Origin of the sequence: Sphingomonas sp. NFX23 (assembly GCF_049887795.1) — a bacterium.
Classification (GTDB): Bacteria; Pseudomonadota; Alphaproteobacteria; order Sphingomonadales; family Sphingomonadaceae; genus Sphingomonas.
The window spans coordinates 398,569-455,294 of the sequence record NZ_JAGEKH010000004.1 but is presented as its reverse complement, the minus strand read 5'-3'; the positions used below and the strand labels follow the sequence as shown (position 1 = coordinate 455,294).

At 66.0% G+C, this 56,726-nt stretch carries 53 protein-coding genes and 1 riboswitch (2 of these 54 only partly in view); of the genes, 18 read left to right on the top strand and 35 right to left on the bottom strand.

Annotated elements, in window-relative coordinates; genetic code table 11:
- Positions 1–869, bottom strand: the 5' portion of a protein-coding gene (locus tag J4O76_RS12985; protein WP_426282258.1) for a hypothetical protein. 367 nt of this gene lie to the left of the window's left edge; 869 of the gene's 1,236 nt are visible here — the first part of the coding sequence; it begins with the start codon at positions 867–869; its stop codon lies off the left edge, out of view.
- 111 nt (positions 870–980) lie between these two features.
- Between J4O76_RS12985 and J4O76_RS12980 the strand changes: the two genes are divergently transcribed.
- Genes J4O76_RS12980 through J4O76_RS12965 form a run of 4 tightly spaced genes read left to right on the top strand, consistent with a single transcriptional unit; the run spans position 981 to position 6,258 of the window.
- A complete protein-coding gene (locus J4O76_RS12980; protein ID WP_426282257.1) occupies positions 981–2,345 on the top strand; it encodes a lipopolysaccharide biosynthesis protein in 1,365 nt (454 codons plus the stop codon).
- A complete protein-coding gene (locus J4O76_RS12975; RefSeq protein ID WP_426282256.1) occupies positions 2,342–2,899 on the top strand; it encodes an RNA polymerase sigma factor in 558 nt (185 codons plus the stop codon). Before J4O76_RS12980 ends, J4O76_RS12975 begins: the two co-directional genes overlap by 4 nt.
- Complete coding sequence (locus tag J4O76_RS12970; protein WP_426282254.1) at positions 2,871–3,884, top strand: FecR family protein; 1,014 nt, start codon at positions 2,871–2,873, stop codon at positions 3,882–3,884. Before J4O76_RS12975 ends, J4O76_RS12970 begins: the two co-directional genes overlap by 29 nt.
- Positions 3,871–6,258, top strand: a complete 2,388-nt coding sequence (locus J4O76_RS12965; protein WP_426282253.1) for a TonB-dependent receptor domain-containing protein — start codon at positions 3,871–3,873, stop codon at positions 6,256–6,258. Before J4O76_RS12970 ends, J4O76_RS12965 begins: the two co-directional genes overlap by 14 nt.
- A 4-nt stretch (positions 6,259–6,262) precedes the next feature.
- Here the strand turns inward: J4O76_RS12965 and J4O76_RS12960 are convergent, their stop codons facing one another.
- On the bottom strand, positions 6,263–6,760 hold the full coding sequence (locus J4O76_RS12960; protein ID WP_426282252.1) for a DUF2141 domain-containing protein: 498 nt from the start codon (positions 6,758–6,760) through the stop codon (positions 6,263–6,265).
- Positions 6,761–6,992: 232 nt separating this feature from the next.
- On the opposite strand from J4O76_RS12960, the gene J4O76_RS12955 reads away from it, so the two are divergent.
- Complete coding sequence (locus tag J4O76_RS12955; RefSeq protein WP_426282251.1) at positions 6,993–7,214, top strand: hypothetical protein; 222 nt, start codon at positions 6,993–6,995, stop codon at positions 7,212–7,214.
- 47 nt (positions 7,215–7,261) lie between these two features.
- Here the strand turns inward: J4O76_RS12955 and J4O76_RS12950 are convergent, their stop codons facing one another.
- The 3 genes from J4O76_RS12950 to J4O76_RS12940 form a co-directional block, all read right to left on the bottom strand.
- On the bottom strand, positions 7,262–8,158 hold the full coding sequence (locus J4O76_RS12950; RefSeq protein WP_426282446.1) for a glycosidase: 897 nt from the start codon (positions 8,156–8,158) through the stop codon (positions 7,262–7,264).
- Entirely contained in the window at positions 8,158–8,931 is a 774-nt protein-coding gene (locus tag J4O76_RS12945) for an SDR family NAD(P)-dependent oxidoreductase (protein WP_426282249.1), read from the bottom strand. Before J4O76_RS12945 ends, J4O76_RS12950 begins: the two co-directional genes overlap by 1 nt.
- Before the next feature lie 69 nt (positions 8,932–9,000).
- On the bottom strand, positions 9,001–9,909 hold the full coding sequence (locus J4O76_RS12940) for a LysR family transcriptional regulator (protein ID WP_426282247.1): 909 nt from the start codon (positions 9,907–9,909) through the stop codon (positions 9,001–9,003).
- 100 nt (positions 9,910–10,009) lie between these two features.
- On the opposite strand from J4O76_RS12940, the gene J4O76_RS12935 reads away from it, so the two are divergent.
- Positions 10,010–11,215 (top strand): MFS transporter, encoded by a 1,206-nt coding sequence (locus tag J4O76_RS12935; protein WP_426282245.1) that lies wholly within the window; start codon positions 10,010–10,012, stop codon positions 11,213–11,215.
- 89 nt (positions 11,216–11,304) lie between these two features.
- Positions 11,305–12,222 carry a hypothetical protein gene (locus J4O76_RS12930; RefSeq protein WP_426282244.1) on the top strand — a complete coding sequence of 306 codons (918 nt, stop codon included), beginning with the start codon at positions 11,305–11,307 and terminating at the stop codon, positions 12,220–12,222.
- 4 nt (positions 12,223–12,226) lie between these two features.
- Here the strand turns inward: J4O76_RS12930 and J4O76_RS12925 are convergent, their stop codons facing one another.
- The 3 genes from J4O76_RS12925 to J4O76_RS12915 all read right to left on the bottom strand — a co-directional run bounded on the left by J4O76_RS12925 (position 12,227) and on the right by J4O76_RS12915 (position 15,248).
- On the bottom strand, positions 12,227–14,395 hold the full coding sequence (locus tag J4O76_RS12925) for a histidine kinase dimerization/phosphoacceptor domain -containing protein (protein WP_426282243.1): 2,169 nt from the start codon (positions 14,393–14,395) through the stop codon (positions 12,227–12,229).
- A 182-nt stretch (positions 14,396–14,577) separates the two neighbouring features.
- Positions 14,578–15,021, bottom strand: coding sequence for a hypothetical protein (locus J4O76_RS12920; protein ID WP_426282242.1), 444 nt, complete (start codon positions 15,019–15,021; stop codon positions 14,578–14,580).
- 95 nt (positions 15,022–15,116) lie between these two features.
- Positions 15,117–15,248, bottom strand: a complete 132-nt coding sequence (locus J4O76_RS12915; protein WP_426282241.1) for a hypothetical protein — start codon at positions 15,246–15,248, stop codon at positions 15,117–15,119.
- Positions 15,249–15,521: 273 nt separating this feature from the next.
- Between J4O76_RS12915 and J4O76_RS12910 the strand changes: the two genes are divergently transcribed.
- A complete protein-coding gene (locus J4O76_RS12910) occupies positions 15,522–16,238 on the top strand; it encodes a prolyl hydroxylase family protein (protein ID WP_426282240.1) in 717 nt (238 codons plus the stop codon).
- Positions 16,239–16,379: 141 nt separating this feature from the next.
- Here the strand turns inward: J4O76_RS12910 and J4O76_RS12905 are convergent, their stop codons facing one another.
- From J4O76_RS12905 to J4O76_RS12850, 12 genes are all read right to left on the bottom strand, one after another.
- Positions 16,380–17,093, bottom strand: a complete 714-nt coding sequence (locus J4O76_RS12905) for a L,D-transpeptidase (RefSeq protein WP_426282239.1) — start codon at positions 17,091–17,093, stop codon at positions 16,380–16,382.
- A 1-nt stretch (position 17,094) separates the two neighbouring features.
- Positions 17,095–19,881, bottom strand: a complete 2,787-nt coding sequence (locus J4O76_RS12900) for a filamentous hemagglutinin N-terminal domain-containing protein (protein WP_426282238.1) — start codon at positions 19,879–19,881, stop codon at positions 17,095–17,097.
- A 54-nt stretch (positions 19,882–19,935) separates the two neighbouring features.
- Positions 19,936–21,618 carry a ShlB/FhaC/HecB family hemolysin secretion/activation protein gene (locus tag J4O76_RS12895; RefSeq protein ID WP_426282237.1) on the bottom strand — a complete coding sequence of 561 codons (1,683 nt, stop codon included), beginning with the start codon at positions 21,616–21,618 and terminating at the stop codon, positions 19,936–19,938.
- Positions 21,619–22,169: 551 nt separating this feature from the next.
- A complete protein-coding gene (locus J4O76_RS12890; RefSeq protein WP_426282236.1) occupies positions 22,170–23,552 on the bottom strand; it encodes a PepSY-associated TM helix domain-containing protein in 1,383 nt (460 codons plus the stop codon).
- Between the two features lie 14 nt (positions 23,553–23,566).
- Entirely contained in the window at positions 23,567–25,792 is a 2,226-nt protein-coding gene (locus J4O76_RS12885) for a TonB-dependent receptor (RefSeq protein WP_426282235.1), read from the bottom strand.
- Between the two features lie 148 nt (positions 25,793–25,940).
- Positions 25,941–26,366, bottom strand: a complete 426-nt coding sequence (locus J4O76_RS12880; RefSeq protein ID WP_426282234.1) for a DUF2946 family protein — start codon at positions 26,364–26,366, stop codon at positions 25,941–25,943.
- A 64-nt stretch (positions 26,367–26,430) separates the two neighbouring features.
- A complete protein-coding gene (locus J4O76_RS12875; protein WP_426282233.1) occupies positions 26,431–27,825 on the bottom strand; it encodes a PepSY domain-containing protein in 1,395 nt (464 codons plus the stop codon).
- Positions 27,826–27,859: 34 nt separating this feature from the next.
- Positions 27,860–30,040, bottom strand: coding sequence for a TonB-dependent receptor (locus J4O76_RS12870; protein WP_426282232.1), 2,181 nt, complete (start codon positions 30,038–30,040; stop codon positions 27,860–27,862).
- Between the two features lie 232 nt (positions 30,041–30,272).
- A riboswitch (cobalamin riboswitch) is annotated at positions 30,273–30,503 on the bottom strand.
- Between the two features lie 92 nt (positions 30,504–30,595).
- Positions 30,596–30,733: a hypothetical protein gene (locus J4O76_RS12865; protein ID WP_426282231.1), complete on the bottom strand. Its 138-nt coding sequence runs from the start codon at positions 30,731–30,733 to the stop codon at positions 30,596–30,598.
- A gap of 98 nt (positions 30,734–30,831) precedes the next feature.
- Entirely contained in the window at positions 30,832–31,926 is a 1,095-nt protein-coding gene (locus J4O76_RS12860; protein WP_426282229.1) for a GDSL-type esterase/lipase family protein, read from the bottom strand.
- Positions 31,927–31,961: 35 nt separating this feature from the next.
- Complete coding sequence (locus J4O76_RS12855; RefSeq protein ID WP_426282228.1) at positions 31,962–32,393, bottom strand: hypothetical protein; 432 nt, start codon at positions 32,391–32,393, stop codon at positions 31,962–31,964.
- Between the two features lie 98 nt (positions 32,394–32,491).
- On the bottom strand, positions 32,492–33,310 hold the full coding sequence (locus J4O76_RS12850) for a glycoside hydrolase 5 family protein (protein ID WP_426282227.1): 819 nt from the start codon (positions 33,308–33,310) through the stop codon (positions 32,492–32,494).
- A 267-nt stretch (positions 33,311–33,577) separates the two neighbouring features.
- Here J4O76_RS12850 and poxB point away from each other — a divergent pair, with 267 nt between their 5' ends.
- On the top strand, positions 33,578–35,326 hold the full coding sequence (gene poxB, locus J4O76_RS12845; RefSeq protein ID WP_426282226.1) for a ubiquinone-dependent pyruvate dehydrogenase: 1,749 nt from the start codon (positions 33,578–33,580) through the stop codon (positions 35,324–35,326).
- Between the two features lie 30 nt (positions 35,327–35,356).
- Here poxB and J4O76_RS12840 read toward each other — a convergent pair whose 3' ends face one another.
- The 4 genes from J4O76_RS12840 to paoA form a co-directional block, all read right to left on the bottom strand.
- Positions 35,357–36,316: an NAD(P)H-dependent flavin oxidoreductase gene (locus J4O76_RS12840; RefSeq protein ID WP_133019787.1), complete on the bottom strand. Its 960-nt coding sequence runs from the start codon at positions 36,314–36,316 to the stop codon at positions 35,357–35,359.
- Between the two features lie 91 nt (positions 36,317–36,407).
- On the bottom strand, positions 36,408–38,600 hold the full coding sequence (gene paoC, locus J4O76_RS12835) for an aldehyde oxidoreductase molybdenum-binding subunit PaoC (protein WP_426282224.1): 2,193 nt from the start codon (positions 38,598–38,600) through the stop codon (positions 36,408–36,410).
- A gap of 5 nt (positions 38,601–38,605) precedes the next feature.
- Positions 38,606–39,556, bottom strand: coding sequence for an FAD binding domain-containing protein (locus J4O76_RS12830; RefSeq protein ID WP_426282223.1), 951 nt, complete (start codon positions 39,554–39,556; stop codon positions 38,606–38,608).
- Positions 39,553–40,197, bottom strand: a complete 645-nt coding sequence (paoA, locus tag J4O76_RS12825) for an aldehyde dehydrogenase iron-sulfur subunit PaoA (protein WP_426282221.1) — start codon at positions 40,195–40,197, stop codon at positions 39,553–39,555. The genes J4O76_RS12830 and paoA overlap by 4 nt, the downstream gene beginning before the upstream one ends.
- 110 nt (positions 40,198–40,307) lie before the next feature.
- On the opposite strand from paoA, the gene J4O76_RS12820 reads away from it, so the two are divergent.
- Positions 40,308–40,508, top strand: coding sequence for a hypothetical protein (locus tag J4O76_RS12820; protein WP_426282219.1), 201 nt, complete (start codon positions 40,308–40,310; stop codon positions 40,506–40,508).
- Positions 40,509–40,692: 184 nt separating this feature from the next.
- Here J4O76_RS12820 and J4O76_RS12815 read toward each other — a convergent pair whose 3' ends face one another.
- Entirely contained in the window at positions 40,693–42,108 is a 1,416-nt protein-coding gene (locus J4O76_RS12815) for a dihydrolipoyl dehydrogenase (protein ID WP_426282218.1), read from the bottom strand.
- 102 nt (positions 42,109–42,210) lie between these two features.
- Between J4O76_RS12815 and J4O76_RS12810 the strand changes: the two genes are divergently transcribed.
- A complete protein-coding gene (locus tag J4O76_RS12810; RefSeq protein WP_426282216.1) occupies positions 42,211–42,837 on the top strand; it encodes a glutathione S-transferase family protein in 627 nt (208 codons plus the stop codon).
- A gap of 27 nt (positions 42,838–42,864) precedes the next feature.
- Here the strand turns inward: J4O76_RS12810 and J4O76_RS12805 are convergent, their stop codons facing one another.
- Genes J4O76_RS12805 through J4O76_RS12795 form a run of 3 tightly spaced genes read right to left on the bottom strand, consistent with a single transcriptional unit; the run spans position 42,865 to position 44,533 of the window.
- Positions 42,865–43,434: a DUF1190 domain-containing protein gene (locus J4O76_RS12805; RefSeq protein WP_056049223.1), complete on the bottom strand. Its 570-nt coding sequence runs from the start codon at positions 43,432–43,434 to the stop codon at positions 42,865–42,867.
- Positions 43,435–43,445: 11 nt separating this feature from the next.
- Entirely contained in the window at positions 43,446–43,859 is a 414-nt protein-coding gene (locus tag J4O76_RS12800) for a DUF350 domain-containing protein (protein ID WP_353435682.1), read from the bottom strand.
- A gap of 32 nt (positions 43,860–43,891) precedes the next feature.
- Entirely contained in the window at positions 43,892–44,533 is a 642-nt protein-coding gene (locus J4O76_RS12795; protein ID WP_056481639.1) for a DUF2491 family protein, read from the bottom strand.
- Between the two features lie 128 nt (positions 44,534–44,661).
- Here J4O76_RS12795 and J4O76_RS12790 point away from each other — a divergent pair, with 128 nt between their 5' ends.
- From J4O76_RS12790 to J4O76_RS12775, 4 genes are read left to right on the top strand one after another with little or no spacing between them, the layout of a single operon-like run.
- On the top strand, positions 44,662–45,096 hold the full coding sequence (locus J4O76_RS12790; protein WP_426282213.1) for a YjfI family protein: 435 nt from the start codon (positions 44,662–44,664) through the stop codon (positions 45,094–45,096).
- 38 nt (positions 45,097–45,134) lie between these two features.
- A complete protein-coding gene (locus J4O76_RS12785) occupies positions 45,135–45,884 on the top strand; it encodes a PspA/IM30 family protein (RefSeq protein WP_426282211.1) in 750 nt (249 codons plus the stop codon).
- A complete protein-coding gene (locus tag J4O76_RS12780) occupies positions 45,884–47,053 on the top strand; it encodes a glutathionylspermidine synthase family protein (protein ID WP_426282209.1) in 1,170 nt (389 codons plus the stop codon). Before J4O76_RS12785 ends, J4O76_RS12780 begins: the two co-directional genes overlap by 1 nt.
- Positions 47,043–47,564 carry an ankyrin repeat domain-containing protein gene (locus J4O76_RS12775; RefSeq protein ID WP_426282207.1) on the top strand — a complete coding sequence of 174 codons (522 nt, stop codon included), beginning with the start codon at positions 47,043–47,045 and terminating at the stop codon, positions 47,562–47,564. Before J4O76_RS12780 ends, J4O76_RS12775 begins: the two co-directional genes overlap by 11 nt.
- Positions 47,565–47,636: 72 nt before the next feature.
- On the opposite strand, the gene J4O76_RS12770 is transcribed toward J4O76_RS12775, so the two are convergent.
- From J4O76_RS12770 to hppD, 5 genes are all read right to left on the bottom strand, one after another.
- On the bottom strand, positions 47,637–48,611 hold the full coding sequence (locus tag J4O76_RS12770; protein ID WP_426282205.1) for a rhodanese-related sulfurtransferase: 975 nt from the start codon (positions 48,609–48,611) through the stop codon (positions 47,637–47,639).
- 55 nt (positions 48,612–48,666) lie between these two features.
- Positions 48,667–49,032: a Rieske (2Fe-2S) protein gene (locus tag J4O76_RS12765; protein WP_426282203.1), complete on the bottom strand. Its 366-nt coding sequence runs from the start codon at positions 49,030–49,032 to the stop codon at positions 48,667–48,669.
- On the bottom strand, positions 49,029–49,673 hold the full coding sequence (gene maiA / locus J4O76_RS12760) for a maleylacetoacetate isomerase (RefSeq protein WP_426282201.1): 645 nt from the start codon (positions 49,671–49,673) through the stop codon (positions 49,029–49,031). Before maiA ends, J4O76_RS12765 begins: the two co-directional genes overlap by 4 nt.
- Positions 49,670–51,004 (bottom strand): homogentisate 1,2-dioxygenase, encoded by a 1,335-nt coding sequence (hmgA, locus tag J4O76_RS12755; RefSeq protein WP_426282200.1) that lies wholly within the window; start codon positions 51,002–51,004, stop codon positions 49,670–49,672. The genes maiA and hmgA overlap by 4 nt, the downstream gene beginning before the upstream one ends.
- 95 nt (positions 51,005–51,099) lie before the next feature.
- On the bottom strand, positions 51,100–52,170 hold the full coding sequence (hppD, locus tag J4O76_RS12750; RefSeq protein WP_426282198.1) for a 4-hydroxyphenylpyruvate dioxygenase: 1,071 nt from the start codon (positions 52,168–52,170) through the stop codon (positions 51,100–51,102).
- Positions 52,171–52,249: 79 nt separating this feature from the next.
- On the opposite strand from hppD, the gene J4O76_RS12745 reads away from it, so the two are divergent.
- Entirely contained in the window at positions 52,250–52,738 is a 489-nt protein-coding gene (locus J4O76_RS12745; protein ID WP_426282196.1) for a MarR family winged helix-turn-helix transcriptional regulator, read from the top strand.
- Here J4O76_RS12745 and J4O76_RS12740 read toward each other — a convergent pair.
- Positions 52,693–53,568, bottom strand: coding sequence for a LysR family transcriptional regulator (locus J4O76_RS12740; RefSeq protein ID WP_426282194.1), 876 nt, complete (start codon positions 53,566–53,568; stop codon positions 52,693–52,695). The two genes, J4O76_RS12745 and J4O76_RS12740, sit on opposite strands and share 46 nt — an antisense overlap.
- Positions 53,569–53,670: 102 nt before the next feature.
- On the opposite strand from J4O76_RS12740, the gene J4O76_RS12735 reads away from it, so the two are divergent.
- Together J4O76_RS12735 and J4O76_RS12730 are read left to right on the top strand one after the other, a co-directional pair.
- Positions 53,671–55,770 carry a malate synthase G gene (locus J4O76_RS12735; protein ID WP_426282445.1) on the top strand — a complete coding sequence of 700 codons (2,100 nt, stop codon included), beginning with the start codon at positions 53,671–53,673 and terminating at the stop codon, positions 55,768–55,770.
- Positions 55,770–56,297 (top strand): gamma carbonic anhydrase family protein, encoded by a 528-nt coding sequence (locus J4O76_RS12730; RefSeq protein ID WP_426282192.1) that lies wholly within the window; start codon positions 55,770–55,772, stop codon positions 56,295–56,297. Before J4O76_RS12735 ends, J4O76_RS12730 begins: the two co-directional genes overlap by 1 nt.
- A gap of 41 nt (positions 56,298–56,338) precedes the next feature.
- Here J4O76_RS12730 and J4O76_RS12725 read toward each other — a convergent pair whose 3' ends face one another.
- On the bottom strand, positions 56,339–56,726 hold the final stretch of the coding sequence (locus tag J4O76_RS12725) for an OmpP1/FadL family transporter (RefSeq protein WP_426282190.1). The gene runs 947 nt beyond the window's last position; the window shows 388 of its 1,335 coding nt (coding positions 948–1,335); its start codon lies beyond the right edge, outside the window — the gene reads right to left on this strand; its stop codon occupies positions 56,339–56,341.

Sequence of the window (56,726 nt, the reverse complement as noted above, 5' to 3'; positions counted from 1 at the left end):
CCGAGATAGATGTCCGCCGCCGCGGTATAGGTCATGTCGGTCGATGCGGCCGATCCGAGATCGACATGGATGTTCGGCGCATCGAGAAACCGCTGCTCGATCACGCCGGCACGGTCGACCCGGAACTTGTCGATCGTCAGCACGAACTTGCGGTGGAACAGCATGACGTGCGGCGCGAAGATCAGATTGTAGCGGTCGTCGTGCAGGAAATGCTCGAGCACCGCGCGGCCCTGCGCATACCAGGACGACAGATGCGGCGACGGGTGCGGGTTGTAGAGCACCGTCGGCTTTCCGTTCGCCTGGAACGGTAGGCGCGGCGCAGGCTCCGGCATAAGGTCGAACTTGGGATAGCCGATCAGGCTCATCTTGTTGAACGGCACCCCGGCCTCGCGGTGCAGGCGCTGGCGGATCTTGCTGCCCGAGACAAGGACGTGATCGAACGTCGCGCTGTGCTTGTTGAAGCCGATCGCCCGGTCGCCCGCACCGTGCCGCGTATGGATGATCTTGAGATCGTCGAGGCCATAGCGCGTCTTGAGCAGCAGCGACGTCTTCTCGGCGACGACCAGCGCGTCGAGCGACCGGAAGAAATCGAGGTTGTCGCGATAGATGCCGATCTTGGTCACCGGCAGCGCCCATTCGAGCGCGCCGGACAGCGCACGCGTCGATGCACGACGCAGGCCCAGTTCGACCAAGGGGACGGTAACGCCGAGCCGCGCGCACAGCCGTCGCACTTCATCGGTCAGCCGTGCGTTGGTGGTCGCGACGACGATCTCCGCGTCGGGATAGCCCTCCGCCATCGCCAGCGCGGTTGGAAGGGCGTGCGCGACCTGATGAACCTGGTCGTGATTGAACAGAAAACCGATCTTCATGGCCGGTAGACGTTCCCGGCACCGGTCATCCTCACTAAATATTTTGTCATCTGGCCAATCGCGCGGAACTTTCCGTTCGTCGGCGCAACGCTGGGCGTCTAAGCGCTCGCGATGCGTTCGCTTTTCCACCGTATGACGTCCCGGCAGGCGGATACCGCCAAAGCTGGGGCGGGGCGCGGCGATCGGTCGGGGCTGTGGCTGGTGCTGGCGAACCTCGGCCACTTGCTCGGCGGCAAGGCGGCGGCAGGCGTCATGAGCCTCGTCTACCTCGTACTCGTGACGCACCGGCTGGGCGCAGCCGATTATGGCGTGCTGGTGCTGGTCAACGCCTATGCCGTGCTGATCGGCAGCGTCCTGGCGTTCTCCGGTTTCCACGGCGTGGTGCGGTATGGCGGGCTCGCGCTGGAGGCGGGCGATCGGGCCGGGTTCGCGCGGATCGTCCGGTTCATGGCGGTGATCGAACTCGGCTGCGGTGCCGCCGCGGTGGTCGTGGCGGCGCTGCTGGTGCCGCTGATCGGACCACGGCTCGGCTGGTCGCCCGACACGATCCGGATTGCCATTCCCTATTCGCTCGCGGTGATCGCGACGGTCCGCGCGACGCCGCAGGGACTGCTGCAGATCGCCGACCGGTTCGACCTGATCGGCATCCACCAGGCGGTGTCGCCGCTGATCCGCCTGGTCGGCGCGCTGGGAGTCTGGTTCGCGGGCGGCGGGCTGATCGGCTTCATCGCCGTCTGGCTGGTCGCCGCCGTCGCCGAGGGGCTGGCGATGTGGGGATTCGGCTGGGTCGCCTGGCGCAAGCTTGCCGCCGGCGAACCATTGCGCGGACCTTGGCGCGGTACGGCGCGCGATACCAAGGGGCTCAAGCGCTTCATCCTCATCACGAACTTCGACATCACGGTCCGCGAACTCGCGCCCAACCTCGCGCCGTTGACTGTTGGCTGGCTACTCGGGCCGGCGGCGGCAGGGTTGCTCGCACTGACGCAGCGCGCGACGTCGTTGCTCGCTCAGCCGACGGTGCTGCTGAGCCAGGCAAGCTACGCCGTGCTCGCAGCCCAGGTGGCGCGCGGCGATCTGAAGGCGTTGCGGCACACGGTCTGGCGCAGTGCGGGACTGGCGCTCGCAGTGGCGCTGCCGATTGTTCTGGTCCTCGCTTTCGCAGGCGACTGGTTGCTGGTCACGCTCGGTGGCGCAAGCTTCGAAGGCGGCACGGTCCTCCTGATCCTCATCGCCGGCGCGCGTGCCGCAGGGCTCGCGAGCGCACCAATGGCCTCGGGACTGACAGCACTCGGACTGCCGGGCCGCTCGATGACCATCGGCCTCGTCACCAGCCTCGCGCTCTACCCGCTGCTACCCGCGATCCTGTGGGCGTTCGGGACCGACGGGGCAGGGTGGCACGCGCTGCTCCAGAACGGCGCCGCGATCATCGCGCTTGCGGTGCTGTTCCGCCGCGATGCGAAGGCCGACCCGGCATGACCCTGGGCGGGCTCCGTGCCGTGTTTCTCGCCGAGCGTGCGATGCTGCTGCGGCTGCTCGTCGCGCGGCTGGGCAGCGTCGAGGAGGCGGAGGATGCGTTGCAGGATCTGTGGCTGAAGCTGGAGACGGTGACCGGCGGCCCGATCGCCGAACCGCTCGGCTATATCTGCCGGATGGCGAACAACATCGCGGTCGACCGCCGTCGTCGCGCGGCGCGGCGGGCGGACCGTGACACCGACTGGCTGGAAACGCAGGCGACCGCCGACGAGCATCCCGATGCCGAACGCGCGTTGATCGCGCGCGAACGGCTCGGGCGGGTCGAGGCGACGCTCACCGGCCTGCCCGATCGCGTCGCGACCGCGTTCCGCCTCTACCGGTTCGAGGACCTGCCGCAGAAGGCGATCGCCGAGCAGATGGGGATCACCGTCAGTGGCGTCGAAAAGCTGCTGCACCGCGCGTACCTGCGAATTCACTTGCAACGGAGCAATTCCGGTGCGGATATCCCGCAGGCAGGACGTCTCACTCATGAGGAGGACCAGCGCGATGGTCGATGAGTGGGGCAAGGACGGCGATTACGGCCCGGGCTACGGCAAACACGCCGCGGCCGACGCCGTCGCGTGGCACCTCCGTTTGCCGACTGCCGATGGTGGCGCATGGACAGCGTTCACCGACTGGCTGGATGCTGACCCGCAAAACGCCCGTGCCTATGACGCGCTGGCGGTCGCGGACGCGGAACTGACCGACGCGCTGAGCCCGCCAGACTGGTCGCAAGCACTACCGCCGGTTGCCGCCAATGACGATCGACCGACGCCGCGGCGGCGCTGGATGCTGGGAACCGTCGGCGGACTGGCGGCGGCGGGGATCGTCGGCGTCATGCTGCCGCTCGAAAACCCGTCAAAGACGGCGGCGCGGATCATCGAGACGCCCGCCGGGGTTCGCGGCAGCGTGACGCTTGCCGACGGCAGCCGTATCGACCTGAACGGCGGCACCAGGCTCGCGGTCGACGACAGCAGTTCGCGTCTCGTCACGCTGGAACGCGGCGAAGCGATCTTCCGGGTCACGCACGACGTCGCGCATCCCTTCGTCGTCCAATCGGGCACGATGCGGTTGCAGGACGTCGGCACCGTCTTCAACGTCGCCCGCGTCGGCACGCATCTCGGCGTCCAGGTTGCCGAGGGTGCGGTGATGTTCCAGCCTGAACAGGAACGCATCATGCTGACCGCGGGTGCGGCGCTGTCGCATGTCGATGGCGGCGCGCCACGGATGTCGGGTATCGCGATCGACGACGTCGGCAGCTGGCGTAAAGGCCGGCTGGTATTCCAGCAGACGCCGGTTCGCCTCGTCGCCGCAGCATTGGAACGCAGCACCGGTACGGTCGTGCGCGTCGATCCCGGACTGGCGGAAACGCGGTTCACCGGATCGATCGGCGTGACGGGCGGAGCCGACAGCCTGATCCCGCGCGCGGCAGCGCTGATCGGCGCGAGGGCAGAGCATGTTAATGGCCGCTGGCGTCTGTTTGGGGGCCATGCCGGTCCGTAAAATCAACCTGGCAGTATCGCTCATCGCCGCCACCCTGATTACGCCGTCGCTGTCTACTCCCGCTCGCGCAGCGGAGCGGCGGGCGATCGCCGTTGCGCCGGGGACGCTCGATCGCGCGATCGCGGTACTTGCGCAGCAGGCGGGTGTCGACATCGGCAGTGCGGAGCCCGGATTGACGCGGGTCATGACGCGGGGCGTAAAAGGTCGAATGACCGCGGGTGCAGCGCTCGACCAGATACTCGCCGGCACTCCGTACACGGCGCAAAAACTGGGTGAGGGCAGCTTTCGGATTATTCGTCGCCCGATCATCGTCCAGCCGGTCGCACGCGAACGCCAACCGAGACTCCCCCGGACGCCATCGCCGGTTGAAGTGTCGCCCGAAATCATCGTCACCGCGACCAAGCGCGCGACGTCCCGACTACGCTTTCCCGGCGCGCTCACGATCCTGCGCCCGGCAAGCGCCGTGAACATCCGCAACGATGCCGCGAACGGCATGGACGAGGCGATCGCCGCGACACCGATCCTGCAGAGCACGGCGTTGGGTGCGGGTCGCAACAAGCTGTTCATCCGCGGGGTCGCGGACAGCAGCTTCACCGGACCGACGCAATCGACCGCCAACGTCTACTTTGGCGAAGTGCCGGTCGCGTATAACGGTCCCGAACCCGGCCTCAACCTGTACGACGTCGATCAGGTCGAAGTCCTCGAGGGGCCGCAGGGCACGCTGTACGGCGCAGGCGCGATCGGGGGAATCGTCCGGCTGGTGCCGCACGCGGTCGATCTGTCAGGGGTGTCGGCCAATGTGTCGGGCGGCGTTAGCGCGACCAAGTCGGGCGATCCGGGCGGCGATATCGCCGGGATGGTCAACATACCGATCAAGGCTGGCGTCGCTGGCGTACGCGCGGTCGGCTACCGGGTCGTCGAAGGTGGCTATATCGACGATATCCGCCGCGGCCTGCGCAACGTCAACCGCGTTGCGACGACGGGCGGACGCCTGGACGTACGTGTCGTTCCGGCAAGCGGGTGGACGGTCGACGCGGGCGTCGTGATCCAGGATTTGACCGCCCCCGACCTGCAATATGCCGAGCGCGGAATGGGATCGCTCTCTCGCGCGTCCCTGCTCGCGCAGCCATTCAGCCAGCAATATTTCCTCGGGCGTGTCGTGGTCGACAGGCGTTGGGAGGACGGGCTGCACCTCGTCTCGGCGACCGGGTTCGTCCACCGCGATGCGGAGAGCCGGTTCGACGCCACGCGGCCGATCCGTCCGAACGCGCCGATCGCCTATGACACCGACGAACGCAGCCGCTTGTTCTCGCACGAGACACGCCTCTCCCGCGCAGAGCCGAACGGCGCCGGTTGGCTGGTCGGCGTCGCGCTCATTCACGCGCGCGACGCCTATGCACGCAAATACGGCGCGCCCGACAAGCTGCGCGACATCGTCGGCGTCACCAATCGGACGCTCGACGCAGCGGTGTTCGGCGAAGCGGGGATCGCGATCAGCCCGGCGTTGACGATCACCGCAGGTGCACGACTGACGCATCAGCGCACCGACGGCGACCCGATCGCCAAACTCAAGACGACGACATACATTCGCGGACTAAGTTCGACCCGACTCGATCCGACGCTCGGCGTATCCTGGCTGCTGACCCCGACGCTGGCAGCGTATGCGCGCTACCAATCGGGTTTTCGGACCGGCGGGATCACCGTGGCGCCGGGCGTCGGCCGCGTTACCGATCTCGTTCGCGATACCATTCACGTTGGAGAGATCGGCCTGCGCAAGGAGCGGCATGGACCGCTTGGGCTTTCCGCATCGATCGGTGCTTCACTGACCGACTGGCGGCATATCCAGGCGGATCTGGTCGACAAATCCGGTTTTCCGTTCACCACCAATCTCGGCAACAGCCACATCTATGGTCTTGAGGCGAGCGCCAACTGGGTGCCGCTGACCGGCTTGAAGGTCGACATGGCGATGTTCCTCAACGAGACCCACGTCGCCGACGCAGACCCCGCACTACGCCGGCAGGTCGGCGCACGACTGCCCAACACGCCGCCATTCGCGGTGTCGGGAAGCGTCGGCTATGAATGGTCGCTCAGCGCCGATACGCACGCCAGCGTCGACGCGGGTTGGCGCTACGTCGGCCGGTCGACCGTCGGGACGCAGGCCCCGCTCGACGTGTCACAGGGGGAATATGGCAGCACGCACCTCGGCAGTACGTGGAGCAGGAACAACATTCGTCTGACCGCCACCGTCGAGAATGTGTTCGACGTGAAGGGAGACCGCTTTGCGGGCGGCAACCCGTTCGCGCTGGCGGCGCGTAACGAATACACGCCACTGCGCCCGCGCACGTTCCGGCTGGGCGGCGCGATCGGCTGGTGATCGATCAGCGGATCGGCTGCAGCGATCCGCCTTGCAGGTAGGTGAGGGTGACCGGCACGACCGTCGTACCCGATCCGACACGCACCTGGACGATCTTCGGATCGGGCTTGCGCGAGAACAGCATGTCGAACAGCGTGACGTGCGGGTTGCCCGATGCACCGCCGCCGTCGCTGCGGTCGGTCTTGTCATTGGCGTTGATGTCGTGGCGGACGTCGACCGCATAGACGCCCGGCCGATCGACCGGCATGCAGATCGCGACCCGGCCTTCGCGCGGCGTCGGAACTTCGGTGCGCAACAGCGTCTTTTTCTTGTCGAAATACGTCGAGGGCGATCCCCCGAACGTGCGGACACGAACGGTTCCGGTGCGGACCTTGAAGCCCTCGACGACGACCAGCATCGCCGGATGGGTACTGCCCGCCGTGCATTTCGCAGCGTCGGGACCGATCGGTTTCAAGGTGGCGTTGGGCGTCATCGACAACGCCGCGAGATACAGGGCAATCATGGTTCGTGGCTTTCGACTCTTTCGGATCGGGGTGCAACGCGGGCGCGTCGTACCCGGATCGGTGAATGTGCCGCTCGTTACAGGACTACCGCATCTTCAATATCTTACGGCGGACAGTTCGTACCGTTGGAGAGACCCTCGCGCATGGCGAACATGACGAATTTCTCACGGAACACGGTGGCGGCTTGGACGGTATTTCAGGTCTTCCTGCAGTGCTTTCAAGGATACCGCCATGCGCTTCACCACCCTTCTCGCTCTTCCGCTCCTCGCGATGACGGCGTCGCCCGTGCTGGCGAAGGGCTGCATCCGCGGCGCTGCCGCTGGCGGCGTTGGCGGGCATTTCGTCGGTAAGGGCCATGCGGTTGCCGGTGCCGCCATCGGCTGCGTCGTTGCGCATCACCACTACGCCAAGCAGGCACGCACACAGAAAGCCGCAGCGCGCGCCCACGGCTGATGATTAAGGGTCGCGGACGGTACGCCGCTCGCGACCCTTCTCCGTAGTCAGTGGCTATAACGTCCGATCAACGCGCGTCTCAGCATGCGATCCTCGAGCGAATAATATAATGCAATCCGGTCGCCTTCCGCGACGGTTGAGGCGGCGAACGCTATATCTGTCGCCTCGCGGCTCAGCGCAGGCGGCGGCACGAGCAGCGGTTCCAACCCGCGCCCCGTCACCCGCGCGAGATCCGGGCTGAAGCTGATCCACCCGATCCGCCACCGCGCATCATGCGTCGCGCCATTGTAGAACATTACCGGGTCAGCACCCTCCATCTGCCAGATCGGCCCCGTCGACAGATGCCAATTGTCCCAGCTATCCTCGCGGATGCCGAACGGATCGGGCAGCACCGTCCACGGTCCCTTTGCAGTGGGTCCGCCCGCCATGCCGATCCGCGACGCACCATCCGCGGCGTATTCGTAGAACAGCCGCCAGTCGCCGGCACTCGTCTGCACCAGCGTGGCTTCCTTGATGTTGCCCTCGCCGGGTGGAGCCTTGAGCACCAGATCCTCTTTGACCAGCGCCGTCAGGTCGCGGCCGGCGGCGAGGATCATGCAGCCCTGCGAGCGGTCCGCATCGACGCCGGTGTAGTAGATCAGATATTCGTGATCGTGCGTCACCAGGACGGTCGGGTCCTCGCACCCACCCATGTCCTCCGCGCCGGGGCCGGGGGTTATCGCTAAGCCCGGATCCATCGTGAACGACAGCCCGTCGCGGCTTTCGCCGCGGGCGATGATCCCGGTCGGATCGTGCGGCCCGAGCGGGTGCGGAACGCCGCGAACCATGATCCGGTACAAGTCGCCTTCCTTCCAGACGAACGGGCTCATCAAATCCATGCCGTCGATCACCGAATTGGCGGAGATCGCGACGGTGTCGAGCTGCTCGACCGCATAAGTGACCATCACGCGCTCTGCGCCACGGTCAACGACAGCGCGCCGTCGATCGTCACCGTCGTGCCAGTGATATAGTCCGCGGCGGGCGACAGCAGGAACTTCACGAGCGACGCTACCTCGTCTGGTCGTCCGGCACGCTTCCACGGGATCGCGGCCTCCTTGGCGGCGAGTTCCTGCGGATGATCGAGCGCGGACTGGTTCATCGGCGTCAGGATCATGCCCGGTGCGACACCGTTGACCGCGATGCCCTTCGGCGCAAGTTCGAGCGCCAGCGTCGCCGTCAGTTGCGACAGGCCGCCCTTCGCAGAGTCATAGTCGACGCCGCCGGGCCGCGGGGCACGTTCGTGGATCGACGAGATGTTGACGATGCGGCCCTTGATATCCTTGGCTTCCAGAGCACGGACCATGCGGCGACACGTCAGGAACGGGCCGTAGAGGTCGGAGCGGATGACCCGGTCGAATTGGGACAGTTCCATGCCCACCAGCATGACGCCGCTCATGTTGAGGCCCGCGGAGTTGACGAGCAGCGTGACCGTGCCGAACGCTGCTTCCGCCTGCGCGAACAAATGTTCGATCGCGGTTTCGTCGCCGACGTCGGCCTGGACGGCGATGGCGCGGTCGGATCCGCCGATCGCCGCGCATACCGTCTGCGCCGCCGCGGAGTCCTTGAAATAGGTGATGACGACACGCGCGCCGGCCTCGCCGAGCGCCTTGGCGCAGGCGGCACCGATGCCGGATTCACCGCCAGTGACGATAGCGATTTGATCGTTGAAGATGGTCATCTTTCCCCAACCGGCAACGCCACACCGAGTTGCAGGAAATGGCGGGATGACGCGCTTTTCACCTCGCCGTCATGCAATCCGAAGGCCACTGGTCAGTGCGTCGAGCAGCGCATCCACCTTCGGACTGAGCTGCCGCCGACGGGGCCAGACGAGATGCAGCGGAAGCCCCGCCGTCGCCAGTTCAGGAAGAACCTCGACCAGTTCGCCACGCGCGAGTTCGTCCTCGATCAGCCAGGTCGCCAGTTGCGCGATACCGAACCCGCCCTTGACCGCGCCGACCTGAGCCTCCGCGCTGCCGAGGACGATCCGGCCATCCATCGCGCGCTCGTCGATGCCACCAGCGCCGTCGGCAAAACGCCACTTGATCGTGCTGCCGTCGCCGCGCCCGTACAGGATGCAGTCGAACCGCGCGAGATCGTCCGCCGATGCCGGTGTCCCGCGCCGTGCGAGATAGGCGGGGGCGGCGCAGATTATGACGCGCTCGCTGCCGAGATAGCGGTGGCCGAGATTGTCCGCCCAGGGCTCCGACGCGCCGATCCGGATCGCGACGTCGATGCCCTCCTCGACGATGTCGATCTTCCGGTCGGTGAAGGTGATGCTCGGGCGTAAATTCGGATGGCGTTCGGCGAAGGCGAGCAACAGCGGCATCGCCTGCATCCGCCCGAACGCGATCGGCACGTCGACCTTCAGCCGCCCGACGATCTCCGACCGGTGCGCCGCCAGCACCGCTTCGGCATCGGCAAGATCTTCGAGCACGCGGACGCAGGTCTCGTAGAAGGCGGCGCCGACGTCGGTCAGCGTCAGGCGACGGGTGGTCCGTTCGAACAAGCGGCTACCCAGCCGCGCCTCCAGCCTGGCGACGCTCTTGCTGACCGCGGAGTTGGTCAGGTTCAGCCGCACGCCGGCCGCAGTGAAGCTGCCAGCGTCGGCGGTACAGACAAAGGCTTCGATGCCCTTGAGGCGTTCGGAGGGAATCATGCGAGTCCATTCTGGAATTATTGTCCCGCCATACGCGAAAACATGCCGCAGGACGTCGCTTTTCGTCGCGCGTAGAGACGGCAGCTACAGGAGTTTGCCAATGTCGTCCCCCGTTCGTCCCATTACTGCTGCGCCGCCCGGTGCAAAATCCGCCGGGCATGGCCTCGCGGTGCTGCTGCTGGCGATCTCCGCCTTCGTGATCGTCACGACCGAGTTCATCATCGTCGGCCTGCTCCCGAGCCTGTCGCGCGACCTCGGCATCTCGATCACGGTCGCGGGGCAACTCGTGACGCTGTTCGCGTTCACCGTGATGCTCGCCGGCCCGTTCCTGACCGCGATGCTGTCGCATTTCGAGCGCAAAAAGCTGTTCGTCGTGATCCTCGTGATCTTCGCCGCCGCCAACGCACTCGCCGCGGCCGCTCCGGACATCTGGGTGCTGGGCCTCGCACGGTTCCTCCCGGCGCTGGCGTTGCCTGTGTTTTGGGGCACGGCGAGCGAGACCGCGGGCGAACTCGCGGGGCCTGAGAAGGCGGGCAAGGCCGTCGCCAACGTCTATCTCGGGATTTCCGGCGCGATGGTGCTCGGCATTCCGCTCGGGACGCTCGCATCGACCGCGTTCGGCTGGCGCGGGACGTTCTGGGGATTGTCGGGACTGTCTCTGCTGATGACAGTGCTGTTGCTCGTCGTGATGCCGACGCTGGCCCGCCCCGCGCGCGTCAAGCTGGCCGAACAGGCACGCATCCTGAAGGACCCGTATTTCCTCGGCAACGTCGTGCTGTCGGTGATCGTCTTCACCGCGATGTTCACCGCCTATACCTATCTCGCCGACACGCTGGAGCAGATCGCGCACATTCCGGCGGGGCAGGTGGGCTGGTGGCTGATGGGCTTCGGCATCGTCGGTCTCGCCGGCAACTGGCTGGGCGGGCAGTTCGTCGGTCGCGGGCCATTGCTCGTGACGGCGGTCACGTCGGTGGTGTTGGCGGTCGGCATGGCAGCGACGACTCTAGTCGCGGGCTCGCATGCCTGGCTCGCAGTGGCGCTCGCCGTCTGGGGCATCGCCAACACCGCGCTCTACCCGATCTGCCAGGTCCGCGTAATGCAGTCGGCAAGCCACGCGCAGGCACTGGCCGGCACGCTCAACGTGTCGATGGCCAACGCCGGCATCGGTCTCGGCGCGATCATCGGCGGTTCGGTGATCCAGCACCTCGGGCTCGGCGCGGTCGGCTATGTCGCCGCCGCGATCGCCATCCTCGCGGTGCTTGTTACGCCGATAGTCAACCGGGTGAAGACCCGGAGCATCGCGTAACGATCGGGTTTCGTGCGGGAATTTACGCGCCCGCCGGCCCGGCATTCTGTCTTCGCGCGTTCGACCCTTCCGTCATCAGGAACCCAGTCATGCCCAAAGCCTCGACCACGACCGACTATGCACAGCGCGATGCCAGCATCGTCATCAACAGCTACACGACGGTATTGCGCCGCCCCCGCGTCCCGCACGAAGTTTTCGCGACCTATTGGCGCGACGTCCATGGTCCGCTGTGTTCGCGCATCCCGGGGCTCGGCTGGTACGTCCAGAACCATTTGAACCGCGAGCAGGACGCGCACCTCTGGCCGGTGATCGACGGTATCGCACCGTTCGCGGACTACGAACTCGATGGCGGGGTCGAGATCGGCTTCGCATCGAAGGCGGACCAGGACGTCTTCAACGCCGCGAGCCACATCCTGTTCGCCGACGAACAGAACATGTTCGCCGCCACTGTCGCCTATGCGCTGCCCAACGGATCGCGCACATTGGTAGACCGGATCGCGGATCCGATCCCCAATGGCGACGACGGCTTCGACCGGATTCACGTCCATTTCGGCGCAGCGGGCGACGATACGGACGCGTTTGGTACGTTCATGACCGAGTTTGCCCGGACGCTCGCCGCTGACCCTGCGGTGCTGAAACTGCGGCTGCACTTGCCGGACCGCTACGACAACGCCGAGCCCGCGCCGCCTGCACCCAATGTCGATCATCTCGTGCCGGCCGATCGTTTACTGATCGCGGTGATCGAATTGGCCTTCGAGAGCCCGCTCACACGCCGCGCTTTCTTCGAGTCCGACATTTTCGTCGCGACGCAGGCCGCGCAGAAGGCGAACATCGCGCATGTCCAGGCGTTCGCGGTCAGCGGCGTCTACACCTATGTGCGCGACAAGCAGCTGACGACGGCCGGCTTGCGGGGCAGCCGTCAGGCGCAGTTGATCGAGCGGCTCGGCGCCAACAATCAGGTCGCGGACGACGTGCGTCACCTGATGCATACGGGCTCGACCGAGTAGGGGATCAGGCGTGCGGGAGGTCGTCGTTGATCGGCGCGCCGATGGTGACGCGGAGGCCGGGATCGTTGTCGGCCTCCTCGATGGTGCCGGACAGCCGAGCGACCATGGACATGAGCATCCGCGACCCGAACCCGGTCCCGGAACTCGCCTTGCCGCGACCGCGGTCGGCGACGATCAGCCGAAAGCGGTTGCGATGCTGTTCGAGCGCGATCGTGATCGGTCCCGACGCACCGGCATAGGCGTATTTGTTGGCGTTGATCACCAGCTCGGTCAGGATCAGCCCGACGCTGACCGCACGATCGGTGGAGATCAGGATCGGCGCGAGTTCGAGTTCGATCTGGCCGCCCCATGACCGGTCCATCGTCGATTTGATCTCGGTGCACAGGTCGCCGATGTACCGCGCGAGATCGACCGCCTGGACATGCTCGTCCGAATGGAGCCGTCGGTGGACCATCGCGACCGCCGACAGCCGTCGCTGCGCCTCCGCCAGATGCGCGGTCAGCACGTCGTCGCCGACCGCTCGCGCCTGGAGTCCAAGAAACGCGGAGACGAGTTGCAGGCTGTTCTGGACGCGGTGATGGACCTCCTTGATGAGATAGTCCTTCTGCAGCAACAGGCTCTCATTGTCGGCGATCGTCGCGGTCAGTTCGCGGTTCACCTCGAACAGGCGACGGTTCTGGCGGGCGTCAAACATCGTCCGCTTCAGCCGCCCGGCCGCCTCGATCTCGAACAAGGTCCACGATACCGATCGGCCGCGGACCGCCTCGCTCCAGCTTTCGAACGAGGCGCGCGGTGTCAACGGGATGTGAGGATCGACGCCCAGATTCTTGTGCGGGTTGCCGGCCCAGTTCATCACCTCGATCTGCTCGGCACGAAACCAGATCAGGATCGTCGGCTCGTCGGTCGACATCGTCACCGCGAGAACGCCGCTGGCTAGATCTTGGAAGCCGGTGGCGGCGGGCAGCTGTTCGGACAGTCGATCCGTCGAGAAGGGCAGCGCTCGGCCGAGATCGATCACATGAGCGGCGACCGCGCGGATGTCGTCATGGCGGGGGGAGCGACCGGCGACGAACAATTCGGTCCCGCGCACCGCCGCAAAACTGTCGGCGCCGAGCATCCGGCACATGTCGTCGCCCGCAGTCGCGAAGAAGCCGGCGAGCGAGATGTCGCTGCCGAGCCGAAGCACGACCGCGTCCTCGGCGGTGCGGAGCCGGATGCGCTCGCGGTAGAGTTCGGCATCCTCCTTCGCGCGGATCTGGCGGGCAAGGCTCCCGGCGAGCGCACGGCAGGCCATGCGGACATGCAGTGGCAGGAACTTCGGCGTCGGATGGTGGCAGGCGACTAGGCCCCACAGCGTGCCGTCGCGGACGATCGACACCGATGCCGACGCCGCGACGCCCATGTTGGCGAGATATTGCAGGTGGATCGGCGATACGCTGCGCAACGCGAGATCGCTCATGTCGAGCGGCGTCGCACCGGCTGGACGTAGCAATGCGGGTTCATAGGCGATGTCGGGAATGATGCGGACGCGGTTCCGGACGTACAACGCGCGCGCCTGTTTCGGGATGTCGGACGCCGGGAAATGCTGGTTGAGGAAACTGCCGAGCGCGGGATCGCGGTCCTCGGCCAGGACGACCCCGGCGTCATCGTCGAGAAAGCGGTACAGCATCACCCGGTCGAAGCCGGTCAACTGGCGAAACGTCCTGGCGGCGCGTTCGCACAGTTCGCGCAGGCCGAACGCCTGTTCGAACGTCGCCGCGGCTTCCTCCATCTCCACCAGAACGTCGATCGGGGACGGCATCGCTATGGGGGCGGGTTCGAGTTCGACGACGATGGTGTTCGATACGCGGTGTGCGATTGCGTCGAACGGCGTTTCGAGACCGATCACGCGCGCAAGGACGACCGTGCTGGCGTTGGGCTTGGCCGCAAGTTGCGCCGAGACGGTTTGGCCGAGCAACTCGTCGAGGTTCGCGCCGAGCCACTGCGGCGCCAGCAGATTTTCGATGTCGCCCGCGCCTGCCATGATCTTGAAGGTGCAGGCGTCGGCAACGAGGACGAGGCCGTGCGGCTGGATCGATCCAGGCCGGTGGATCGGTTCGCGGTCGCAGGCGGAAACGTCCGGGCCGTGCGACCGTGCACCGCCGTCTATCGCCTCGGGTAGGGAACCAGGCATGGCGGGTGCAATCCAGACGGAGGCGATCCGACACCGCAAAGAGCTGCATCGTTACGCTAACGATACAGAAGCCGTCGGTGCGATCTTGTCAACGACCTGGATCAGCCGGGGGTGTTATTGCGTTGTCGATACCGAACTAGCACCACAGTCTTGAGTTTCTATTATACGCCGGAATCGCTGGACTATCGTGAGAAGCAAGCGTCCATCGCCACGATCCGCGCTGCACCGTCGGTATGCGTGGCGTCACCAGGATAGTAGCGCATCGTTACCGCGAGCTTCGCCAGTTCGTCTCGTGTGAGCCAACCCTGTATCTTGCCCTGTTGCACCGCCCAGCAATCCGCAGCGGCTTCGCCCGGACCGAAGATCTGGTGCGCGCATTCGTGCGTGTACCAGAAGAGTTGCTGCGCGCGCGGCAGGTCGAGGACGCGTGGGTGGAGGATGATGCGGCCCTTATACGCGGCGGCGATGTCGTTGATCGGCTGGATCATCGTATCGACCGGTCCGCAGGTCGCGCGGTAGCCGGCGAGCAGGAGCGCGCCCGGCAATACCACCGTCTGCGCGGCCGAGGGTTGCGGGATGACTGCGAGGAACGCCGCGGCGGCGCCGGCGAGAAGATTTTTGAACATGACTATCCTGGCCCCGCGAGGCGCGAGGACGAGCAAGAGCAGAATGGGGGACGTCGGTGGGTCGGGGTGGCGTTCAGCGCGCGACCCGCGAGCGCCTACCGAAAGCGTTCGGTCTGCCGGTCCTTGATCCGCTGGGGGATGCGCTGGTTCTGCGCTTCGGTCGCGATCGCCAGGGTGGTGTGCCCGCCGGACCAAAGCCCAGCGCCCACGAGAAATCTCGGGTTCATGAATAGTCTCCGCCGATGTCGTTCAATCGCGTCACCCAGGGCTCACGCCGGCAGCGGAGCGGGGGATGTTCCCGAACTCTTCGGTAGGTGCGACTTATGCGCATCCATGAGGGCTGCGGTTCGCGATGTAGTCGCGCAACCGGCCTAACCTATGTTGGTCGTACATGATAAACGTCGGTTATCTGATAAGGATGCACGTTGTACGAAACTTAATCTGCTTTATAGATCCAAGTCATAATCCTCATCGTGATTCTTGTGAGTATTGCGGACTTTATGACTAATCTTGACAGCCCAGGCGCCAATTCGGACGCACGATCCACCGATCGTCGCGATGGTCAAATCGAAGCGCTTGGCAGGGCGAACTCTGCCGAGCAGGTGCGCGATCGGATCCTGTGCTATCCCGGCACGGTCCGGATGCCGGCGAACGGCATGGAGCTTTATATCGTCCGCGATTTCCTCACGCTCGACGAATGCGCCGCGGTGATCGCGCTCATCGAAGCCAATCGCGTGCCGTCGCCCGTCGTCGGCGATGCCCCGGTGTCTCCGCACCGCACCAGCGAGACGTGCTACCTCTATCCCGGCCCCGCGCCCGTGACTGCGGTCGAGACCAAGCTCGACCTGCTGACGGGACTCGAGCCGCGCTACGGCGAGGCGTTGCAGGGGCAGCGTTACGCGGTAGGGCAGGAGTTCAAGCCGCATCACGACTTCTTCGATACCGAACAGCCCTATTGGCTCGACCAGGTAACGATGGGCGGCCAGCGAACGTGGTCGGCGATGACGTTCCTCAACGAGCCCGAGGCTGGAGGGCGGACGAACTACCCGACCGCGGGGGTGATGATCGCGCCGAAAGCGGGCAACCTCGTGATCTGGAACAACATGGACGAGTATGGCGCGCCGAACTTGGGGTCGCTCCACCAGGGCATGCCGGTCGAGCAGGGCGTGAAGTACGTCCTGACGAAATGGTACCGCGAACGGCCTTGGTGTCAGTGACGTAACGTTTGATCCTCCCCCGCAAGGGGGAGGTGGCGCCGAAGGCGACGGAGGGGGAGGGCACGATCAGGCCCGTTCCGTGTCCTCCCCCTCCGTCTGGCAAGCGCCAGCCACCTCCCTCTGGCGGGGCAGGATCAAGCGTCAGTTTGGCACGGCGAACACGGTCCGGAGCGGTTTCGTTTCTGGCAGGATATAGACGATTCCGACGGTCCCGGTGAACAACGGCTTCACCACATCGTCGTAAAATCCCGGCGGCACATTCACGCAGCCATATGAGATCCGGTTGTCGCTCGGTGTCGCCGATGCGAGCCGTCCGGCGCGATCGTCGACGCGGCGCCCTTTGATCACACGGTGCAGCGACAGCGCGGCATCATAGTCGATCCACAGGATATCCTGTTCGAAATCGCGCCCGAGCGAGGCCTGGAAGCGACCGGCCGGCGTGGTGCGCTCGGCGGGCGTAATCGTCGCTAGCTTGCGCTGGCCGATACCCGGCACGCTGGCGTCGCCGCGTGCCATCCCGAGCAATGCCGGCGCCCGCCCGCGTAAATTGCCGCTGCCATCGAACGCGAGCACGACCGCATTTACCTTGTCGATCACGACGAACGGCAGCGCGTGATTGTCGTGCGACTTCGACACCCAGTTCACCGTGTCGCGCACGTCTTCGGACGTCGCCACGCCGCCGAACCGGCCGGCATCGTCCGGCGCCGCGGTCGCGACAATAGCAGCCGGCGCGGGGGACGCCGCGATGCCCGGTACGGCGGCGGCGCCCGCAACGATTCCCCAGCCGAGCAGTGCCTGCCAGCGCGAAAACCAGCGAGCGGGCGCCGAGACGCCGCGCCGCGCGGTTCCGATCATCTCAATGACGCGCCTGCTTCCGCGGATAATTGGGCACGGCTGGCGTATTGGGCGGCGTAGGCTGCACGAACGGGCGTTCGACGACCGGTTGCACGACCTGCGGCGTTTCGGGTGTTTCTACGATCACGGTGCCGGGCCGTTCTGGCGTCGGATACGTCACGCCACCCTCGACCACCTCGATCGTCGGCGGCGTCGGTACGCGCACCGTCACCGGCGGAACCTCCAGAAACGGCCGCGTAGCAGTGGGCAGGTTCGGGACGGGCGTGAGGGGCGGCGTCGCGGTAGGGGGCGGCGCGAGTACTGGCGGAGGCGTCGGGGTTGGCGTCGGCGTTGGTGTCGGTGCCGGAGCAGGCGCTGGTGCAGGGGCGGGCGCCGGTGCCGGGGCGGGCGCTGGTGCCGGGGCGGGCGCTGGTGCCGGGGCGGGCGCCGGTGCCGGAGCGGGCGCTGGAGCTGGGGCGGGCGCTGGAGCAGGCGATGGTGCCGGAGCGGGCGCTGGTGCCGGGGCAGGCGCTGGTGCCGGAGCAGGCGATGGTGCCGGGGCAGGCGCTGGTGCCGGGGCGGGCGCTGGTGCCGGGGCGGGCGCTGGAGCCGGGGCGGGCGCTGGAGCCGGGACGGGCGCTGGTGCCGGAGCAGGCGCTGGTGCCGGAGCGGGCGCTGGTGCCGGAGCGGGCGCTGGTGCCGGAGCAGGCGCTGGCGCCGGAGCGGGCGCTGGAGCTGGGGCGGGCGCTGGAGCTGGAGCCGGGGCAGGCGCTGGCGCCGGAGCAGGCGCCGGAGCAGGCGCTGGCGCAGGTGCGGCAGCCGTAATCGTCCCCGTCGTCCGGAACCCGGCGACGCAGCACGAGCTCGCCAGCGCATACTGGTTCGCGTTCGCGCCGGTCAGCGTGTAGCCGCTGAAGCTGACGCCGATGCCCGTGCCTTCGCCGGTGCTGTCGAACGTCGCGGTCGCGTTCGGACCGGCGACCAGCGATACGCCGGTCGGCGTCCCCGACGTGCCGTTGGTGTTAAACCCGCTCAGCACCGCCGCATTGGTGCCATCGGCGACCTTCTGCGCGGTCGGGAACAGCAGCATCCGCTGCGTGATCGCCGCGCCCTCGGTTAGGACGAACTCGGTCGAGAAGTCGGTCGGCGTTGTGTACGAGACCGGGTTGTAGTTGATCGATACCGGCGCCGCGGTGACCGTGGTCGGCGGCGACAGCGCGGAGAACACGATCGTGCCGCCGTTGACGCCCGGCCCGGTGCCGTCCGACCCCGCGATCAGCGTGAGGCCTACCGGCAGGCCGAGGCTCTGCGCGGGGATCGTCGTGCCGCGGGTCAGCGTCACCGCCGCGTCGATCATCACATCATGCCCTGCGCACAAGGCGATGTTGCCGTCGGTCGTGGTGATCGCGTGGAACACCTGCACGTTGCGCCCGGCGTTGAGCAGGATGCTGCCGTTGGTCGTGGTCAGGTCCGCGTTGACGTTCACGTCGCGGCCACAGCACGCGACGATGTTGCCGTTGGTCGCGGTGATCGGCGCGTTGATGTTGACGTCGCGAAACGCGTTCATCGTCAGCGTCGTCGGTACGCCCGACGCGGTCCAGGCGACCGCATCGTTGACGAAGATGTCGCCATTGCCGGTGGTCGTGTCGCCTGCAGCGGGGATCGTGCTGATCGTGATGCTCGTCGTGACGAGCTGCGCCGACAGCGTCGAGCCCGAGATGTTGCCCCCTGCGCCGATCACGTAATCCTGCGGATCGATCAGCCATGTGCCGGTCAGGCCGCCCGGTGCGTAGGTCGAGACCTTGGCGCTGTCCGCCACGTTGACGGTCGCCGCCGACGTCTCGATGAAGCCGCCATTGCCGCCGACCGGTGCGCTCGCGTCGAGCGTGCCGGCAAGGCTGACGGTGCCGGTCTTCATGTCGCCGAGCAGGAGAATAGTGCCGCCGCGGTTCTGCAACGTGCGCGCCTCGACGATGCCGGTGTTGTTGACCGCGGTATGGAGCAGGTCGCCCGCACCCTGCGCGGTCATCACGACCTTGCCGCCGTCCGCGCGGATCAGCCCGCCGTTGCGGACCAGCGCGCCGACCGCGCCCTTGTCGACCGCGACGTTGAGCAGCCCGTCACCCGCGACGTCGAGCGTGATCGCCTCGCCACCCGCCAGCACGACCGTGCCGAAGTTCGCCTTGATCGCGCCGCCGTTACCGACGTTCGCGCCGAGCAGCGCGACATAGCCGTTCTTCGCGGTGATCGTGCCGTCGTTCTGCACGCTCGCGCCGCTCGTGCCCGCGAAACTGTTCTTGCCCGCGAGGAAATCGGCGTCGGAAATATTCAGCGTCGAGGCCACGAGCCCGCCGACGTTCACGTTGGCGGTCTGGCCGAACAGGATGCCGTTCGCGTTGACCAGGAACACCTTCCCGTTCGCCGACAGATTGCCGAGGATGACCGACGGGTCCGAGCCGAGCACGCGATTCAGCGCGACCGAGCTGCTGGTCGGCTGCTCGAAGACGACGCTCTTGCCCTTGCCGATCGAGAAGGACTGCCAGTTGATCGCCGCGCGGTCGCTGGTCTGCGTCACGGTCAGCGACTTGGTGCCGGTCGCGATGCTCGCCTGGCCCGCGACGACTTCGCCACCGGTCGGTAGCGTCTGCGCCTCGACCGGGCGCGCCGCCATCGTGCCCGCAAGGCTGAACCCGATCAGCCAGGCAAACCGCGCGAGGCCGGTCGTGCCGAACAACCCGCCTCGCTTGGTACGCGTGACGGTGGGAGCGGGGCGACGGGTGTTTCTGATCGACGAAGGGATGGGGGTCATGTGCGGTATCCTCGGTGGCGGCGGATGGCCGCTAAATTTTGGGGGCTGGTGCGCTCAGAAGGTCTTCGAGAGCTGGAACCAGGCGCGGCCCGACTTGTCGGGGGCGGACGTCGCATCGGCATCGCCGAGTTTCCGCGCATAGGTCGCCTTGGCGGCGATACCGTACGGCCCCGCCCAGCTCAGGCCGGCGCCGTACGCGCTACGCTTCGCGTGGTTCGATCCGTCGAAATACGGGTGCTTGACGTAATCGACCTCGCCAACGTCGACGAACCCGAACAGCTGGAGCGCACCCGGCACGACCTGCGGCAAGGCCAGCCGCGCCTCGGCGGTGGCGACGTAGCCCTGGTCGCCGTAAGCCTCGCCCTCGGGGTAGGCGCGGACGGCATAGGCGCCGCCCAGCTCCATCTTCTCGGAAATGTCGAGGTTGCTGAACGCGATCTGCCCGCGCGCGGAGGCGAACAGCGACAGCGGCCCGGCGATCGTCTGTAACCGCGCGAAGCTGAACTGCACCTTCCCGTAGCTGCCATCGGTGCGCGCGGTCAGCGCATCGATCGAGCGTTCGAATGCGCCGCGAATGTCGAGATTGCCGACCGAGTAGCTCAGCGAATACGCGCTCCAGCCGCCACCCAGAAGCGTGTCGTGCTCATCGCCGCTAAGTCCTGCGGTGACGACCTGCGCGCGGCGGTACGTGGTGACGTCGACGATGCCGATCTTGTCCTCGAACCACTTCACGTCGCCGCCAACCGTCACGTACAGGTTGTTGTCGCGCGAGCGGATCAGCGGATAGCTTGCATAGACGCTCGCGACGTCGGCGTTGCCGCTGCCGTCGAGGCTGTCGAATTCCTTGCCGAGCGAATAGTCGAGATGCGCGAACGCGACACCGAGCGTGACCTGCCCGATCGGTGCCTGGTACGACGCGCGGCCGTAGGCGAGCCCGGGGAACGACGTCAGCGCGCGCAGGCTCAGCACGTCGCCCGAGCCGGTTGGATTGTTCCAGTTGACCACGCCGCCGACGCGGTAGGCGCCGGTGTAGCGGTTGCCGGCATTGTCGGCTTCGACGCTGCCGGTGATGCTCTGGCCGGGGGTGATCGCGACCAGCAGGTCCGACGTGCCGACCGCGGTGCCGGGGCTCAGCGTCGACGATACGCGCACGCCGGGCAGGTCCGACAGCATCAGCAAGCGGCGCTCGATCGGTGCGACCGCGACCGGATCGCCGACGTCGAGCCCGGCAAGGATGCCGTTCGCAACGCTGTCGGAAAGTCGTGACTCGTTCTTGACGCCGACTGCGCCGAAGCGTCCCTCGATGACGGCAATCGTAACGGCGCCGCTCCGTACGTCCTGTGCGGGCAGGTAGGCGTTCGCGACGAAATAGCCGCGACTGGTGTAATAGGCGGTGATCCGCGCGGCGAGCGTCTTCAGGTCGGACAGGTCGAGCTCGCTGTTCGGCGTGAACTGCGACGCGGCGATCAGGTCGGCCTCGGGAAACAGCGTCGCACCGGTCACGCGCAGCGAGCGCACGAGCGTCTTCGGACCACCCGTGGCGGCAACGACGACCGGCGTCTTGCGCTCGAAGCCGAAGTCCGGTGCGCGCGTCTCGTTCAGCGGTACGGGCGGGATCTGCTGGAGCTGTCCACCGGCTCCCACGGGAACCTGCGCCTGCGCCGATTGCGTCGAAATCAGCAAGGCAGCCGGGCTCACAGCCGCAAGCGCGGCCGCCCAAAGGGTCGACTTGTACATGAACACCTCGAAAGTCACCGCGGATGGAAGGCACGGGTCTCCCATCCGCAGCAGCGGGAGCCATGTTCAATGAATGTGGGGAGAGCGTCCGAAGCAAGGACGAAGCCTTCGAAGATACTGGAGCCCGATTATGATCGGGTCTCGAGAATCTGTATGCAAACAGGCATCATGGGGCTGAAACGCTCCGTCGCGACGTTCGCAACGCTTGGCCTATTCCACCATACTTGATCTATGTATGTTACTAAGATCAATTACAAGATAAATGTATGCTTAATTGATCATTAATTTACAACTATTGCAGTAGAGTAGCAGTCGTGGGCGTGACTGGGGCCTGTTATGTGAGCGTGTAGATGACGTTGACGTAAAGAGCAGGGGGATACTGTCATTCGGGCCGGTAGGCAGCGGTATGCTGTTGCTGGAAGTGGTTAGGATTCCACACAGCGCCGGTGCCGTGATCAGCATCCCTCGCACGCGGGGGCACGGTACGCCCGCCACCGACTGTCTCGCGGCCGTGGCGCAATAGCGCGCCGCAGCTATCCTCGAACGTTCCGCTATCGCCTCACCACCGCGAGCAACACCAGCCGGTCGATCAGGAAGATCGCGATCACCGACATTCCCAGGATCGGGAAGACTATCCCCGCGACGATGAGAATGGCGACAGCGCCCTTGATCCTCGTCGGGGAGACGCGCGCTGGCGCGGCAAGGCGACCCGCCGGGCGGCGTTTCCACCACATCACGACGCCGCTGATCACGAGCAACACGATCGCGAGGCAGGTCGCCAACATCACGAGTTGGTTCGCGAGCCCGAAATAATTGCCCATGTGCAGTTGGACGCCGAGCTCGATCGCCTTCGCTGCCCAGGCGTAATCGGGGTAGCCGACCTCTCGGATTAAGCCGCCGGTCCAGCGATCGAAATACAGCGTGCGCTGCCCCTGCGGCTGATCAGGATAGGTGTAGGCGGTGTAGACGCCGGTCGCCCCACTCGGCAGGAACAGGCGATACGCACCCGCGACGTGGTGATCGCGCGTGACGGAGGTTGCGATCCGGTCGATCCCCGCAACCGCCGCATCGTCCCGCACCGCCATGGTCATCTCGTGGCCCGCATGACCGGCATGCTCCGCGGACGCCGTGGATGTCGGCATCGGCGCTTGCTCCATCGTCCACGGTGCTTCGCCGAGCGCGGTCTTCATCGGCACGCTCGCCGGCGCATTATGCGTCCGGTTCGATGCCGGGTAGCCGATGCCGAGCGCCGCCGTACCGCGGTTGAGCAGGTCGCCCTGGATCCCGGCCCAGGGGAGGCCGGTCAGCAGCAGGAACGCGATGAACGCGACGGACCAGACGCCGATCACCGCGTGCAGGTCGCGCCAGAACAGGCGTCCCCTCGCGCCGAGCCTGGGATAGAGGATACCGCCGAAGCCACCCCGACCACGTGGCCACCACAGGTACAGTCCGGTGACGATCAGGACGAGCGCCCAGCACGCAGCAAGCTCGACGATCCGATCGCCGACCGTGCCGAGCGTCAGCGATCCGTGCATCTCGTCGGCGAACCCTACCAGCGTGCGGCCATAGATCGTCGAGCCGAGCACGCGGCCCGTTCCCGGATCGACGGCCACGCGAAGCGGCTCGCCGTGATCGGGGGTGACGAATACGACCGCCGAGCGGTTGGGCGCGCCAGGAAGGTCGATCCGGGTTGCTGCCCCTGGATGAGCCTTCAGCGCGGCATCGATCATCCGCGACGGCGGCACCTGCGTTGCATGGACCGCGACGAATCGCTGCGCCGGATACAGCGCATCGTCGATCTCGTCGTTGAACAGATAGATCGAGCCCGTGACGGCCAGGATCAGCAGGAAAGGCGCGACGATCAGGCCGGCATAGAAATGCCAGCGCCACAGCGCGCGATAGGCTTTCGGATCGACCGAACCGGTGAATGCCATCTGGAAACCCCTGCTCAGAAATGCGTGGAAAGCGCGATTTCGACACTGCGTGGCGCGCCGATATAGACGTTGGTCGTCGGGTAGCCCGAATACTCGCCGTAGAACGCGTCGGTCAGGTTGCGGCCGCGGACCGACACCGATGCTTGCGGTGCGACCTGATAGCTGATCGACGCATCGATGGTCGTATGCCCGCGGACGAAATAGCTGTTGGCGGTGTCGGTGTAGAAGCCGGACACGTGCCGGACGAACCCGCCGAGGGTCACCGGTATGGCCTTGATCGTATAGAGCGCCGATCCGCTGACGGTGGTCGAGGGCGTGTTGATCGGTCGGTTGCCGGCGCGGTCGATGCGGACGCCGGCGATCAGCTCGCTCAACTGGTCGTACTGCGCGTCGGTATAGGCGGCACCCGCCGACACCGAGAGCGCGTCGGTCACCGCCGCGCCGATGTTGAGTTCGACGCCTTGCGACGATTGCTCGCCACCTTGAATGGCTTGCTGCGGATTGTTCGGATCGCGCGTGAGGATGTTGGTCTGCTCGATCCGGTATGCGGCGCCAGTCATCGTCAGCCGCTTGGCGAACGCCGAGGCCTTGAAACCGACCTCGTAGGAGCGACCCTTGGTCAGCTTGTACGTCGTGTTGACGATCGATTGGAGTAGTATCGACGATACCGGTGTGACCGCGGTCGTATATTGGCCGTACAAGGTGATGTCGGGCGTAAGGTCGTAGGTGGTGCCGATCCGCCAGGAGAACGGATCATAGGTCGGCGTGCCCCGCGTGACCGCGCCGTTCGCGTTGAGGTTGGTGATGACGCGGGTCAGGTCGATATGATCGTACCGCGCTCCGCCGACCAGCAGCCAGCCTGGAGTCAGGTTGAGCGCATCCTCGGCGAACACCGACGCCGTCTTGAGCTTCGAGTCATAGACGACGTTGGTCGTCGAATAGGCGGCATCGCTGGTCGGGAAGACTCCGACGATCGGCGCGAACGGATCGACGTTCGCGATCCGCACGGCCGCATTGCCACCGACCGGGCTTTGCTGGCGCGGGTTGACGAAGTTCGTGTCGTTATATTCGCCGCCCAGGCTGAACCGGTTGCGCAGTCCTGCGATCACGCTGTCGTTGGCGATCACGAGCCGCTCGTTCCAGAATTTGTGGTCGTGGTAGATCCGCTGGACCGACCGCGCGAAGCTGCCATTGGGGAAGGCGGCGGTCGGGGCGGTAAAGTTCTGATCGCCACTCAGCACGAAGTCGCGCTTGGCGTGATACCAGGTGAAGTCGTTCGCGACCGACCAGCCGCCGCCGATCGTATAGTCGATCCGCGACCGCAGCGTCGTGTCGCGTGCGCCAGAATAGGCGCCGTACGGATTGTAATTGCGACGGCGCAGAGCCTTGTCGAGCACCATGCCGTTACTGCTCCGCAGCGCGTTGCTCGGATCGCGCGCAACGGCGGCAGAGACGAACGGCAGCCCTTGGTAGCTGCTGTCGTACCGGTCCTCGTAATGGTCGACGGCAAAGAGCAGGCTCAAATCGGCCGATGGCTTGAACAGGATGCTGCCCGTCAGTCCGACCGAGCGCGTCGCATTGTCGTCGACGTCGTACAGGCTGTCGGAGTGCATGTAGCTCGCGTCCGCGCGGATCGCGGCGCTGTCCGACAGTTTCAGGTTCACGCCGCTGGCCGCGGTCACCGTGTCGAAGCTGCCGACGCTCAGCAATCCGTCGAGGTGGTCGCCGTCGAATGTCGGCTTGCGCGTGACCTTGTTGATGACTCCGGCCAGCGCGCCTTCGCCGTAGAGCACCGAGGCCGGCCCCTTGATCACTTCGATCCGGTCGAAATGCCAAACATTGGTATCCCGTTGGACCACGGTCGAGGTGGAGATACGGACGCCGTCCTGCAGGATCGAGACGGCGCCGCCCGAAAACCCGCGCAACGTCACGACCGCGGGGTTGCCGGGGACGTTGCCAGCGATCGCGCCGACGACGCTGTTGAAAACCTCGCGCGCGGTGCGCAGCCCCTGCACCTGCATGTCCGCCTGCGTCAGCGTCTCGACGGTCGCGGGCGTCTCGCGGACCGAGAGGCCGAGGCGACTGCCGGTATCCGATTTGCGATCGAGCTTCAGCTGGTCGCGCTGGCCGGTGACGACGATCTCGGCCTTCTTGTCGATCGCGTCCTCCTTGTCAGACGCGTGGGCGGTCCCCGAGAACGCGACGATCGATGCCGACGCGAAGACTATGGTTTTGAACATGTGAATCCCTGCTGGATCCGTCCGCACATCGAGGTGTGGATCGGATACCGTCATCCCCCGCGGGCAAGCCGCGCGTGTCGAGACCGGTCCGCCATCATGGTGGACCAGCCGAAGCATCGTGATCGCGCCCGGTCCGAAGACCGACGGATCACGCGGCGGGGAAGGGCGGAGGGCCTCGCAAGGGTGGCCGAAGATAGGGTTGCGCAGCGATCGATACCGCGGTTCTCACGTGGCGGACGAGACCGACGATGAACGCGATGGCGATCGCCAGCAGCACCGGATCGACCGCTGCCAGCGACGGCGCGGTCAGGCCGGAAAAGGCGCAGGGCATCTCCCGCTCCTGATGATCGGACTTGCCCGAATGATGCGCCATGCCCGGCATCGCCATCGCCATCATGGGTGCCATCACCGTCTGCACAGGCACGGTGCCGCCGCAGATCTCGATCGTCACGCGCCCCCCGGAGACGACCGGCATGAACCCGGCTGGCACCAGGATCTTCATCGCCAGCGCGCACGCAAGCACCCACGCCGCCAGCTGGCGATGGTCCAGGAGAAGGCGACGGAGTGCTGCCACGGCGCACGACTACGCGCTCGCAGTGGCGCTGTCACGTGGACGAAACGTCCCGTTAAAGCCTGGATCAGCCGCGTCTCAACCGCTTCCAGCCGAGCCAGATGCCGCTGACCGACGTCACCAAGCCAACCAGCGAGAACAGCCAGATCAGCAGGTCCCACGCCGGCCGGTACCGCGTCAGTATGGTCAGATCCCATTTGTGCAGCAGGTCGAACGCCCAGCGGTATGTCCGCCTGCGCCGATCGATCCTGGCCAGCACGTCGCCGGTCGCGGGGTCGATATACAGCCACGTCGCGGCCGGATCGTCGAAGCGCAAACGGAGCATCGGCAGGCGAGGGAGACCACCGGGGTCGTACCAATATGCGTCGGGCTCGGTCAGCCGGTCGATCGCGACCGGCGGCGTGCCGGCGACAAGCACCCGTGCGGCGGCAACGATCGCATTTGGCTTTGGCTGGGACGGCACGAGCGTCGCGGCGTCGAGAATCTGACGTCGGCCATCCGGATACTCGAGCACCACGAGGGGTGTCGCCGCATAGTTGGTAATCTCTAGACGGACGGCTCCCGCGCCGACATGGCGCAACCGGTCGAGGGGTACGGCCGGCATCACGCCAGCAGCGGCATAGGCGCGCACCGCCCGCGCATCCGGTTCCGCACTTCGGAACAGGTGCCAGGGACCGACCGACAACCATCCGCTGAAGATCCACGCGATCAGGAAACCGCCGCCGACCAGCCCCGCGACATGATGCCAGAGCATCCACCCGCGATACGGCGTCATCCGCCCGCCCTTGAACCGGCGGGGGCCGATGCGTGCGCGGAGGATACCGATCCAGATGCCGGCGAGTGCCGCGGCGATACACGGCCCCGAAACCCACATGACGACCTGTCGCCAGGCGGCGTTGTCCTGGCGCAGGACGGTCGGATACAGCCAGTGCGGCACCGATCCCAGCCAGTTCCAGAACCGCTCGGTCCGGTCGGTCGACTGGACGATCTCGCCGGTCGAAGCCGACACGTAGAGATTGGTGCCGCCCTCGTCCTCCAATGTCGCTTTCCACAGCGGGCGATGTCGGTCGAAACCACCCGACACCGTCCACTGATCCCGCATGATCCGCTCGACATTCAGGACGCGTGCTCGCCCGAAACGGCTTGCGACGCGAACGGCATAAGCCGCGTCCACCGGAGCCAGATGCCGGCCCTTGCTTGCGGAAACGGTATGCCGCTCGTCGTCCCAGCCTTGACTCCGCCAGACCGGTACGCCGTCGCGCATCTCGAGCAACAGGTCTTGCGGCAATCGCCCCGCATCGAGCGGTGGCGGCACGCTCACGGCGGACCAGTCGATCGCCTCGGCTCTCGCCAGCGCTTCGGTTGGCGAGAGTGAAGGGTACGGCACGTACAGCATCACCAGGCCCGACCCGAACCACATCGCGAAGAACAGGCAACTGGCGATGCCGACCCATCGGTGCACGAGATACAGCCACCGGCGCGCGTGCCTGCCGGCGTTAGAAACCGGCACGAAGCGACACGTCCAAGGCGCGCGGCCGCCCCAGCACCCATTGCTGCGCGCCGTAGCTGTTGATCGCATAATCCTTGTCGAACAGATTATAGACATGCACGTCGATCGCGACCCGCGGCGTCACCGCGTAGGACAGCGTCGCGTCGACCGTCGCATAACCCGGAATGCGGAAAACATTGGCGTTGTCGGAGAATCTTCGCCCGACATAGCGCAGTCCGGCACGCGCCTGGACCGCCGGTGTCGCGGTCCAGCTAAGCCACAGGTTCGCCGTCGTCTCGGGGACGTCGGGTGGCGTGTTGCCGGCAAAACTCCTTTCGCCCGAGACGAAGTCGTCGAACCGCGCCTCCAAGACGCTGCCATTGGCGTCGATCCCGAACCCTGCCGGCAAGTCCAGCGACACCGCAGCCTCGATACCCTTCGCGGATCGCTGCCCGACCTGCTCGATCGGGCTCGTCGGGGTCAGTTGCGACAACAGTCCTTTCTTGACGATGCGATAGGCGGCGATCGTCGCGGTGCCGCGGCCATCCAGGAACACGGCCTTGGCGCCCGCCTCGACCTGGTCGCCCGTCGCGTTGCTGAAATGGACCTGCCCGGTGGTATAGGTCGTCAGCGTCCCCAGCGGATCGACGCCGGTGGCATATTGCGCGTAGAACGAGACCGTCGGGACTGGCTGATAGACCGTCCCAACCCGCCATGTCGTGTTGCCGAGCCGCTTGTCGAGCGCGAAGCTTGCGGTCGGGACGGCGGCAGTCGAGTCGATCGTCCAGCGCCGTATCCGATCGCGCTCATAGCGGATGCCGCCGACGATCGAGACATGCTCGCCAAGCTTCAGCCGGTCCTCCGCGAAGATCGCATATTCGTTCGTCCGCGTGCGATACCGCGGTGCGATCCCCTGCGTGTCGACGATCACGCCAGGATCGAACACGAACGGATCGACGACCGAGACCTGCGGGTCGGCGCCGAAATTGTGCGAATAGGTGAGCTTGACGAGGTTCACGTCGAAGCCCGCGACGACGTCATTGGTCACGCCGTCCGCGATCCGCGTCTTGAGCGTCACGCTACCCTGGTCGCCCCATTGCGTCTGATCGTGGACGATCCCGGTCATGTCGGTGCGATAGATGCGCCCGGGCGTGGCGCGCACGTCATTCGCGCCATTGGGACAGAAGCCGTCCGCCGCCACCCAGCAATAGCTTTCGAGGTTGAGCCACTCGCGCTTGGAGGTGAGCCGGTACGCCTGATTGCTGACGGTGAGCGTCTCGCTCGGCTGCCAATCGACCTGGAGGCTTGTCCGGTTGTCGCGGTAGCGGACATGGCCGTCGCGCGTGTTGTAGTTGCGGTCGCGATTGTCGTGGTCGAGCCGTCCGTCGATCAGCGGCGTACCGAAATAGCGCATCGGATTCTGGTTGCCATAATCGTCGCGCACCGTGACGACGAACCGATCGGTCGGTGCCCAGCGCAACGTCCCCGACAGCGCGTAGCTTCGTGATTGCCCGCGATCGACATACCCGTCGGACCGCCTGTAGCTGCCGTCGACGCGGTAGGAGAGATGCTCGTCGAGCGGTCCACCGGCACCGGCTGCGACGTGGAAACTGTCCTGCGATCCATAGCCGATCTCGCCGTCCACATCGGTGTGCCGCGTATTCGGCTTGCGCATCAGCACGTTGACCGCGCCGCCTAGCGCGCCTTGCCCGTACAGGACGGAAGCCGGACCGCTGAGCACGTCGATCCGCTCGACCATCCACGGGTCGCTCGGAAAGGTGATCGTGCCGGCTGCTGGAAAGAGGCGGATACCATCGATCAGTTGCAGCACCGAACCTTGACCGCTGAACCCGCGCGCGGCGAGCGCGGTGCCACCATTGCCGAGGTTGGCGACGCTGGTGATGCCGGGCGCGCGGCTGGTCGCGTCGTTCACGGACACGTCGCCGCGCGCCCGGATCGTATTGCCGTCGATCGTCGACAGCGTCGCCGGCGTTTCGAGCGGCGACAGGTTCAGGCGGCTGCCGGTCGAGTTCGGAACCGTCAGGTCGGCCTGATGGCGGCCGGTTACGAGGATATCGTCGGCGCTACTCGCCGAACGATCCTCACTGGTCTGCGCGCTGGCCAGGGATGGTAGGAAGGTGACGAGCAACGACGCGGCAAACGCGGCATACGGTGATGGAAACGACATATAAAAGCCCCCGAGGCGTCGGACGAACCGGCAGGGGCCTGTCACCGAGCACGAGGCTCGAACGTGCGCCGGCGAGCGCGCCACGAGCGGATTGCCCGAGCACGTCCAAGCGAACGGGAGCAGCCATACCCGACGGACGCCATCGCGACCGGCACGCCTGCCCATGCGGTCCCCACCGCACACATCGTCGCTCAGACGGAGTACCGTGCCTCGGCCATCCCCTGGACCAGGCAAGAGCGACCACACGCCGGCAGGTCTCCTGGCTCACGGGTCAACGCCCGATGCACAACCTTCCCAGACCGATCGGTCCAGTGGCTGGTGACCGGGGACTTCGCCCGACCACGCACGTGCATCACGCTCGCCGCTTACAGTTGCAGGGACAGCCTCGGCATCAGGTGGTCGAAGCCACCCTCACCGCGTTCCCTATTAAGCTCCTCGCGGAGCACCGGTGCGATCATGTCGACCCATCCGAGAACGGGCCGACGGGCAAGGTGTAGCGTGACGTTCCGACGCGGGCAATCGACGATCGCGTAACGATCTCAGCGCTTGGTCGACCTATCGCCCCCGCGTCGCGTCCAGGAAGGCGGCGGTCCAGCAGGTTTGCGATGCGCACCCCTTCATCGGACCGGTGGGGGACGCGGGGTAGCGCTTGTCCGCCGCGGCGGCCCAGAAGCGGTGGTGCGGGTGCTGCACCGGGCGGGTGCCGATACCGGTAACGTAGGATCGGTCGAGAGGATTGCGGCCGAGGATATATAATCAAGGCTCGTCACGACCGCGTCGCGGTATGCTGGCTATCGGTGCGCCCACATCTCGGGATGCGCGTCGATATAGCCCGACAGGGCGGTCGTGATCTGCGCATCGTCGGCGGTCGACGGATGCGAATGGCATCCCGTGAACGCGAGCCCGGTGACGGGCACGAACGCGATATTGCGCTGGCCTTCCGCCTTCAAACGCGCGGCAACCTTGCCGACTTCCGCCGCGATCTCGCCCCCGGCCATGTCGGTCGCCCACAGGACGACATGCGCGTCCGGATCGCGGGCCCGGAGGCGTTTGACGAAGTCGACATAACGCTGCTCGTAATCGGCATGGAGCGCCTCGCGCGTCTTCCACGGCTCCCCGGGATGGAGCGGCGTGGTGAAGTCGTTGGTGCCGAGCGCGATCACGAACAGACGCGGGTGCCACGCCGGATCGACGGAGCGCGTCGCCTTGTCGAAGAGCGTGAAGGGATAGGCAACGGGAAGCGTGTCGGCCGCCATGCCATTGTAATTGCGGACGATCCCCCGACCCGAGATAGCATTGACCTGATAGTCCGCGCCGTATCGCTTCGCCGCCAGCGCCGGCATGGCTTGCGCGGTATCGGTCGTCGCCCACACCTCCGCTTCGGTGCAGTCGCGCTTGGTCGAGACGTTGCCGTAGCCGACGGTGTGGGAGTCGCCGATGAATTCGATCTGGCGAGCACGGGCGGGGATGGGCAACGCGCGCGTTCTGGCCGCCGCGTAAAATCCGCCGAAGACGGTCGGCGCGGCCTGGCTCTCGCTGGCGACGTCGACGCGGATCGTATGGCGGCCGTTTGCTAGACCGGCGACGCGGTAGAGCCCTGGCTTGGGCTTGAAGAGCGTCGTCGGGGAGGATGCGTCCACCGTGATACGCAGGATGACATCCCCTTCGCCGATCTTCAGCAGGATGCCTGCGCCCCGAAAATTCGTCTCGAAATAGGTGCCCGGCCATTGGCGTCGATAGCCGTCCGACGTCCGCTCGACCCGGCCGCCGATATGCATCGGAAGCGCGGCACCGGGCTTGCTCGATACCGCGATGACGGTGATCGGCGTCGCGACCGCCGACGTCGACAACAACGCTGCACCGAGCAGGCCCAGAACCGTACGCATACCGTGTGTTCCAGTTCGATACGACAACGCCGGCATCAGAACGCCGCCATTGCTGAGGCATGCGCCCGGATCACGTCTTGCGTCGAGGCGTCGCTGTCGAACACGCCGTACCAGCCCTGCGGCTCGTGTGGCGGGTCACCCATATAGCCGAGGTCGCCGCGCTGGAACCGGTGGTCGGCATGCGGCGTGCGAGCCTCGCCGTTCCACGCCCAGAAGTTCGAGCCCGCGAGCGGTCCGCCGGACCTGGCATTGGTTTCGATCGCCGCATAAATCTGACGGTAGAAGCGATCCTTATAGACCGTCATGATGGCCGGATCATAGGCGGTCTTCCCGTCGCGCGGATAGCCGAACTCCTCGATCACCAGCGGCTTGCCGAGCGTCGTGGCCAGTCGGATATGCGCGTCGATGTAGTTGGCGACCTTGGCCGCGCCCGCGTCGTAAGTGCCGGCGAGATCATTTGCGTCCATCCAGGTCCAGTTGTTGGGCCAGATATGCGTCGTGAGGTAATCGATCGACGGCGAACGGTGCGCGGCGAGTACGACGTCCTCGCGCTCGATCGAACCCTTCAGCCCTCCGAACCGGTCGAGACGAGGTGGTTGGGGTCGAGCGTCTTGATGTACCGCGCGGTCTCGTCGATCCAGCGGTAGAAGGCGGGCAGGTTGGGTATGGCGACCGCAGGTCCGCCGGCCGGACGCGGCTCGTTCGCCAACTGCCACGCCATGATCGTCGGATCCGCGGCGTAGGCGACGCCCGTCGCGGTGTTCGTACGCGAGACGACCGCGCGGATATAGTCGCGGTACATCGCCTGCGCCCGGCCGTTGGCATAGAACGCGGCGTTCCAGTCGGCGAACGCGGGCCAAGGGTGCGCGGGGTCGTTCATGTTGATGAACTTGCCGCCGTTGACCCACGACAGATACGTCATCATTCCGCCCGACCATTCCCAGAAGTTGGTCAGGTAGATCACGCCGGTCATGTCGCGCTTCGCCATCTCGGCGAGCATCCAGTCGAGGCCCTTGAGCAGGTCTTCGTTATAGGTCGCGGTCTGGTCGCGGAAACCGGGCGTGATCGAGTTCTTCAACGGCGAGAGTTCCGCCGACCCGAGGATGCGGAGGTTGCGCACGCCGAGCGCCTTCAGGCGGTCGAGTTCGCGGCCGAGACGCGCGCGGTTGCCGTACGCGGTCTCCGCGCCGAGCCATGCGCCGTACCAGATGTTGGCCCCGGCATAGCGGTAGGGCTTGCCGCCCCGCCGGAAATGGGTTCCGTCGACCGTGACGAACGCCGGCGTTGCGGGCAATCCAGCCAGCCGACCGTTGTTCGTGCAGCCAGCGGCCAGGGCAACGCCCCCCAGCAACGCCGCACGTCGACCGATCATCGCGTCGTCCACGCCATCCCCCCTTTATACCGCCACCGCGTGAGCGTCCCCGCCGAACAATCGTCGACCGGTCGGGTTGCCCAGCGCCAAAGCCCTCGTCTTTAGGTTTGCATGGCGCGGCGCGCTACCGGGATTTATCATACTTGGAGCAGAACGCGTCGGACGCTGGCTGCCGGGACGGTGCACCTGCATTCCGTGCATCCCAATCGTACCAGAACGCGTTTGTCCTCTGCCGTCTCGCTAGCCGAGTTGGGTCGCCATCACTGCCGGAGTTGCTTCATGTCCAAGACCATCATCGCCGACCTGTTTGCCGAGACGCTGCACCTGGCGGGCGTCGAGCGGATCTACGGTGTCGTTGGCGACAGCCTAAACGGCCTGACCGACAGTTTGCGACGGCAGGGCAAGATCGAGTGGATCCACGTTCGCAACGAGGAGGCTGCGGCGTTTGCGGCGGGTGCGGAGGCGCAGTTGACGGGCAAGCTGGCGGTGTGTGCCGGGTCTTGCGGCCCCGGCAACATGCACCTGATCAACGGGCTCTACGACTGCAACCGGACACGCGTGCCCGTGCTGGCAATCGCGGCACAGGTGCCGAGCGGGGAAGTGGGCTCGAACTATTTTCAGGAGACGCGGCCGGAGGCGCTGTTCCGCGAATGCAGCGTCTATTGCGAGACGATCTCCGATGCCGACCAGATGCCGCGGACGCTGGAGACCGCGATCCGGGCGGCGGTCGGCCACCGCGGCGTGTCGGTCGTCGCGATGCCGGGCGATGTCGCGCTGCGGTCGACGACGGGCACGCTGGCACGGTCGAAGGGGGCGCTGTTGCCGCCGCGTTCGGTGACGATACCGGCGGAGGCGGACATCGCTGAACTCGCCGCGCTGTTGAATGGTGCGCAGAAGGTGACGATTCTGGCGGGGCGGGGGTGCCGCACCGCGCATGCCGAGCTCGTCACGCTCGCGGGGATCTTGCAGGCGCCAATCGTCCACGCGCTGGGGGGCAAGGAGTTCGTCGAATACGACAATCCTTATGATGTCGGCATGACCGGGCTGATCGGCTTTGCGAGCGGTTACGACGCGATGATGGCGTGCGACGTGCTGCTGATGCTCGGCACGGATTTCCCGTATCGGCAATTCTATCCGGAGAAGGCGAAGGTCGCGCAGATCGACCTGATCCCGGAAAATCTCGGTCGGCGGACGGCGATCGATATCGGGCTGGTCGGCGATGTCGGCGCGACGCTTGCGGCGCTGATTCCGCGAGTGAAGACCGGGCGCGATGGCAGCTTCCTCAAGTCCGCGATCGAGAATTACGCCGAGTCCCGCAAGGGGCTGGACGATCTTGCCAACGGGACGCCCGGCAGCGGTGTGATCCATCCGCAGCACGTCGCCCGCGTCCTCAGCGAGCAGGCGGCGGACGATGCGGTCTTCGCCTGCGACGTCGGCACGCCGACCGTGTGGGCTGCGCGCTACCTGAAGATGAACGGGCGGCGGCGGTTGATCGGATCGTGGAACCACGGATCGATGGCGAACGCGCTGCCGCAGGCGATCGGCGTGCAGGCGGCGTACCCGGAGCGACAAGTCGTGACGCTATCGGGCGATGGCGGGCTGGCGATGCTGATGGGCGAGTTGCTGACGGTGCGCCAACTCGGCCTGCCGGTGAAGATCATCGTCTTCAACAACGGCACGCTCGGGTTCGTCGAGATGGAGATGAAGGCGGCGGGTCTCATCGAGACCGGCGTCACGCTCGACAACCCCGACTTTGCGGCGATGGCGCGGGCGATCGGGATCCACGGCGTGCGCGTTACCGATCCGGGTGACGTCGAGGCCGGCATCCGCGAGGTGCTCGCGCATCCGGGCCCGGCGCTACTCGACGCCGTCACCGCGCGCACCGAATTGTCGATGCCGCCCAAGATCACGCTGGAGCAGATGAAGGGCTTTACGCTCTACATGGCGAAGGCGATCATCAGCGGCCGCGGCGACGAGGTGGTCGAGCTGGGCAAGACCAATGTCGGCTTGCTCAAACGTCTGTTCTGAGCGAGCCGAGATCGGTCGGTGCTGGGTCCGTCAGAGCGAAAGACGGGCCCGCGCTGCGCGGTATTCACGTTCGAGACGATCGACGCGATCGGCAACGCTCTCGACCTCGGTGACCGCGCCGATGCCCTGGCCAGAGCCCCAGATGTCCTTCCACGCCTTGGGCTTGGAGCCGTTGCCGCCACCGAAGTCCATCGTCTTGAGGTCGCCCTCGGGGAGGTTGTCCGGGTCCATCCCCGCCGCCTGGATCGACGCGCGTAGATAGTTGCCATGCACGCCGGTGAAGAGGTTTGAATAGATGATGTCGGAGGCTTTGCCGGCGACGATGCCGTCCTTGTACGCCTGATCCGCGTTCGCCTCGGTCGTCGCGATGAACGGCGAACCGATATAACCGAAGTCCGCGCCCATCGCTTGGGCGGCGAGGACGGCGTCGCCGGTTGCGATCGAGCCCGATAGCGCGAGCGGGCCGTCGAACCATTGGCGGATTTCCTGGATGATCGCGAACGGTGACAGCCGACCCGCATGGCCGCCGGCGCCGGCTGCGACTGCGATCAGGCCGTCGGCACCCTTCTCGATCGCTTTCCGCGCGAAACGGTCGTCTATCACGTCATGGAGCGTGATGCCGCCCCAGCCGTGTACCGCGGTGTTGAGGTCCTCGCGTGCACCGAGCGAGGTGATGACGATCGGCACCTGCCACTTCGCGCACGTCGCGAGGTCGCTCTCGAGACGGTCGTTGGATTTGTGGACGATCTGGTTGACCGCGAACGGTGCTGCCGGGCGATCGGGATTGGCGCGGTTGTGTGCGCTGAGTTCCTCGGTGATCCGGTGCAGCCACTCGTCGAGCATCGCCTGCGGGCGCGCGTTGAGCGCCGGGAACGAGCCAACGATACCCGCCTTGCACTGCGCGATCACCAACTCGGGGCCGGAAATGATGAACAGCGGCGAGCCGATGACGGGCAGGCGCAGGTTTTTTAGAATGGCGGGTACGGTCATGCCAGTTTTCTAGCGCAACCTATTCGCGCGCGCCAGAGCCGGTTTTGCCCTCCGCCCACGCCGCTGAGGCGGCCGGGTGGAGGGCAGGGTATCAGGCCATCTTGCCGATGACCTTGTCGAGCGTCAGCGGATATTCGCGGACACGAACGCCGCAGGCATTGTAGACCGCGTTGGCAATCGCCGCGCCGACGCCGCACAATCCCAGTTCGCCGATGCCCTTGGCCTTCATCGGCGAGGACTTTTCGTCGAGCTCGTCCATGAAGAACACGTCCTGCATCGGAATGTCGGCGTGCGCGGGCACGTGATATTCGGCGAGGTCGTGGTTGACGAAGTAGCCGAACCGCGTGTCGACGATCGCGTCTTCCATCAACGCCGCACCGACGCCCATCGTCATCGCGCCGATCACCTGGCTGCGAGCCGATTTCGGGTTGAGAATACGACCGGCGGCGAACGCACCGCTCATCCGACGGACGCGGATCTCACCCGTCGCCGAGTCGACCCCGACCTCGACGAAATGCGCGCCGAACGTGGCTTGCGCGTACGTCTTGGTGAGGTCGCCGAACTCGATCGAATCCTCGGCGGAGATGCCGGCATCGCCAGCAGCTTCCGACAGCGAGACGCTGCGGTTGCCCGACTTCACCTTGCCGTCCTCGAACACGACGTCGGTCGAGTTGAAGCCCAGTTTCTGCGCGACCCGCTCGCGCAACGCCATGCACGCTGCATATACGCCCGCGGTCGAGCTGTTGCCGCCCCACTGGCCACCCGATCCCGACGAGGCGGGGAAGCTGCTGTCGCCGAGCAGGACGATGACCTTGTCCATCGGTACGCCCATCATCTCGGCCGCGGTCTGCGCGATGATCGTGTAGCTGCCGGTGCCGATGTCGGTCATGTCGGTGGCGACGGTGACGACGCCCTTCTTGTCGATCCCGACGCGCGCGCCCGACTTCATCGTGACGTTGTCGCGGAACGCCGACGCCATGCCCATACCCACGAGCCAGCGGCCATCGCGAACCTGCCCCGGGACGGGGTTGCGCTTGTTCCAGCCGAAGCGTTCGGCGCCGGTCTTCAGGCAGCCGACTAGGTCACGCTGCGAGAACTGGCGCGTCGGCTTTTCCGGATCGACCTGCGTATCGTTGATGATCCGCAGCTGGACCGGGTCCATCTTCAGCTTCTCGGCCAGTTCGTCCATCGCCGCTTCGAGCGCAAGCAGGCCGACCGCCTCGCCCGGCGCACGCATCGCGTTGCCTTCTGGGAGATCGAGTACGGCGAGCCGCGTCGCTGTCATGCGGTTCGCACCGGCGTAGAGCAGGCGGGTCGCATTAGGCGCAGTCTCGGGACCACCACCGGGGAGATCGCCCGACCAGCTTTCATGCGCGATCGCGGTGATCTTGCCGTCCTTCTGTGCACCGATGCGCAGGCGCTGGATCGTCGCGGGGCGATGCGTCGTGTTGTTCATCACCTGCGGACGCGCGAGCGCCAGCTTCACCGGACGTCCGCCGATAGCACGCGAGCCGAGCGCCGCCATCACCGCGTCGCTGCGGACCCAAAGCTTCGAGCCGAAGCCGCCACCGACATAAGGCGACATCACGTGGATGCTTTCCTTCGGCAGCAGCAGCGTCTCGCTCATGTCGCCGACCGCCCAGTTGATCATCTGGTTAGACGTCCAGAGCGTGAGCTTGCCGTCCTTCCATGCTGCGGTCGTGGAGTGCGGCTCCATCATCATGTGGCTCTGGTCGGGCGTGGTGTAGCGCTCGTCGAGCTTGACCGGCGCCTTGGCGAACGCACCGGCGAAGTCGCCGACGGCGGTGTCGGGCGTGCCGCTCTTCGGCTTGGTAGCCGAGGATTGCGACGCGGCGAGATCGAACCTGCCGGCCGTGCGCGCGTAGTTGACGCGGAGCAGCTTGGCGCCGGCGCGGGCCTGTTCGAACGTCTCGGCGACGACGACCGCGACGGCCTGGTCGTAATGCTGGACGTCCGGGCCAGCGAGCATTCGCGCCGTGTGGTTCTTGGCTTTGCCGAGCTTGCCGGCATTCTGGTAGGTGACGACCGCGAGCACACCGGGAGCGACCTTCGCGTCGGCGTCGTCGATGCTCTCGATCCGGCCCTTGGCGATCGCCGAGCCTACAATGTATCCATAGGCGGCGTTCGGCGCAGCTTCGTTGCGCTCATACGCGTAGTGCGCGGTGCCGGTGGTCTTCAGCTTGCCGTCGACGCGATCGAGCGGCTTGCCGAGGACCTTCATCCGGTCGGTCGGATTCGCCGTGGCGGGGGTATCGAACTTCATGGGCGTCAGGCCTTCGCTTCTTCGAACACGGCGCCGATGGTTCGTTCGACCAACGGCAGCTTGAACGCGTTCTGTGATGTGGTGCGGGCGCCGGCGAGGACTGCCGATGCGGTCGCCTTGGCGCCATTCGGCATCTGCGCCTCGGCGGCTTCGACGCGCCACGGCTTGTGCGCGAGGCCACCGAAGGCAAGGCGGCCGCGACCGCCGGGCTGGATCACCGCGGCAACGGAGATCAGCGCGAACGCGTAGGACGCACGATCACGCACCTTCTGGTAAATGTGCGTGCCGCCGATCGGCTTGGGCAGCGTCACAGCCGTGATCAACTCACCGGGCGCGAGCGAGGTCTCGATGTTCGGCGTAGTACCGGGGAGACGGTGGAAATCCGCGATCGGGATCGCGCGTGTCTGGCCGGCGGCGTTCACCGTCTCGACCGTCGCATCCAGAACGCGCATGGCAACCGCCATGTCGCTCGGGTGCGTTGCGATGCATGCGTCGCTCGTGCCCATCACGGCAAGGTTGCGGTTGAAGCCGCCGATCGCCGCGCAACCGCTGCCGGGCTGACGCTTGTTGCAAGGCTTAGTGGTGTCGTAGAAATACGGGCACCGTGTCCGCTGGAGCAGGTTGCCCGCAGTCGTCGCCTTGTTGCGCAGCTGGCCCGACGCGCCGGACACAAGCGCGCGGCTGAGCACGCCATAATCCTTCCGCACGCGTGCGTCGGCCGCGAGGTCCGTATTGCGGACGAGCGCACCAACGCGGAGGCCGCCCTCCGACGTCGGCGTGATCTTGTCGAGGCCGAGGCCGTTGACGTCGATCAGGTGCTGCGGCGTCTCGATCTGCAGCTTCATCAGGTCGAGCAGGTTCGTGCCGCCGGCGATGAACTTGGCGCCTGGCGTGCGGACCGCGGCGCTGGCGGCTTCCTTCGCCGAGGTGGCGCGCTCGTACGTGAAGGCCTTCATGCGGTGCGCTCCGTACCGGCGACGTCGTGGATCGCGTCGATGATGTTCGCATAGGCACCGCAGCGGCAGATGTTGCCGCTCATCCGCTCGCGAAGTTCATCGGTCGAGACCGTGGGCTGTGCCGAAATATCCCCAGTCACGTGACTGGGAATGCCTGCCTTGATCTCGCCGAGCGTCGCAACCGCCGAGCAGATCTGGCCGGGCGTGCAATAGCCACACTGGTAACCGTCATGCTTAACGAACGCAGCCTGCATCGCGTGCAGCTTCTCGGGCGTGCCGAGGCCTTCGATCGTCGTGATCTCTTCGCCTTCGTGCATGACCGCGAGCGTCAGGCAGCTATTGATCCGGCGCCCCTCGACGATGACCGTGCACGCGCCGCACTGGCCGTGGTCGCAGCCCTTCTTGGTGCCGGTGAGCTTCAAATTCTCACGCAACGCGTCAAGCAGCGTGGTCCGCGTATCCACGTTGATCTTGGTCGTGCGACCATTGACCTTGAGCGTCACGGGCATGGTCGGCGGGGCCGACTGCGCGGTGCCCTGCGTTTGAGCCTGAGCAGCGGGAGCCGCGACCAACGTAGCCGACGCGACACCACCGGCGATCACGCCACGGCGCGACACCGGAAAACCTTCATCCTGATGCATATCAAATCCCTGTATCTGCTAGCGTAACGGGCGAGAGCGGGCAAAGTTGCGCTGCTTCACAATTGGTTCCGTGAATTTTACGTCATAAAAATCTGCGATAGGGTATTGAAATGCGGACAGTTTCTTCCAGCGTGTCGGTGCGGCTGTATCACCTCGACGACAGCGGCGAGGGCGGGGCGGCAACCACGCTGTTCTATGGTCCGCTCGGGGAGGCCCTGACGATCGCAGCGCAGCAGGAAGAGGATGTGCAGGCGGGGCTGTATCTGGCCACAGAGAACGACGTCGTCGCGTATCTGGATCTGGACGAGTAGCGCCGAACGGGCGATCTAGCGCTGCTCGACCCCAATAGCACCACCCCGGCGAAGGCCGGGGCCCAGTTGGAAAGGTGGCAATAACGGATCGCGATCCACCGTTAGCAACACCTCCCAACTGGGCCCCGGCCTTCGCCGGGGTGGTACTCTTTTCTCAAGGTCGTGTACGTCCTCCCGAGTTCGGTTACGTCCCAGGCGTGAACCCGTCATCGCGGTCCGGCGGGGTGGGCGCATGCACTTCGGCGCAGATCGAACGAAGCGCCCCCTTCATCCCTTCCTCGAAGGTCGGGTGGTAAATCGGCAGGTCGAGCACTTCGGTCGCGGTCCAGCCGCTCTGGATCGCCCACGCGATCAGGTGCGCGCTGTGCTCGACTGCAGGCCCCGCCATCGTCGCACCAGTCAGGCGCCCATCGCGGCGATCGGCATAGAACCGGACCAACCCGGCATTGCATGCCTCGACCTTCGCCCGGCCCTGATCGTCATAAGACGCGGTGCCAATCACGCTGTCGGCATCGTCATCCTTGGCGATCTTGCCGATGACCGCGACGTTGGGATGCGTGAAGGTGATCGCGAACGGCACGGTACGCTTGCCCGGCGTAACCTCGGGGTAGCTCGCCGCGTTCCGCCCCGCGATCATGCCCTCTGCCGATGCCTCGTGCAGGACAGCGCGGTCATGGTCCGCATCGCCGGCGATGAAGATAGGCGCGGTGCCACACTGCATCGTCTCGCAGTCATAGTCCGGCATGCCATGCTCATCGAGCGCGAGCCCGGTCGTCTCCAGGCCGATGTCCTTGATACGTGGCGGACGCCCGGTCGCAACGAGCAGATAGTCGAAGCGCTGCTCGCCCGATGCAGAACCACTCCAGGCCAGCTTGACGCCATCGCCGTCACGCTCGACCGTGAGTTCGACACCCAGCAGGATCGGCATCTCGCGCAACAAGATCGCGTGATACGTCTCGGCGACGTGGCGGTCCTTCAGTCCGCCGATCGTCTCGCCAGTGTCGAACACCATCGTCTCGACGCCAAGCCGCGCCATCGCCTGTGCCAGTTCCAAGCCCAGCGCGCCCGCGCCGATGACGCCGAGTGATTTCGGAAGGTCCGTCAGGTCGAAGATGCTCTCGTTGGTCAGCACTCGGTCGCGTACGCCATCGAACATCTCGGGGATCGCGGGGCTCGACCCGGTGGCGATCACCACCGACTTCGCGTGTACCTCGCGGCCGTCACTCAACGACAGGATCGTCGCACCTGCGAATTTCGCGCGTGCCTCGATCTTCACCTCCTCGGGCAACTTATCGATCGATGTCTCGACACCCGCGACGAACGCGTCGCGCTCCTTACGGACCCGCGCCATCACCGCGACACCATCGACCTTGCCCGACGCCTCTACCCCGAACACTGACGCATGCTCGACCGCATGCATTGCGTTTCCGGCCGCAATCAACAGCTTGGAGGGCATACATCCCACGCTCGCGCAGGTTGTACCCCCAAAGCCTTCGTCTATCAGCAGCGTCTTGGCGCCATTGCGTCGGGCGCTGCGCTCGGCGGCGAGCCCGGCGGTTCCGGCGCCGATGATCGCCACGTCGCAGGTCAGCTTGATCATAAGTCTCTCCGTTGCCGGAGAATTCCGGAGCCACGCTCGACGAAACCTTCGATGCCGCCCAGCCGTTCCGCGGTGCAGCACATTCCTAGTCGAAGGACGCTTATGTTAACGCTTCACCACCTGAACTACTCGCGCTCGATCCGCGTGCTGTGGCTGCTCGAAGAGCTCGGTATCGAATACGACCTCGTCAAATACGAGCGTGACGAGAATTTTCGCGCGCCGGCAGAACTCAAGGCGATCCATCCACTTGGTAAGGCGCCGGTGCTGGTCGACGATGCGCTGACGCTGGCCGAGAGCGCGCCGATCCTGTCGTATATCGACGAGCGTTACGGCGACCGCCGCTTCTCGCCGCCGATCGACAGCGATGCGGCGGCCGTGCACGACGAGTGGCTGCAATATGTCGAGAGCTCGGCGTCGTTGCCGATCATGATGACGTCGCTCGGCAAGCGGATGGGTGGCCTGCCCGACGGCCTTGCCAAGTTCACCGGGCCCGAAGTGACCAAGACGCTCGACTATATCGGCGCCGGCGTTGGCGATGGCCCGTATCTAATGGGCGAGCAGCTGATGCTGGCCGATATCCAGATGTGCTACATCCTCGCGATCGCCGAGAGCGCCGGATTGCTCAAGGAACACCCCGACGTCGCGGCGTATCTGGATCGCCTGCGCGCCCGCCCGGCGTTCATCGCCGCGACTGACATCGGTGGCCCGCTGATGCCGGCCCGTCGTTAAGCCCGCCGCGAGGGGGTAACGGCCGCGTTACCCCCCGAAGCTGCGACCACCAAAGCCGCCACCGAAACCGCCGCGTGAGATCACCGAACTGCGCGACTGGACGCGGGCAGGGGCTCTGGCGGTGGTCGGCGTGAAGGCGTCAGAGCCGACGCGGGTCCGGCCGGTTACATAGTCCCGGTTGATCCGACCGCCAGCGCCGCCGTAATAATTGCCGTCGCGGTCGCGGTACATCGGCGCGCCGCGGTTGCCGAAGCCGCCGTTGAGCGCCTGCCCGACCAGGAAACCCGTCAACAGCGGCGTGAAGAAGCTCCCGCCGCTGCCGTTGTTGCGCGGCTCGCACTGCGCGGCGCCGTATTGCTCCTCGCACGTCTGTCGGTCCTGGAACCGTGGCGCGGTCTTCGCGGCATCGGCCTTGGCCTGCTCGAACGCGGTGTCGCACTGGACCGCGGACAAAGCACCCGCCGCGCGGCACTCCTGCACCGACGCATAGCTCTGCGCCTCTACGGGCTTGCCGCCGACATCGCCGTCGCACGCTGTCAACGAGATGCCCGATCCTGCGATCAGGCTGGTGAGAACGATCGATCTGGAACGCTTCATCGCTATGCCTCTCAGTTCGTCATGCAGGCGGCGTTGAGGATGCCGACGCACAGCGAGATGCTGCCCATATAGGTCGCCGCGGCGATTTCACCGCGGACGATCCGGTCGTTGAAGTCGCGCATCACGAAATGCTGGACGACCAGGAACGTGACGATCTGGATCACGCCTGCGAGCAGCGCCCACACCGCGAACTCGAGCAGCGACACGGTATGCGTCAGCGCGGACGCGAGTGGAAGGACATAGCCGAGCAACGCCGCGCCGAGCGTGATCGCCGCGGCGGTATTGCCTTCGCGGATCAGCGACTTCTCGTGATATGGAGTCGCGACCTGATAGACGATCTTGAACACGATCGTGAACGCCCCCGCCGCGACGAACGCGATCAGGAAGGCGAGCGCGCTGGCGCCGAAGCTGTATTGGTCGATCATGGCATTTCCCCCGGAGCCGTCTGCGCGCGACGCTAGGCCCTGAACTCGCCGAGTTCCAGTGCCACGCCCAGCATGATCTCGAACGAGACGTCACCGGACTCGGTCTCCATGTCGATCGCCAACAGCAATTCGCGGCCGTCGTCGCCCGGCAGGTCGCGGCTGAACAGCATGCAGGTCTGGAAGATACGGCGGTCGACGATCCCGTCACGGTCGTCGTGCAGTTCCTCCCAGAACGTCACGGGCTCCTGCTCGCTCGCTTCGGGGCCGAACCATGCGCGGCTGTATTCGGGCAGTCCTTCGGCAGTGAAGGTGCGTGCCTTGAGCCGGCTTTTCCACGCCGGCCGCTCGGCGGCGGACGACGGATAGCTGCTGTCCCACGGTGCGAACAGCGTGACATCCGTGACGTCCTGCCCGTCGCGGTCGTTCGACACCGCCTGGAACATGATGTCGTCGTCGGTGTAGAACCGGTGGACGAACCCGCCTTCGTTGAGGTCGATCAGCCCCTGTGCGACGATCACCAGCGTATCGCGGTCGAACGGAAACAGCAGTTCCGACCCGAACCGGCGCCACGCCAGCGGATCGACCGTCACCGTGCGCCCCAGCGTGACGTTGCGGACGACGGGCAGGGCGTTGCCGTCAAGCGCTGGCTTGCGGCCGAACAGGCGATCGAACATGCAATCCTCGCGTCTCTGTGGTTGGCGTGCCTCTTAGGCCAAAGCGCGAGCCGTCGCAAAGCGCCATTGGCGTGCCCTCCGCCTGCGCCTATGTGTCTGCGCGAGCGACAAGCACGGGAGTTCTTGCATTGACCGACATCTGGACCGTCCGCAGCCTGAAGGCCGCGCTCGACACGTCCGAGCCTGCGAAAGCCGGCGAGTTTTCCGCTCGGATGCTGGAGGGCGCGGACCCGGTGCTGCTAGTGACGATGCACCATCACGGCGACCTCGAACTGTTCGTCAACGTCAGCGAGGCGCAGATCGCGTGCTCGACTTTGCTGTGGCCCTGCGACGAGCAGGAGGACCAGCTGGCGTTCAACACCTTCCTGCTGAAGTCGCAGAAGCTTGTGCCGCTGTCGAACTTCGGGATCGGCACGGTCGATGGCCGCGATTATTACGAGCTGTTCGGCGAACTCGCGACGTCGAGCCGGCTCGACACCGTGATCATCGAACTGCGCACGCTTGCCGAGAATGCGATCGATGCGGCCACCGACCTGCGCCACGCGCAGATCCCGGCTGTCTGACATCGCCGCCTGATTTAGATATAAACGGAGAGACTGGCATGGCCATCTGGAGCAAGCTTTTCACCCTCGGTCGCGCCGGCGCGCACGAAGCGGGCGCGGCGGTCGTCGACGCGAACGCGCTGCGTATCCTCGACCAGGAAATTCGCGATGCCGACAAGGCGCAAGGCAAGGCGCGCGACGACCTCGCGGGGCTGGTAGCGCGCCGCCGCATCCTCGAAACCGAGGTCGAGAGCTTCCGTGCTCAGGCGACCAAGTACGAGGCGTCGGCGCGGATCGCGGTCGAGAAGGGCAACATGGATCTCGCGCGCCAGGTTGCGCAGCGGATCGCCGATCTCGAACAGGACATCGCACTGAAGTCCCCTCAGGTCGAGGACATGCGCGCCGCCGAGGAGCAGATCCACACCGCCGTCGCGCAGACCGACCGCAAGATCGAACAGCTTCGTCGCGAAGTCGAGGTCGTCAAGGTCAACGAGTCTGTGCAGAAGGCGCAGGCCTCGGTCGCGTCGGGCAGCATGGGCGCCGGCAACAAGCTCGGCTCGGCCGCCGACAGCCTCGCGCGCATCCGTGAACGCCAGGCGATCCGTGGCGAGCGGATCAAGGCGGCGGGCGAACTGGAAGACCGCCGCACTGGCGCCGATCTCGACGAAAAGCTTCGGCTTGCGGGCATCGGGCCGGGCCAGTCTTCGGCCGACGACGTTCTCGCCCGCCTGACGGCTCCGAAGACGCCGCAGGTTGGCCAGACGCTGCAGATCGAGCAGCGCGACGACACCAAGACGTCGGACTCCTGATGCGCCGGATCGCGGTCGACCCGCGCGGCGACTGGCGCGAGCGGGCCGACGCGATCGGGTTCGTCTATCACGACACGGATGGCGAACCATACTGGGACGAGGGCGCGGCCTACGCCTTCACGCTGGCGGAGATCGAGGACGACCTCGAACCCGCCGCGGAACAACTGCACGCGATGTGCCTCGATCTGGTCGACGAGGTGGTCCGCGATCAGCAACTGATGGAACGCCTCGCGATCCCGCGCGAGCAGTGGAACTACGTCGCCGAGACGTGGCGGACGCGCCAGCCGTCGCTCTACGGAAGGTTCGATTTCGCTTATGACGGGACGGGGCCGGCCAAGCTCTACGAGTATAATGCCGACACGCCGACCTCGGTGTTCGAATGCGCGACGTTCCAGTGGATGTGGCTTGAGGACCTGCTCGCGAGCGGCGCGTTGCCGGCGGGGACGGATCAGTTCAACAGCCTGTTCGACAAGCTGCGCGAGCGGTTCCGCGCGCTGTTCCCGAGCGGGGGCTTCGTCCACTTCGCGGCGGATGCGAGCGCCATCGAGGATCGCCAGACGGTGCGGTTCTTCGAGGATCTGGCGTCGCAGGTCGGGATCGAGCCGAAGTTCGTCGAGATGAAGGACATCGGCCTCGCGGCCGACGGCCGCTTCGTCGACACCGACGGCTTCGAGGTGCAGGCCGCGTTCAAGCTGTACCCGTGGGAGTTCATGCTGCGCGAGCCCTATGCGCCGAACCTGTCGCGCGCCGACGTGCGCTGGATCGAGCCGGCGTGGAAGTCGATCCTTTCGAACAAGGGCATCCTGCCGTTGTTGTGGGAGCGGCATCCCGAGCATCCGAACCTGCTCCCCGCGTTTTTCGACGACGATCCCGCCGCGAAGATCCTCGGCCCGAAATATGTGCGAAAGCCTTTGTTCTCGCGTGAGGGCGCGAACGTCGAGGTTATCGGCGAGAGCGGTCATGCGGTGCTCGACCAGGGCTATGGTGCCGAGGGTGCGATCCGGCAGGCCTATGCGCCTCCACCCGTGTTCGATGGCCGCCATCCGGTGATCGGCGCGTGGATGGTCGGCAACGAAGCCGCCGGCATCGGCGTTCGGGAAGATGAAACGGTCGTGACGCGCAATCTCGCGCGGTTCGTGCCGCATATCATCGAGGCGAATGATGACTGACGCGCGAGACCTGCCGCCACTGCCACCAATGGAGCGGTTGGTCGAACTGATGTTCGATGCGGCCCGGACGGGGCGCGAGGAGATGATCCCGGCGTTGTTGCAGGCGGGTGTCGATATCGAGGTGACCGACGCCAAGGGCTACACGCCGCTGGTGATCGCCAGCTACAATGGCCAGGCCGAAGCCACAGCGGCGCTCCTGGCGGCGGGCGCACAGGTCGACGGTGCGGCGGATGCTCGCGGCAACACCGCGCTGATGGGCGTCTGTTTCAAGGGTTATACCGAAATCGCGCAGATCCTGCTCGACGCGGGAGCCGACGTGAACCGGCGGAATGGCGTCGGGCAAACCGCGCTGATGATGGCGGCGCTGGTGAACAAGACCGCGATCATCGACCTATTGCTGGAGCACGGCGCGGACCCGGCGATTGCGGATGCGGCGGGGAACAGCGTGCATTCGCTGGCGGTGTCGCAGGGGAACGCGATGTTGGCCAAGCGCTTCGCAACGACCGGCTAGCCCCCCAAGTTGTTCACCCGCGAAGGCGGGTGCCCAGACTGGGCACCGCCTTCGCGGGTGAACAAGCTTCTGTCAGTCGTCAGCCTCTCGCTCGGCGCCGGCATGAGTCTTAGGCAACACCGCCCCGACATGCGCTTCGCCCCGCGCCTCCGCCAACCGCATCTGCCGCTCCCGCTCCGCATAGCCCGCCCGCTGCGCTTCATCCCGCGCGTCATGACACGCCGGGCAACTCACCCCCTCGACATACAACGGCGAAGCACGGTCCTTGACACCCACCGGCATCCGGCACGCATGGCACAGCACATGACTTCCCAACGTGAGCCCATGTCCGACCGCAACCCGCTGATCGAACACGAAACACTCGCCCTCCCACAGGCTCTCCGGCGCGGGCACGGTCTCCAGGTATTTCAGGATGCCACCCTTGAGATGATACACCTCGTCCAGCCCCTCGGCCTTCAGGAACGCGGTCGACTTCTCGCACCGTATCCCGCCGGTGCAGAACATGGCGATCTTCGGCGGCGGGCCGTCCCCGACCAGTTCGTCACGATGCTCGCGAAACCACGCCGGAAAGTCGCGAAACGTCCGCGTCTGCGGATCGACTGCGCCGGCAAACGTCCCGACCGCGACCTCATAGTCGTTCCGCGTATCGATCACGATCGTCCCCGGCTCGGCGATCAGCGCATTCCAGTCCTCGGGCTCGACATAATGCCCGACGCCCTCCAGCGGATCGATCGTCGGCTCACCCATCGTCACGATCTCGCGCTTTAGCCGCACCTTCATCCGGTGGAACGGCATCGTCTCCGCGCGCGACTCCTTGACGTCGAGGTCGGCACATCCCGGCAGCGCTCGGATATGCGCGAGCACCGCATCGATGCCCGCTTCGGACCCGGCGATCGTCCCGTTGATCCCCTCGGCGGCGAGCAGCAACGTCCCCTTCACCCCGTTCGAGCAGCAGGCGAGCGCGAGCGGCGGCTGGATCGCGGCGATGTCGGCGAACGGCGTGAAGCGGTACAGCGCCACGACGCGGATGGGCAGGGGTTCGGTCATCGGTTCATCGTGCAGGGGAGAAGGAGCGCTCCCTTAGCGCAAGTCGCCCGCCGCGTCAGCCTGCGGTGACGATCATCCCGTCGACCACCGCGACCGGCCAAGGCGTCAGCCGCGTTCCCCCGCACGGTCCACCGACGCACGCGCCGCTGTCGATCTCGAACAACGCGGAATGCCAGCTGCACGTGATCAGGTCGCGGCGCGGCGTGAGATAATCGTCGAGCACCTGCGCGAGCGGCAGGCCCATATGCGGGCAACGATCGACATAGCCGAACACCGCGTCCTCCTTGCGCACGACGAACCCGTGGAAGCGACCCGCGCGCATCTGGAGCACGAAGTTCCGCGCCTTGCCGTCCGCGATCGCGTCGAGCGGCGCGAGCTTGATCCCGCCGGGCGTGGCGGTCAGCCGCTCGCCATTGCTCATGCGGGGTCGGCATCCGGCTGGCGGTCGGGGTGGGCGGCGGCAAAGGCGGGGAGGGCACGGGCGTTCTCTGCCGCCGCCTTGAGCTTCGGGTAAGGCGAGAGATCGACCGCAAACCGTTCCGCGGAGTAGACCTGCGGGACGAGGTGGCAATCGGCGATCGTCGGTGTTGCGCCGAACGCGAAGCCGTCACCATAGCGCGCGATCTGCGTCTCGAGCGCGGCAAATCCGTCGCCGATCCAGCGTGCGATCCAGCGGTTCACCGCCGCCTCGTCTGCTCCGAACTCAGTGCGCAAGGCGTTCAGGATGCGGAGATTGTTCACCGGATGGACGTCGCAGGCAACCGTCGCCGCCATAGCGCGGACGATCGCCCGATCGTTCGCGTCGGCAGGAAGCAACGGTGGATCAGGGTAGGTCTCTTCGATCCATTCGAGAATCGCGGGGCTCTGCGTCAGGACCGCATCGTCGGCCTCCAATGCTGGCACGAGCCCCTGGGGGTTGAGCGCGCGATACCCCACCTCGCGCTGCGCCCCGGTGCGGAGATCGTGCGCGACCTGTTCGTAAGCGACGCCCTTCAACGCCAGCGCGATGCGGACGCGGTAGACGGTCGTCGAGCGCCAATAGCCGTGCAGTGTCAGGCTCACTTCGGCAGCATCGCCTTCGGGAAATCCGACCAGACCGCGTCGTAATCCAGCTGCGAATGCTCAAGCGCATAAGCAGTCGGCTTGTACGGCCAGCAGCTCTCCAGCATGAACGCCATCGTCCCGTCGATCTTGTGCGGCTTCAGGTCCGCCGCACTCGCACCCTTCCAGCTCGCCAGATCGGGGCCGTGGCCCGACATCAGATTGTGCAGCGAGATACCCCCTGGCGCGAACCCCTCCGCCTTCGCATCGTACGCGCCGGTGATCAGGCCCATCGCCTCCGACATGACGTTGCGGTGGAACCACGGCGGCCGGAACGTGCCCTCGGCGACCATCCAGCGCGGCGGGAAGATCACGAAATCGGCATTCGCGCGACCGGGCACGTCGCTCGGCGAGGTCAGAAGCGTGAAGATCGACGGATCGGGATGATCGAAGCTGACCGTGTTGATCGTGTTGAACCGCGACAGGTCATAGCGCCACGGCGCGAGATTGCCGTGCCACGCGACGACGTCGAGCGGCGAGTGATCAAGCGTGGTAGTCCACAGCGAGCCCATGAACTTCTGGACGACCTCGACCGGCTCATCGCGGTCCTCGAACCAGGCGACCGGCGTCTCGAAATCGCGCGAGTTGGCGAGCCCGTTGGCGCCGATCGGGCCAAGATCGGGCAGGCGGAACAGCGCGCCATGGTTCTCCGCGACATAGCCGCGCGCTTCGCCGTCGGGCAGTTCGGCGCGAAACCGGACACCGCGCGGCACGAGCGCGATCTGTCCGGGCGCAATGTCGATTCGGCCGAGTTCGGTCAGCAGTCGGAGCCGTCCGGCCTGCGGCACGAACAGCAGTTCGCCGTCCGCGTCCATGAAAACGCGGTCGGTCATGTCGGCATTGGCCGCGTAGACGTGGAGCGCGACGCCTTCTAGATCGGCAGGATCGCGGTTGGCGAGCATCGTCGTCATACCGTCGATCAGGTCAGTGCCGGGAGCAGGCGCCTTTATCGGGTCCCAGCGCAGGCGGTTGGGCGCGAGCGGCGCGTCGGTGGTGCCGGGCGCAAACCGCTTTGCGCCGGCGTAGCGCTCGAACGGTGGATGCTCTGCGGTCGGGCGCATCCGGTAGAGCCAACTGCGGCGGTTCTCGTGGCGCGGCGCGGTGAAGGCGGTACCGGAGAGCTGCTCGGTATAGAGGCCAAACGCGGGCCGCTGCGGTGAATTGCGACCGATCGGCAACGCGCCGGGGATCGCCTCGGTCGATACGTGGTTGCCGAAGCCGGGCTGATACGCCGTCTCTTCGGTCTGGCCGGCGGTCTCGCCTGCGGCATTGGTCGGCTGGTGGATTGTCATGGCTTCCTCTCCGTCACCTGTTCCGATCAACGCCCGAACCGCCGGCCGTTCAAACTCTTTTCTAATGCCTCTCCCCGAGGGAGAGGGATTAGAACTTACGCGTCGACCGTGATCACACCGCGGCGGATCTGGTCGAGCTCGATGCTCTCATACAACGCCTGGAAGTTCCCGTTGCCGAAGCCCTCATTCCCCTTGCGCTGGATGATCTCAAAGAAGATCGGCCCGAACATGTTTTCGGTGAAGATCTGGAGCAACAGGCCTTCTTCGCCGACATTGCCGTCGATCAGGATCCGGTTGCGGCGCAGGCGTTCGAGATCGTGGCCGTGGTTCGGCACGCGCTTGTCTACCAGCTCGTAATAGGTCTCGATCGTGTCCTGCAGCTTGACGCCGCGCGCGCGCAGCTTCTCGACCGTCTCGAAGATATCGTCGGTCGTCAGCGCCAGATGCTGGATGCCCTCGCCGTTGTAATCCTTGATGAATTCCTCGATCTGGCTCTTGTCGTCCTGGCTCTCGTTCAGCGGGATGCGGATCGCGCGGTCGGGCGCGATCATCGCCTGGCTGAACAGACCGGTCGCCTTGCCCTTGATGTCGAAATACTTCTGCTCCTCGAAGCCGAAGATCTGGCCATAGAATTCAGCCCAGGTCCGCATCTGGCCACGCTTCACATTGTGCGTAAGGTGGTCGAGCAGATCGAGGCCGACGTTGTTAGCGGCTTCCGCTTCAGCCGCGCCCGGAACCTGGTTCCAGTCGTCGTACAAGCTGCCGGCCGCGCCGTGCTTGTCGACAAGATACAGCAGCGAACCGCCGATCCCTTCGAGAACGTAGCTGCCCTCACCAAGCGCACCCGTGCTCGCGTCAGCCGCCTTGGCACCACGTGCTAGCGCCGCGTCGAACGCTTCCTTGGCGTCGTGAACGCGGAACGCCATGCCGCTCGCCGACGGGCCATGATCCGCGCGGAATGCCGCCGCGTGGCCGCCGTCTTCGCGGTTGAGCAGGAGGTTGATGCGGCCCTGCTTGTAGCGGGTGACAGCCTTGGTCGGGTGGGTCGAGGCGGCAACGAAGCCGAACTGCTCGAACTGCGCGGCCATCCGGTCGGGATCGGGCGAGGTGAATTCGGCGAACTCGAACCCGTCGAGACCCATCGGGTTTACGTCCATATGGTCCATGATCACATCCTGACAGTTGGTATCCGTTGTTACCAATCTGGCGGGTTGAACAACTGGTGTCAATCGTTACGATTTCTACATGGCTCACCATGCACTCGTTCTGGACGATTTCATCCCGTATCGCCTGTCGATCACTTCGAACCTCGTCAGCGAGGCGGTGGCGGACACGTATGAGGCACTATTCGGGCTGACGATCCCGGAGTGGCGACTGGTTGCGGTGGTCGCCGAAGCGGACGGCATCACGCAGCAGCAGGTCGGCCAGCAGACCCGGATGGACAAGGTGACCGTCAGCCGAGCGGCCATCGCACTGGTCGAACGCGGGCTGATGCAGCGGCATGCGAACCCGGAGGATCGCCGCTCGCACCTGCTGAGGCTGACTGATGACGGTCACACGCTCTATGCGTCGGTCGCACCGAAGGCGCTCGATCTGGAGCAGCGAATCTTCGCCGGGTTCTCAGGGGCGGAGGTCGAGCAGTTCGTGGCGATGCTGAGACGGATCGATGGGGTGACGATCGACTTGGTTCAGGACTCCCACGGCGGCATCGGCGACCAGAGACCGCGCAGGTAATCGAGCAGCGCAGCGGTGCCCGACGACACCGGGCCGCGCGCATGGACTGCATAAATTCCGACGTCCGCAGACCCGGCCAGTTCCGGCAGGATGCGGACGAGGCGGCCGCTCGAAAGGTCGGCGCTCACGTCCCAAAGCGAGCGCAGCGCGATGCCGACGCCAGCCAGTGTGAGTTCGCGGACGACTTCGCTCGAATTGGTCGCAACATAGCTCGGGCGATCGATCGTGACGTCGCCCTCGGGTCCGGCCAGGCGCCACGGCATCTGGCCTTTCGCTGCAAGCAGGCGGTGTTCCTTAAGATCGGCCGCATCGCACGGGGCACTGTAGCTCGGTGCGGCGCAGAGGACGCGACGGCTGTCGGCGAGGCGGTGGCCGGTCAGGCTTGGCGGCACGGCGGGGGCGATCCGGATCGCGAGATCAAGCCGGTCGCCGATTACGTCCGAAAAGCCGTCCGACAGATCGAGGTCGAGTTCGATCGCAGGGTGCGCGTCGAGGAACGGCTTCAGGTGGGGCGCGATATGGAGACGACCGAACGAGGTTGGCGCGCTGACCCGAAGCGGCCCCGCCGGCGTCTCGGCGCGGTCGGACACGCGCGCCTCGGCATCGCGGATCGCGGCTAGGATCTCGACCATGTCGCGGTGATACGCCGCCCCGCGTGCTGTCAGATCGAGCCGCCGCGTCGTCCGGTTGAGTAACCGCACGCCGAGCCTCGCCTCCAGCCGCGCGATCCGTTTCGACACCATAGCCGGCGAGATACCCATCGAACGCCCCGCCGCGCTGAGGCTGGCGGTGCGGACGACTTCGGCGAAGAGGACGATGTCGGGGTCCATTCGTTCTCCAGGCGATTAACAGCTTTCGGTTTATGATGTCTAGTGGCGAAGGTGGCGGGCGTCTATCGTGCTACCAGAGCATAGGAGAGCAGCATGGCCGAGATGATCGAAAAGGCAGGCCTGAAGGTCGCCGCATCGCTGGTGGACTTCATCGAAACGCAGGCGTTGCCGGGGACGGGGCTTGAAGCCGCCCCGTTCTGGAAAGGCATTTCCGATATCTACGCGCGGTTCGCGCCGGAGAATGCGGCGCTGCTCGCGGTTCGCGACGACCTTCAGGCCAAGGTCGATGCCTGGCACGAAGCCCGCGTCGGCAAGCCGATCGACCAGCCCGAGTATCAGGCGTTCCTGCGCGAGATCGGCTATCTGGTCGACGAGCCTGCGCCGTTCGCGGTCGCTCCGACCAATGTCGATGCGGAGGTCGCCTCGCTCGCCGGCGCGCAATTGGTGGTGCCTATCCTCAACGCCCGCTTCCTGCTGAACGCGGCGAACGCGCGGTGGGGGAGCCTGTACGATGCGCTCTACGGCACCGACGCGATTCCGGACGCGGCGTCCGGCAAGGGCTATGACGCCGCCCGAGGTGCGCAGGTGATCGCGTGGGCGAAGGCGTTCCTCGACGGCTCCGTGCCGTTGGCGAACGGTTCGTGGACCGACTGGACCGGTGGCACGCCTCAGCTTGTCGATCCGAGCCAGCTCGTCGGGCGTGCGGGCGACAACATCCTGTTGCGTCACAATGGCCTGCACATCGAGCTTGTGATCGATCCTCAGCGTCCGATCGGGCGTGACGATCCTGCGAACCTTGCCGACGTAGTGCTCGAATCCGCGCTTAGCACGATCGCCGATCTCGAGGACTCGATCGCCGCGGTCGATGCCGAGGACAAGGTCGCCGCCTACGCCAATTGGCTAGGGCTGATGGAGGGCGACTTGACCGCGAGCTTCGAAAAGGGCGGCCGCACGGTCACGCGCACGCTCGAACCGGACCGGCAGTACACCGCCCTCGACGGCAGCGCGTTCACGCTCCCCGGCCGCAGCCTGATGCTCGTGCGCAACGTCGGACACCTGATGACCACGCCTGCGATCCTGCTCGCTGACGGCCAAGAGGCGCCCGAAGGCATCCTCGACGGCATCGTCACATCGCTGATCGCGCTCCACGACCTGAAGGGCACCGGCCCGATCCGCAACAGCCGCGCAGGCTCGATCTACATCGTCAAGCCGAAGATGCACGGACCGGACGAAGCCGCCTTCACCAACCGGCTGTTCGACGCGATCGAGGACCTGCTCGGCCTAGCGCGCCACACGATCAAGGTCGGCGTGATGGACGAGGAACGCCGCACGTCCGCCAATCTCGCCGCGTGCATCGCCGCGGTGAAGGACCGCGTGGTGTTCATCAACACCGGCTTCCTCGATCGCACCGGCGACGAGATGCACACCTCGATGCGCGCCGGGCCGATGATCCGGAAGGGCGAGATGAAGGCTTCGTCGTGGATCAAGGCGTATGAGGATCGCAACGTCCAGATCGGGCTCGCCTGCGGGCTCAGCGGCAAGGCGCAGATCGGCAAGGGCATGTGGGCCGCGCCCGACCGGATGGCGGATATGCTGGAGCAGAAGATCGCGCATCCGATGACCGGCGCGAACACCGCGTGGGTGCCGTCACCAACCGCCGCGACGCTGCACGCGACGCATTACCACCGCGTCGACGTGTTCGCGCGGCAGGCGGAGCGCAAGGCGGAACCGATCGCCTCGCTCGATGCGCTGCTGACGATCCCGGTCGCGACCGGCCACAACTGGCAGCCGGACGAGGTGCGCGAGGAACTGGAGAACAATGCGCAGGGTATCCTCGGCTATGTCGTGCGCTGGGTAGACCAGGGTGTCGGCTGCTCGAAGGTGCCCGACATCCACGACATCGGCCTGATGGAGGACCGCGCGACGCTGCGGATCAGTTCGCAGCACATGGCGAACTGGCTGCTCCACGGTATCGCCACCCCCGAGGAGGCGGATGCGGCGCTGCGACGAATGGCGGCGAAGGTCGATGCGCAGAATGCGGGCGATCCGCTGTACCGGCCGATGGCGGGTCATGAGGACGAGAGCCTAGCGTTTCAGGCCGCTCGGGCGCTCGTGTTCGATGGTCTCACGCAGCCGAGCGGCTATACCGAGCCGCTGCTCCACGCGTTCCGCGCGCGGGCGAAGGAAAGGGACGCTGCCTGATGCCGCTCTATGAGATCGAGGGTAAACGACCGAGGCTGGCTGACGACGTCTGGGTGGCGCCGTCCGCCGACGTGATCGGCGACGCGCGGCTGGGGGAGGGGGCGAGCGTCTGGTTTGGGGCGGTGATCCGTGCGGACAACACGCCGATCCTGGTCGGCGCGCGGACCAATATACAGGAAGGCGCGATGCTGCACTCCGATCCCGGCGCGCCTTTGACGATCGGCGAGGGCTGCACGGTCGGCCATCACGCGATCCTCCACGGCTGCACGATCGGTAGCAACGTGCTGGTCGGGATGGGCGCGACGATCCTCAACAACGCGGTGATCGGCGATGATTGCCTGATCGGTGCGAACGCTCTGGTGACGGAGGGGAAGGTGTTTCCGGCCGGGAGCCTGATCGTCGGCGCGCCGGCCAAGGCGGTGCGCGAACTCTCCCCGGAAACGATTGCGGGACTGAAGATGTCCGCCGCGTCGTACGCGGCCAAGCAGGGCGTCTACGCCGACGGTTTGAGATTGGTCGAGGTATAAAAATCCTCCCCCGCGAGGGGGGGATCGTGACGGCAGAACCCTTAGAAGCTCAGCCGGCCACCGAGCGACAGCACGACGGCCGACGCATCGCGCAGTGCGCCCGAGGTCAGGATGTTCGTCTGTGCGGCGGTGCCGACATAGGCAGCCGTCCTGCGGTCGATCGTGGTGTTTTCGAAATCGACATATTGCGCGGCGGCGTCGAGCGCGATGCGCGAGGTCAGCTGGTACGAGCCACCCGCCGCATAGGTCCAGCGATCGGCGTCGGGCACTCGGGCATCGCGCAATCCGTCTTGAGTCGGCGTCTTGGTGCGCTGGACACCCGCGCGGATCGTCGCCTTGGGGGTGACGGCGTAATCGAAGCCGCCCGCGAGGCTCCAGCTGTCCTGGTAGTTTTCGGGGATCGCGGTGTTCAGCGGGGCGCCGAGATCG

Coding starts and splice junctions, on each gene's coding strand:
- J4O76_RS12980 (WP_426282257.1), top strand. CDS start 981: ATGCGTTCGCTTTTCCACCGTATGACGTCCCGGCAGGCGGATACCGCC.
- J4O76_RS12975 (WP_426282256.1), top strand. CDS start 2,342: ATGACCCTGGGCGGGCTCCGTGCCGTGTTTCTCGCCGAGCGTGCGATG.
- J4O76_RS12970 (WP_426282254.1), top strand. CDS start 2,871: ATGAGGAGGACCAGCGCGATGGTCGATGAGTGGGGCAAGGACGGCGAT.
- J4O76_RS12965 (WP_426282253.1), top strand. CDS start 3,871: ATGCCGGTCCGTAAAATCAACCTGGCAGTATCGCTCATCGCCGCCACC.
- J4O76_RS12960 (WP_426282252.1), bottom strand. CDS start 6,760: ATGATTGCCCTGTATCTCGCGGCGTTGTCGATGACGCCCAACGCCACC.
- J4O76_RS12955 (WP_426282251.1), top strand. CDS start 6,993: ATGCGCTTCACCACCCTTCTCGCTCTTCCGCTCCTCGCGATGACGGCG.
- J4O76_RS12950 (WP_426282446.1), bottom strand. CDS start 8,158: ATGGTCACTTATGCGGTCGAGCAGCTCGACACCGTCGCGATCTCCGCC.
- J4O76_RS12945 (WP_426282249.1), bottom strand. CDS start 8,931: ATGACCATCTTCAACGATCAAATCGCTATCGTCACTGGCGGTGAATCC.
- J4O76_RS12940 (WP_426282247.1), bottom strand. CDS start 9,909: ATGATTCCCTCCGAACGCCTCAAGGGCATCGAAGCCTTTGTCTGTACC.
- J4O76_RS12935 (WP_426282245.1), top strand. CDS start 10,010: ATGTCGTCCCCCGTTCGTCCCATTACTGCTGCGCCGCCCGGTGCAAAA.
- J4O76_RS12930 (WP_426282244.1), top strand. CDS start 11,305: ATGCCCAAAGCCTCGACCACGACCGACTATGCACAGCGCGATGCCAGC.
- J4O76_RS12925 (WP_426282243.1), bottom strand. CDS start 14,395: ATGCCTGGTTCCCTACCCGAGGCGATAGACGGCGGTGCACGGTCGCAC.
- J4O76_RS12920 (WP_426282242.1), bottom strand. CDS start 15,021: ATGTTCAAAAATCTTCTCGCCGGCGCCGCCGCGGCGTTCCTCGCAGTC.
- J4O76_RS12915 (WP_426282241.1), bottom strand. CDS start 15,248: ATGAACCCGAGATTTCTCGTGGGCGCTGGGCTTTGGTCCGGCGGGCAC.
- J4O76_RS12910 (WP_426282240.1), top strand. CDS start 15,522: ATGACTAATCTTGACAGCCCAGGCGCCAATTCGGACGCACGATCCACC.
- J4O76_RS12905 (WP_426282239.1), bottom strand. CDS start 17,093: ATGATCGGAACCGCGCGGCGCGGCGTCTCGGCGCCCGCTCGCTGGTTT.
- J4O76_RS12900 (WP_426282238.1), bottom strand. CDS start 19,881: ATGACCCCCATCCCTTCGTCGATCAGAAACACCCGTCGCCCCGCTCCC.
- J4O76_RS12895 (WP_426282237.1), bottom strand. CDS start 21,618: ATGTACAAGTCGACCCTTTGGGCGGCCGCGCTTGCGGCTGTGAGCCCG.
- J4O76_RS12890 (WP_426282236.1), bottom strand. CDS start 23,552: ATGGCATTCACCGGTTCGGTCGATCCGAAAGCCTATCGCGCGCTGTGG.
- J4O76_RS12885 (WP_426282235.1), bottom strand. CDS start 25,792: ATGTTCAAAACCATAGTCTTCGCGTCGGCATCGATCGTCGCGTTCTCG.
- J4O76_RS12870 (WP_426282232.1), bottom strand. CDS start 30,040: ATGTCGTTTCCATCACCGTATGCCGCGTTTGCCGCGTCGTTGCTCGTC.
- J4O76_RS12860 (WP_426282229.1), bottom strand. CDS start 31,926: ATGCGTACGGTTCTGGGCCTGCTCGGTGCAGCGTTGTTGTCGACGTCG.
- J4O76_RS12855 (WP_426282228.1), bottom strand. CDS start 32,393: ATGGACGCAAATGATCTCGCCGGCACTTACGACGCGGGCGCGGCCAAG.
- poxB (WP_426282226.1), top strand. CDS start 33,578: ATGTCCAAGACCATCATCGCCGACCTGTTTGCCGAGACGCTGCACCTG.
- J4O76_RS12840 (WP_133019787.1), bottom strand. CDS start 36,316: ATGACCGTACCCGCCATTCTAAAAAACCTGCGCCTGCCCGTCATCGGC.
- paoC (WP_426282224.1), bottom strand. CDS start 38,600: ATGAAGTTCGATACCCCCGCCACGGCGAATCCGACCGACCGGATGAAG.
- J4O76_RS12830 (WP_426282223.1), bottom strand. CDS start 39,556: ATGAAGGCCTTCACGTACGAGCGCGCCACCTCGGCGAAGGAAGCCGCC.
- paoA (WP_426282221.1), bottom strand. CDS start 40,197: ATGCATCAGGATGAAGGTTTTCCGGTGTCGCGCCGTGGCGTGATCGCC.
- J4O76_RS12820 (WP_426282219.1), top strand. CDS start 40,308: ATGCGGACAGTTTCTTCCAGCGTGTCGGTGCGGCTGTATCACCTCGAC.
- J4O76_RS12815 (WP_426282218.1), bottom strand. CDS start 42,108: ATGATCAAGCTGACCTGCGACGTGGCGATCATCGGCGCCGGAACCGCC.
- J4O76_RS12810 (WP_426282216.1), top strand. CDS start 42,211: ATGTTAACGCTTCACCACCTGAACTACTCGCGCTCGATCCGCGTGCTG.
- J4O76_RS12805 (WP_056049223.1), bottom strand. CDS start 43,434: ATGAAGCGTTCCAGATCGATCGTTCTCACCAGCCTGATCGCAGGATCG.
- J4O76_RS12800 (WP_353435682.1), bottom strand. CDS start 43,859: ATGATCGACCAATACAGCTTCGGCGCCAGCGCGCTCGCCTTCCTGATC.
- J4O76_RS12795 (WP_056481639.1), bottom strand. CDS start 44,533: ATGTTCGATCGCCTGTTCGGCCGCAAGCCAGCGCTTGACGGCAACGCC.
- J4O76_RS12785 (WP_426282211.1), top strand. CDS start 45,135: ATGGCCATCTGGAGCAAGCTTTTCACCCTCGGTCGCGCCGGCGCGCAC.
- J4O76_RS12780 (WP_426282209.1), top strand. CDS start 45,884: ATGCGCCGGATCGCGGTCGACCCGCGCGGCGACTGGCGCGAGCGGGCC.
- J4O76_RS12775 (WP_426282207.1), top strand. CDS start 47,043: ATGATGACTGACGCGCGAGACCTGCCGCCACTGCCACCAATGGAGCGG.
- J4O76_RS12770 (WP_426282205.1), bottom strand. CDS start 48,611: ATGACCGAACCCCTGCCCATCCGCGTCGTGGCGCTGTACCGCTTCACG.
- J4O76_RS12765 (WP_426282203.1), bottom strand. CDS start 49,032: ATGAGCAATGGCGAGCGGCTGACCGCCACGCCCGGCGGGATCAAGCTC.
- hmgA (WP_426282200.1), bottom strand. CDS start 51,004: ATGACAATCCACCAGCCGACCAATGCCGCAGGCGAGACCGCCGGCCAG.
- hppD (WP_426282198.1), bottom strand. CDS start 52,170: ATGGACCATATGGACGTAAACCCGATGGGTCTCGACGGGTTCGAGTTC.
- J4O76_RS12745 (WP_426282196.1), top strand. CDS start 52,250: ATGGCTCACCATGCACTCGTTCTGGACGATTTCATCCCGTATCGCCTG.
- J4O76_RS12740 (WP_426282194.1), bottom strand. CDS start 53,568: ATGGACCCCGACATCGTCCTCTTCGCCGAAGTCGTCCGCACCGCCAGC.
- J4O76_RS12735 (WP_426282445.1), top strand. CDS start 53,671: ATGATCGAAAAGGCAGGCCTGAAGGTCGCCGCATCGCTGGTGGACTTC.
- J4O76_RS12730 (WP_426282192.1), top strand. CDS start 55,770: ATGCCGCTCTATGAGATCGAGGGTAAACGACCGAGGCTGGCTGACGAC.